This window comes from Paenibacillus sp. FSL R7-0273 (assembly GCF_000758625.1).
GTDB lineage: Bacteria > Bacillota > Bacilli > Paenibacillales > Paenibacillaceae > Paenibacillus_AQ.
In genome coordinates this window covers 6,580,001-6,635,854 of the sequence record NZ_CP009283.1, presented here as the reverse complement: position 1 = coordinate 6,635,854, position 55,854 = coordinate 6,580,001, and the positions used below count along the sequence as shown (strand labels likewise).

72 protein-coding genes, 1 rRNA gene and 1 other annotated feature (2 of these 74 only partly in view) are annotated in these 55,854 nt (G+C 48.6%); of the genes, 69 read left to right on the top strand and 4 right to left on the bottom strand.

What is annotated here, in order from left to right:
- From ispD to tuf, 24 genes are all read left to right on the top strand, one after another.
- Positions 1–41, top strand: the 3' end of a protein-coding gene (ispD, locus tag R70723_RS28600) for a 2-C-methyl-D-erythritol 4-phosphate cytidylyltransferase (protein ID WP_039877426.1). The gene continues 652 nt to the left of window position 1, outside the view; only the last 41 of its 693 coding nucleotides appear in the window; its start codon lies off the left edge, out of view; it ends in the stop codon at positions 39–41.
- 3 nt (positions 42–44) lie between these two features.
- Positions 45–533 carry a 2-C-methyl-D-erythritol 2,4-cyclodiphosphate synthase gene (ispF, locus tag R70723_RS28595; RefSeq protein ID WP_039877425.1) on the top strand — a complete coding sequence of 163 codons (489 nt, stop codon included), beginning with the start codon at positions 45–47 and terminating at the stop codon, positions 531–533.
- Positions 534–584: 51 nt separating this feature from the next.
- Positions 585–2,048, top strand: coding sequence for a glutamate--tRNA ligase (gene gltX, locus R70723_RS28590; RefSeq protein WP_039877424.1), 1,464 nt, complete (start codon positions 585–587; stop codon positions 2,046–2,048).
- Positions 2,049–2,542: 494 nt separating this feature from the next.
- Positions 2,543–3,235, top strand: coding sequence for a serine O-acetyltransferase (gene cysE, locus R70723_RS28585; protein WP_039877423.1), 693 nt, complete (start codon positions 2,543–2,545; stop codon positions 3,233–3,235).
- A gap of 54 nt (positions 3,236–3,289) precedes the next feature.
- On the top strand, positions 3,290–4,696 hold the full coding sequence (gene cysS / locus R70723_RS28580; RefSeq protein ID WP_039877422.1) for a cysteine--tRNA ligase: 1,407 nt from the start codon (positions 3,290–3,292) through the stop codon (positions 4,694–4,696).
- Positions 4,693–5,130, top strand: a complete 438-nt coding sequence (locus tag R70723_RS28575) for a Mini-ribonuclease 3 (protein ID WP_039877421.1) — start codon at positions 4,693–4,695, stop codon at positions 5,128–5,130. Before cysS ends, R70723_RS28575 begins: the two co-directional genes overlap by 4 nt.
- A 34-nt stretch (positions 5,131–5,164) precedes the next feature.
- Positions 5,165–5,926 carry a 23S rRNA (guanosine(2251)-2'-O)-methyltransferase RlmB gene (gene rlmB, locus R70723_RS28570; RefSeq protein WP_039877420.1) on the top strand — a complete coding sequence of 254 codons (762 nt, stop codon included), beginning with the start codon at positions 5,165–5,167 and terminating at the stop codon, positions 5,924–5,926.
- A 2-nt stretch (positions 5,927–5,928) separates the two neighbouring features.
- A complete protein-coding gene (locus R70723_RS28565; protein WP_039877419.1) occupies positions 5,929–6,450 on the top strand; it encodes an NYN domain-containing protein in 522 nt (173 codons plus the stop codon).
- Between the two features lie 156 nt (positions 6,451–6,606).
- Positions 6,607–7,251: an RNA polymerase sporulation sigma factor SigH gene (gene sigH / locus R70723_RS28560; RefSeq protein WP_019908203.1), complete on the top strand. Its 645-nt coding sequence runs from the start codon at positions 6,607–6,609 to the stop codon at positions 7,249–7,251.
- Positions 7,252–7,617: 366 nt separating this feature from the next.
- Entirely contained in the window at positions 7,618–7,767 is a 150-nt protein-coding gene (gene rpmG / locus R70723_RS33155) for a 50S ribosomal protein L33 (protein WP_074086515.1), read from the top strand.
- A gap of 20 nt (positions 7,768–7,787) precedes the next feature.
- On the top strand, positions 7,788–7,979 hold the full coding sequence (gene secE / locus R70723_RS28555) for a preprotein translocase subunit SecE (RefSeq protein ID WP_039877418.1): 192 nt from the start codon (positions 7,788–7,790) through the stop codon (positions 7,977–7,979).
- Positions 7,980–8,000: 21 nt separating this feature from the next.
- The gene (gene nusG / locus R70723_RS28550) at positions 8,001–8,534 is read left to right on the top strand and encodes a transcription termination/antitermination protein NusG (protein WP_020427084.1); all 534 of its coding nucleotides are present in this window, start codon (positions 8,001–8,003) and stop codon (positions 8,532–8,534) included.
- A gap of 74 nt (positions 8,535–8,608) precedes the next feature.
- Positions 8,609–9,034 carry a 50S ribosomal protein L11 gene (rplK, locus tag R70723_RS28545; protein WP_019908208.1) on the top strand — a complete coding sequence of 142 codons (426 nt, stop codon included), beginning with the start codon at positions 8,609–8,611 and terminating at the stop codon, positions 9,032–9,034.
- An 81-nt stretch (positions 9,035–9,115) separates the two neighbouring features.
- Positions 9,116–9,808: a 50S ribosomal protein L1 gene (gene rplA, locus R70723_RS28540; protein WP_039877417.1), complete on the top strand. Its 693-nt coding sequence runs from the start codon at positions 9,116–9,118 to the stop codon at positions 9,806–9,808.
- Between the two features lie 68 nt (positions 9,809–9,876).
- Positions 9,877–10,030: a sequence feature (ribosomal protein L10 leader region), on the top strand.
- Positions 10,031–10,094: 64 nt separating this feature from the next.
- On the top strand, positions 10,095–10,598 hold the full coding sequence (gene rplJ / locus R70723_RS28535; protein WP_039877416.1) for a 50S ribosomal protein L10: 504 nt from the start codon (positions 10,095–10,097) through the stop codon (positions 10,596–10,598).
- Between the two features lie 65 nt (positions 10,599–10,663).
- A complete protein-coding gene (gene rplL, locus R70723_RS28530; RefSeq protein WP_039877415.1) occupies positions 10,664–11,023 on the top strand; it encodes a 50S ribosomal protein L7/L12 in 360 nt (119 codons plus the stop codon).
- 123 nt (positions 11,024–11,146) lie between these two features.
- Positions 11,147–11,752 (top strand): class I SAM-dependent methyltransferase, encoded by a 606-nt coding sequence (locus R70723_RS28525; RefSeq protein WP_039877414.1) that lies wholly within the window; start codon positions 11,147–11,149, stop codon positions 11,750–11,752.
- Between the two features lie 413 nt (positions 11,753–12,165).
- Positions 12,166–15,711 carry a DNA-directed RNA polymerase subunit beta gene (gene rpoB, locus R70723_RS28520; RefSeq protein ID WP_039877413.1) on the top strand — a complete coding sequence of 1,182 codons (3,546 nt, stop codon included), beginning with the start codon at positions 12,166–12,168 and terminating at the stop codon, positions 15,709–15,711.
- Positions 15,712–15,821: 110 nt separating this feature from the next.
- Positions 15,822–19,433 carry a DNA-directed RNA polymerase subunit beta' gene (gene rpoC / locus R70723_RS28515; protein WP_039877411.1) on the top strand — a complete coding sequence of 1,204 codons (3,612 nt, stop codon included), beginning with the start codon at positions 15,822–15,824 and terminating at the stop codon, positions 19,431–19,433.
- 179 nt (positions 19,434–19,612) lie between these two features.
- Positions 19,613–19,864 carry a ribosomal L7Ae/L30e/S12e/Gadd45 family protein gene (locus R70723_RS28510; RefSeq protein WP_039877410.1) on the top strand — a complete coding sequence of 84 codons (252 nt, stop codon included), beginning with the start codon at positions 19,613–19,615 and terminating at the stop codon, positions 19,862–19,864.
- 134 nt (positions 19,865–19,998) lie between these two features.
- Complete coding sequence (gene rpsL, locus R70723_RS28505) at positions 19,999–20,418, top strand: 30S ribosomal protein S12 (protein WP_039877409.1); 420 nt, start codon at positions 19,999–20,001, stop codon at positions 20,416–20,418.
- 45 nt (positions 20,419–20,463) lie between these two features.
- Positions 20,464–20,934, top strand: a complete 471-nt coding sequence (gene rpsG / locus R70723_RS28500) for a 30S ribosomal protein S7 (protein ID WP_020427074.1) — start codon at positions 20,464–20,466, stop codon at positions 20,932–20,934.
- A gap of 48 nt (positions 20,935–20,982) precedes the next feature.
- Entirely contained in the window at positions 20,983–23,061 is a 2,079-nt protein-coding gene (gene fusA / locus R70723_RS28495) for an elongation factor G (RefSeq protein WP_039877408.1), read from the top strand.
- Between the two features lie 109 nt (positions 23,062–23,170).
- Positions 23,171–24,361: an elongation factor Tu gene (tuf, locus tag R70723_RS28490; protein ID WP_039877407.1), complete on the top strand. Its 1,191-nt coding sequence runs from the start codon at positions 23,171–23,173 to the stop codon at positions 24,359–24,361.
- A gap of 142 nt (positions 24,362–24,503) precedes the next feature.
- Here the strand turns inward: tuf and R70723_RS28485 are convergent, their stop codons facing one another.
- Both R70723_RS28485 and R70723_RS28480 read right to left on the bottom strand, forming a co-directional pair.
- Complete coding sequence (locus R70723_RS28485; RefSeq protein ID WP_039877406.1) at positions 24,504–24,845, bottom strand: cupin domain-containing protein; 342 nt, start codon at positions 24,843–24,845, stop codon at positions 24,504–24,506.
- Positions 24,846–24,882: 37 nt separating this feature from the next.
- Positions 24,883–25,332 (bottom strand): V4R domain-containing protein, encoded by a 450-nt coding sequence (locus R70723_RS28480; protein WP_039877405.1) that lies wholly within the window; start codon positions 25,330–25,332, stop codon positions 24,883–24,885.
- A gap of 165 nt (positions 25,333–25,497) precedes the next feature.
- Here R70723_RS28480 and R70723_RS28475 point away from each other — a divergent pair, with 165 nt between their 5' ends.
- The 40 genes from R70723_RS28475 (at position 25,498) to R70723_RS28285 (ending at position 49,639) form a co-directional block, all read left to right on the top strand.
- Positions 25,498–26,211 carry a Crp/Fnr family transcriptional regulator gene (locus tag R70723_RS28475; protein ID WP_039877404.1) on the top strand — a complete coding sequence of 238 codons (714 nt, stop codon included), beginning with the start codon at positions 25,498–25,500 and terminating at the stop codon, positions 26,209–26,211.
- 219 nt (positions 26,212–26,430) lie between these two features.
- Entirely contained in the window at positions 26,431–27,780 is a 1,350-nt protein-coding gene (locus R70723_RS28470; RefSeq protein WP_039877403.1) for a globin-coupled sensor protein, read from the top strand.
- Between the two features lie 342 nt (positions 27,781–28,122).
- Complete coding sequence (gene rpsJ, locus R70723_RS28465) at positions 28,123–28,431, top strand: 30S ribosomal protein S10 (RefSeq protein WP_017692074.1); 309 nt, start codon at positions 28,123–28,125, stop codon at positions 28,429–28,431.
- A 41-nt stretch (positions 28,432–28,472) separates the two neighbouring features.
- Positions 28,473–29,096, top strand: coding sequence for a 50S ribosomal protein L3 (gene rplC, locus R70723_RS28460; protein ID WP_039877401.1), 624 nt, complete (start codon positions 28,473–28,475; stop codon positions 29,094–29,096).
- A gap of 25 nt (positions 29,097–29,121) precedes the next feature.
- Positions 29,122–29,745, top strand: a complete 624-nt coding sequence (gene rplD, locus R70723_RS28455; protein ID WP_039877400.1) for a 50S ribosomal protein L4 — start codon at positions 29,122–29,124, stop codon at positions 29,743–29,745.
- Complete coding sequence (rplW, locus tag R70723_RS28450) at positions 29,745–30,038, top strand: 50S ribosomal protein L23 (RefSeq protein ID WP_019908225.1); 294 nt, start codon at positions 29,745–29,747, stop codon at positions 30,036–30,038. Before rplD ends, rplW begins: the two co-directional genes overlap by 1 nt.
- Positions 30,039–30,065: 27 nt before the next feature.
- Positions 30,066–30,896, top strand: a complete 831-nt coding sequence (gene rplB / locus R70723_RS28445) for a 50S ribosomal protein L2 (protein ID WP_039877399.1) — start codon at positions 30,066–30,068, stop codon at positions 30,894–30,896.
- Between the two features lie 75 nt (positions 30,897–30,971).
- On the top strand, positions 30,972–31,250 hold the full coding sequence (gene rpsS / locus R70723_RS28440) for a 30S ribosomal protein S19 (protein WP_039877398.1): 279 nt from the start codon (positions 30,972–30,974) through the stop codon (positions 31,248–31,250).
- A 33-nt stretch (positions 31,251–31,283) separates the two neighbouring features.
- Positions 31,284–31,616, top strand: a complete 333-nt coding sequence (gene rplV, locus R70723_RS28435; RefSeq protein WP_039877396.1) for a 50S ribosomal protein L22 — start codon at positions 31,284–31,286, stop codon at positions 31,614–31,616.
- Between the two features lie 13 nt (positions 31,617–31,629).
- A complete protein-coding gene (rpsC, locus tag R70723_RS28430) occupies positions 31,630–32,295 on the top strand; it encodes a 30S ribosomal protein S3 (protein WP_039877395.1) in 666 nt (221 codons plus the stop codon).
- 2 nt (positions 32,296–32,297) lie between these two features.
- The gene (rplP, locus tag R70723_RS28425; protein ID WP_039877394.1) at positions 32,298–32,732 is read left to right on the top strand and encodes a 50S ribosomal protein L16; all 435 of its coding nucleotides are present in this window, start codon (positions 32,298–32,300) and stop codon (positions 32,730–32,732) included.
- On the top strand, positions 32,722–32,919 hold the full coding sequence (gene rpmC, locus R70723_RS28420; protein ID WP_019908232.1) for a 50S ribosomal protein L29: 198 nt from the start codon (positions 32,722–32,724) through the stop codon (positions 32,917–32,919). The genes rplP and rpmC overlap by 11 nt, the downstream gene beginning before the upstream one ends.
- A gap of 44 nt (positions 32,920–32,963) precedes the next feature.
- Positions 32,964–33,230, top strand: coding sequence for a 30S ribosomal protein S17 (gene rpsQ / locus R70723_RS28415; protein ID WP_039877393.1), 267 nt, complete (start codon positions 32,964–32,966; stop codon positions 33,228–33,230).
- A gap of 38 nt (positions 33,231–33,268) precedes the next feature.
- Positions 33,269–33,637: a 50S ribosomal protein L14 gene (gene rplN, locus R70723_RS28410; protein WP_039877392.1), complete on the top strand. Its 369-nt coding sequence runs from the start codon at positions 33,269–33,271 to the stop codon at positions 33,635–33,637.
- A 58-nt stretch (positions 33,638–33,695) separates the two neighbouring features.
- The gene (gene rplX, locus R70723_RS28405) at positions 33,696–34,049 is read left to right on the top strand and encodes a 50S ribosomal protein L24 (protein WP_019908235.1); all 354 of its coding nucleotides are present in this window, start codon (positions 33,696–33,698) and stop codon (positions 34,047–34,049) included.
- Between the two features lie 29 nt (positions 34,050–34,078).
- The gene (rplE, locus tag R70723_RS28400) at positions 34,079–34,621 is read left to right on the top strand and encodes a 50S ribosomal protein L5 (protein ID WP_039877391.1); all 543 of its coding nucleotides are present in this window, start codon (positions 34,079–34,081) and stop codon (positions 34,619–34,621) included.
- Between the two features lie 46 nt (positions 34,622–34,667).
- Positions 34,668–34,853 carry a type Z 30S ribosomal protein S14 gene (locus R70723_RS33150; protein ID WP_036589425.1) on the top strand — a complete coding sequence of 62 codons (186 nt, stop codon included), beginning with the start codon at positions 34,668–34,670 and terminating at the stop codon, positions 34,851–34,853.
- A 32-nt stretch (positions 34,854–34,885) separates the two neighbouring features.
- Entirely contained in the window at positions 34,886–35,284 is a 399-nt protein-coding gene (gene rpsH / locus R70723_RS28395; protein WP_039877390.1) for a 30S ribosomal protein S8, read from the top strand.
- Between the two features lie 30 nt (positions 35,285–35,314).
- A complete protein-coding gene (rplF, locus tag R70723_RS28390; RefSeq protein WP_039877389.1) occupies positions 35,315–35,857 on the top strand; it encodes a 50S ribosomal protein L6 in 543 nt (180 codons plus the stop codon).
- An 85-nt stretch (positions 35,858–35,942) separates the two neighbouring features.
- Entirely contained in the window at positions 35,943–36,311 is a 369-nt protein-coding gene (gene rplR, locus R70723_RS28385) for a 50S ribosomal protein L18 (protein WP_076418541.1), read from the top strand.
- A 26-nt stretch (positions 36,312–36,337) separates the two neighbouring features.
- Positions 36,338–36,835, top strand: coding sequence for a 30S ribosomal protein S5 (rpsE, locus tag R70723_RS28380; protein WP_036652980.1), 498 nt, complete (start codon positions 36,338–36,340; stop codon positions 36,833–36,835).
- 14 nt (positions 36,836–36,849) lie between these two features.
- A complete protein-coding gene (rpmD, locus tag R70723_RS28375; RefSeq protein ID WP_039877387.1) occupies positions 36,850–37,035 on the top strand; it encodes a 50S ribosomal protein L30 in 186 nt (61 codons plus the stop codon).
- A gap of 40 nt (positions 37,036–37,075) precedes the next feature.
- A complete protein-coding gene (gene rplO, locus R70723_RS28370) occupies positions 37,076–37,516 on the top strand; it encodes a 50S ribosomal protein L15 (RefSeq protein ID WP_020427058.1) in 441 nt (146 codons plus the stop codon).
- A complete protein-coding gene (gene secY, locus R70723_RS28365; RefSeq protein ID WP_039877386.1) occupies positions 37,516–38,814 on the top strand; it encodes a preprotein translocase subunit SecY in 1,299 nt (432 codons plus the stop codon). The genes rplO and secY overlap by 1 nt, the downstream gene beginning before the upstream one ends.
- 98 nt (positions 38,815–38,912) lie before the next feature.
- On the top strand, positions 38,913–39,557 hold the full coding sequence (locus R70723_RS28360) for an adenylate kinase (RefSeq protein ID WP_039877385.1): 645 nt from the start codon (positions 38,913–38,915) through the stop codon (positions 39,555–39,557).
- A gap of 4 nt (positions 39,558–39,561) precedes the next feature.
- The gene (gene map / locus R70723_RS28355) at positions 39,562–40,314 is read left to right on the top strand and encodes a type I methionyl aminopeptidase (protein ID WP_039877384.1); all 753 of its coding nucleotides are present in this window, start codon (positions 39,562–39,564) and stop codon (positions 40,312–40,314) included.
- A gap of 11 nt (positions 40,315–40,325) precedes the next feature.
- The gene (locus R70723_RS28350) at positions 40,326–40,634 is read left to right on the top strand and encodes a KOW domain-containing RNA-binding protein (RefSeq protein WP_039877383.1); all 309 of its coding nucleotides are present in this window, start codon (positions 40,326–40,328) and stop codon (positions 40,632–40,634) included.
- Between the two features lie 2 nt (positions 40,635–40,636).
- On the top strand, positions 40,637–40,852 hold the full coding sequence (infA, locus tag R70723_RS28345) for a translation initiation factor IF-1 (RefSeq protein WP_018753971.1): 216 nt from the start codon (positions 40,637–40,639) through the stop codon (positions 40,850–40,852).
- 53 nt (positions 40,853–40,905) lie between these two features.
- Positions 40,906–41,019: a 50S ribosomal protein L36 gene (gene rpmJ, locus R70723_RS28340; RefSeq protein ID WP_003322638.1), complete on the top strand. Its 114-nt coding sequence runs from the start codon at positions 40,906–40,908 to the stop codon at positions 41,017–41,019.
- A gap of 19 nt (positions 41,020–41,038) precedes the next feature.
- The gene (gene rpsM, locus R70723_RS28335; RefSeq protein ID WP_039877382.1) at positions 41,039–41,407 is read left to right on the top strand and encodes a 30S ribosomal protein S13; all 369 of its coding nucleotides are present in this window, start codon (positions 41,039–41,041) and stop codon (positions 41,405–41,407) included.
- 19 nt (positions 41,408–41,426) lie between these two features.
- Entirely contained in the window at positions 41,427–41,822 is a 396-nt protein-coding gene (rpsK, locus tag R70723_RS28330) for a 30S ribosomal protein S11 (RefSeq protein ID WP_039877381.1), read from the top strand.
- 131 nt (positions 41,823–41,953) lie between these two features.
- Positions 41,954–42,898 carry a DNA-directed RNA polymerase subunit alpha gene (locus R70723_RS28325; protein WP_039877380.1) on the top strand — a complete coding sequence of 315 codons (945 nt, stop codon included), beginning with the start codon at positions 41,954–41,956 and terminating at the stop codon, positions 42,896–42,898.
- Between the two features lie 42 nt (positions 42,899–42,940).
- Positions 42,941–43,306, top strand: coding sequence for a 50S ribosomal protein L17 (gene rplQ / locus R70723_RS28320; RefSeq protein ID WP_019908254.1), 366 nt, complete (start codon positions 42,941–42,943; stop codon positions 43,304–43,306).
- Between the two features lie 319 nt (positions 43,307–43,625).
- Complete coding sequence (gene truA / locus R70723_RS28315) at positions 43,626–44,405, top strand: tRNA pseudouridine(38-40) synthase TruA (RefSeq protein ID WP_039877379.1); 780 nt, start codon at positions 43,626–43,628, stop codon at positions 44,403–44,405.
- A gap of 236 nt (positions 44,406–44,641) precedes the next feature.
- A complete protein-coding gene (gene rplM / locus R70723_RS28310) occupies positions 44,642–45,079 on the top strand; it encodes a 50S ribosomal protein L13 (RefSeq protein ID WP_039877378.1) in 438 nt (145 codons plus the stop codon).
- Between the two features lie 20 nt (positions 45,080–45,099).
- Positions 45,100–45,492, top strand: coding sequence for a 30S ribosomal protein S9 (gene rpsI, locus R70723_RS28305; RefSeq protein WP_039877377.1), 393 nt, complete (start codon positions 45,100–45,102; stop codon positions 45,490–45,492).
- 216 nt (positions 45,493–45,708) lie between these two features.
- Positions 45,709–46,401, top strand: coding sequence for a phosphoadenylyl-sulfate reductase (locus R70723_RS28300; protein WP_039877376.1), 693 nt, complete (start codon positions 45,709–45,711; stop codon positions 46,399–46,401).
- A gap of 45 nt (positions 46,402–46,446) precedes the next feature.
- On the top strand, positions 46,447–47,616 hold the full coding sequence (gene sat, locus R70723_RS28295; protein WP_039877375.1) for a sulfate adenylyltransferase: 1,170 nt from the start codon (positions 46,447–46,449) through the stop codon (positions 47,614–47,616).
- Positions 47,617–47,692: 76 nt separating this feature from the next.
- Positions 47,693–48,439 carry an N-acetylmuramoyl-L-alanine amidase CwlD gene (gene cwlD, locus R70723_RS28290; protein ID WP_039877374.1) on the top strand — a complete coding sequence of 249 codons (747 nt, stop codon included), beginning with the start codon at positions 47,693–47,695 and terminating at the stop codon, positions 48,437–48,439.
- Between the two features lie 90 nt (positions 48,440–48,529).
- Positions 48,530–49,639, top strand: a complete 1,110-nt coding sequence (locus R70723_RS28285) for an Mrp/NBP35 family ATP-binding protein (protein ID WP_039877373.1) — start codon at positions 48,530–48,532, stop codon at positions 49,637–49,639.
- A 61-nt stretch (positions 49,640–49,700) separates the two neighbouring features.
- On the opposite strand, the gene gerD is transcribed toward R70723_RS28285, so the two are convergent.
- Positions 49,701–50,399: a spore germination lipoprotein GerD gene (gene gerD / locus R70723_RS28280; RefSeq protein WP_039877372.1), complete on the bottom strand. Its 699-nt coding sequence runs from the start codon at positions 50,397–50,399 to the stop codon at positions 49,701–49,703.
- Between the two features lie 121 nt (positions 50,400–50,520).
- On the opposite strand from gerD, the gene R70723_RS28275 reads away from it, so the two are divergent.
- Positions 50,521–51,126 carry a KinB-signaling pathway activation protein gene (locus R70723_RS28275; RefSeq protein ID WP_305954268.1) on the top strand — a complete coding sequence of 202 codons (606 nt, stop codon included), beginning with the start codon at positions 50,521–50,523 and terminating at the stop codon, positions 51,124–51,126.
- Positions 51,127–51,294: 168 nt separating this feature from the next.
- Positions 51,295–52,116 carry a PPK2 family polyphosphate kinase gene (locus tag R70723_RS28270; RefSeq protein ID WP_039877371.1) on the top strand — a complete coding sequence of 274 codons (822 nt, stop codon included), beginning with the start codon at positions 51,295–51,297 and terminating at the stop codon, positions 52,114–52,116.
- Positions 52,117–52,160: 44 nt separating this feature from the next.
- On the opposite strand, the gene pdaB is transcribed toward R70723_RS28270, so the two are convergent.
- Positions 52,161–52,967: a polysaccharide deacetylase family sporulation protein PdaB gene (gene pdaB, locus R70723_RS28265; protein ID WP_039877370.1), complete on the bottom strand. Its 807-nt coding sequence runs from the start codon at positions 52,965–52,967 to the stop codon at positions 52,161–52,163.
- 131 nt (positions 52,968–53,098) lie between these two features.
- Here pdaB and R70723_RS28260 point away from each other — a divergent pair, with 131 nt between their 5' ends.
- The 3 genes from R70723_RS28260 to R70723_RS28250 all read left to right on the top strand — a co-directional run.
- Positions 53,099–53,698, top strand: a complete 600-nt coding sequence (locus tag R70723_RS28260; protein WP_039877369.1) for a stage II sporulation protein M — start codon at positions 53,099–53,101, stop codon at positions 53,696–53,698.
- A 246-nt stretch (positions 53,699–53,944) separates the two neighbouring features.
- The gene (locus tag R70723_RS28255) at positions 53,945–54,175 is read left to right on the top strand and encodes a hypothetical protein (protein ID WP_025336637.1); all 231 of its coding nucleotides are present in this window, start codon (positions 53,945–53,947) and stop codon (positions 54,173–54,175) included.
- Positions 54,176–54,534: 359 nt separating this feature from the next.
- Positions 54,535–55,854 (top strand): 16S ribosomal RNA (locus tag R70723_RS28250) (it continues 228 nt past the right edge of the window).

Below are 55,854 nucleotides of genomic sequence, written 5' to 3'. Positions count from 1 at the left end.
ATTTCGCCGAGTTTACACAAAGAATCAGGGGAGAGGGTTAAAAGATGATAGCGGTAGGACAGGGTTTTGATGTACACCAGCTGGTAGAGGGAAGACCGTGCATAATTGGCGGCGTAACCATTCCTTATGAAAAGGGGCTGCTGGGCCACTCCGATGCGGATGTATTGCTGCATGCAGTCAGCGATGCCATTCTGGGGGCACTGGGGCTAGGCGATATCGGACGGCATTTCCCCGATACTGATCCGGCCTTTAAGGATGCGGACAGCCTGAAGCTGCTGGAGCATGTGTGGGCGCTTGCCCGCGAACGCGGCTACAAGCTTGGGAATATTGATTCTACTATTATTGCGCAGAAGCCGAAGATGGCTCCTTATATCCCGCAAATGACTGAGATTATCGCCAAAGCGCTGGGAGCTGAGGTTTCCAGGGTTAATGTAAAAGCAACGACGACGGAGCAGCTCGGCTTTGCCGGACGCGGCGAGGGAATTGCGGCACAATCTATTGTATGCCTGCTCCAAGATGTGATATCATCTTGAGATGGCTGTTCATGGCCTAATTTTAACCATTATGAAGCGGAGGGATTTACAGTGGCGGATCAAGTCCGGGTGCGTTATGCACCGAGCCCTACGGGACATTTACATATCGGAAATGCCAGAACGGCATTGTTCAACTACCTGTTTGCCCGTAATCTGGGCGGAAAATTCATTATCCGGATCGAAGATACGGACGTAAAGCGCAATGTTGCCGGCGGCGAAGAAAGCCAGCTGAAATATTTGAAATGGCTGGGGATTAACTGGGATGAAAGCGTGGATGTGGGCGGGAAATACGGCCCTTACCGCCAGACGGAACGTCTTGATCTGTACCGCATATACTGGCAGGATCTGATTGACCGGGGGCTTGCTTACCGCTGCTACTGTACGGAAGAGGAGCTGGAAGCAGAACGCGAAGAACAGACTGCACGCGGCGAAACCCCGCGCTATTCCGGAAAGCACCGCAATCTGACGGAAGAGCAGCGCCTTGCCTTTGAGGCGGAGGGACGTGTAGCCAGTATCCGCTTCCTGGTGCCGGAAGACCGTACCTATACCTTTAACGATATTGTTAAGGGCAGCATCTCCTTTAATACCAAGGAAATGGGTGACTTTGTCATCGTGAAGAAGGACGGAATTCCGACCTATAACTTTGCGGTTGCAATTGACGACCATCTGATGGAAATCTCTCATGTTCTGCGCGGGGAAGACCATATCTCCAACACACCGCGCCAGCTGATGATTTACGAGGCACTGGGCTGGGAAGCTCCGCTGTTCGGCCATATGACGCTGATTGTCGGCGATGACCACAAGAAGCTGAGCAAGCGTAACGAATCGATTATTCAGTTTATCGAGCAGTATGACCAGCTGGGCTACCTGCCAGAGGCGCTGTTCAATTATATCTCCCTGCTCGGCTGGTCGCCGGAAGGGGAAGAGGAAATCTTCAGCCAGGAACAGCTGATCTCTATCTTCACAGCTGACCGTCTGTCGAAGAGCCCGGCTGTATTCGACAAGAACAAGCTGGCGCATCTCAACAACCACTATATCAAGCATGCTGATCCGCAGCGGATTGCACGTCTTGCCATTCCGCATCTTCAGAAGGCAGGCAGGCTGCCTGCAGAGCTGAATGAAGAGCAGCAGGCATGGGCCGAAAGCCTTGTAGCGCTGTACCAGGAGCAGATGACGGCTGCATCGGATATTGTAGCGTTGTCCGAGCTGTTCTTCCGCAGTCATCTGGAGCTTGAGAACGAAGCAGCCCAGGTGCTTGCCGAACCGCAGGTGCCGGAGGTGCTGTCCGCATTCCTGGCGAAGGTAGAGAGCACGGATGAGTTCACAGCTGCAAATATGGCTGTGCTGATCAAGGAAGTGCAGAAAGAAACCGGACATAAGGGCAAAGGGCTGTTTATGCCGATCCGTGTCGCCCTGACCGGCCAGACGCATGGCCGCGATCTTAATGTAACCATCGCCCTGCTGGGACGCAACCGGGTGATTGAGCGCCTGAAATCGCAAATTAAAGGGGCCTAGGCTGCAGACAGCAGCGTATAACCCTTGTCAGTACAGGTTCTTTTCGCTAAGATAGAGACATATTGTAATAGCTGTGATCAGGAAAAGTATGCGTGTAAGGACAATTACCAGAGAGAATAACCGCGAAGGGCAGATTTCCTTTGTGGCTGGGAGTTATTCACTTGTCAACCGCAGAATATGCGCCTGTGAGCTGTGCGGCTGAGCGGTTCCATCAGAGGAGCGTTAGGCTGTGCCGGGTACGTTGCCGTTATTAACGCAAGAGGGATAGCATCAGACGCAGGCCGGAATGGGCGCAGACGGTGATGCACAATCCGAGCAGAGTGGAACCGCGGTTAGACGCCTCTGCAGCTATGAGCTGCAGAGGCGTTTTTTGTCGGAATATAAGGGGAATGCAGTGCACTTGCAGCTGGTGTATTAGTAAGCTGGTTGGATACTACCTTCGCCTGGCGTACCTGTAAACAGGAGGCGGCGGAGCCAAGAAGAGGGGAAACGTGATGTTTAAGCATATAAAGTCGGATATCCGGGCAGTATTCGACAACGATCCCGCGGCGCGGAGCAAATTCGAGGTTGTTTTTACCTATGCCGGACTTCACGCGATATGGGCTCACAGAATAGCCCACTCCTTTTACACACGCCGGTGCTTTACACTGGCCCGGATTGTTTCGCAGATCAGCAGATTTATGACCGGTGTGGAGATTCATCCCGGGGCCCGGATCGGCAGCAGGCTGTTTATAGACCACGGGATGGGCATTGTCATCGGTGAAACCTGTGAGATCGGTGATGATGTTATCATCTATCAAGGGGTGACTCTTGGCGGAACAGGTAAGGAAAAAGGCAAACGCCATCCGACGGTCGGCAACAATGTCGTTATCGGTTCCGGGGCAAAAGTACTGGGATCGTTCCGGATCGGTGATAATTCCAATATAGGCTCTAACGCGGTCGTACTGCGGGAGGTACCCAACAACAGTACAGTGGTCGGCAATCCGGGACGGGTAGTCAAGCGTAACGGGGAACGGGTATCCGACCGGCTGGATCATACCAAAATGCCCGATCCGCTCATTGATTCCCTGCGGTTTCTGCAGAAGGAAATTGAGGAGCTCCGCGAGCAGATGGGTAATGAGGATAAACAGAAGGCGGAGCAGCGGAGGCTGGAAAGCCAGCAGTATATCGGAGATTATGAAATTTAAAGATTGCCGGCGTTCGAACGAAACCGGGGACAACAGAAAGGATTGGGAACAGAAATGGCTTTGCAAATCTACAACACTATGACACGTGCTAAAGAGGTCTTTGTACCGCAGGAGCCGGATAAGGTCAAAATGTACGTATGCGGACCCACAGTCTACGGTTATATGCATATCGGAAATGCCAGACCGGTTATTGTTTTTGATATGGTCCGTAACTATCTGGAGGCGCTCGGTAATGAAGTGCGTTATCTGACCAACTTTACCGACGTGGATGACAAAATGATCCGTAAAGCGGAGGAAATGAATATTACTGTAGCGGAAGTTGCAGAAATGTTTATTAGTGCTTATCAGGAGGATCTGACCGGACTTGGCGTAAAGCCGGCAACCATGAATCCGCGTGTTACGGAAAGCATGGACATGATTATCGAGTTCATTAAGGAGCTTGAAGAGAAGGGCTATGCCTATGAGAACGGCGGAGATGTGTATTACCGCACCGGCAAGTTTGCTGATTACGGCAAGCTGTCCCGCCAGAATCTCGAGGAGCTGCATTTCGGCATCCGGATTGAAGTGGATTCCCGTAAAGAGAATCAGGAGGATTTTGTACTCTGGAAGGCAGCTAAGCCGGGTGAAGTGCATTGGCACAGTCCGTGGGGCAACGGGCGTCCGGGCTGGCATATCGAGTGCTCGGCTATGGTGCGCGAATACCTGGGTGAGACTATTGATATCCACGGAGGCGGGCAGGATCTGCAGTTCCCGCACCATGAATGCGAATGCGCACAGACGGAAGCCTTGACCGGCAAGCCATTGTCGAATTATTGGATGCACAACGGCTTCCTCAATATCGGTGAGGAGAAAATGTCGAAATCGCTGGGCAACGGTCTGCTTGTGAAGGACATCCGGGCACGCTTCAAAGCGGCTGCAATCCGTTACTTTATGCTCTCAAGCCATTACCGTAATCCGCTCAACTTCACAGAAGAGGCGTTATTATCTGCTGAAAAGAGTGCGGAACGGATCGCTCTTGCCGAGAGCAATGTGAAGCACCGTCTCGAGCTGGCTCCCGAAGGGGCAGATGGGGAAGCGAGTGCAGCTGTTGCTGAGCGGCTGGCCGCTATTATCAGCAGCTTCCATGCAAGAATGCAGGATGACTTCAACACGCCGGATGCTATCACTGCAGTATTCGACTGGGTAAGCCTGGCGAATCAGACGCTGGCCAAGACCGACGCCGCTTCTGCTGATTTTGCGGCGCTGCTGAAGACTTTTGGCGAAATGAATGCTGTACTCCGCCTGACACCTGAGGTTGAGGCCGAGGCTGCGACCGAAGAAATTGAGCGCCTGATTGCCGAACGTGCAGAAGCCCGCAAGAACAAGAACTGGGGCCGGTCCGATGAAATCCGTGATGAGCTTAACAGTCTCGGCATCCTGCTGGAGGATACTCCGCAGGGCATGCGGTGGCGGCGCAAATGAGCGGCGGGTTTAATATAGACGGGGCATGGTTCCCTTATGCACCTTCGCAGCCGGCCCGGCTGCTCTCGCCGATTGTGCTTGCTTATGCCGGTGATGCCATTTATGAAGTCGCCGTACGGCAATATTTGATTTCTCTGCCGAACCTGCGGCCGAATCACCTGCACCGCACAGCCACCGGGCTCGTCTCCGCCAAAGCACAGAGTACGATCCTTGCTTATCTGGAGCCGCAGCTGACCGATGAGGAGAAGGATGTTGCCCGCCAGGGGCGCAACGCCAAATCAGGTACAATTCCCAAGAATGCCGATGTGCTGGAATATCGCCATGCGACAGCTTTTGAATGCCTGATTGGACATTTATATTACACGGGACAGCAGACAAGAATTCAGGAGCTGGTCCATAGCAGTATTGAGTACATGATGAACCGGTCCAAGTGAGGCCGTGTACAGCTATAAAACAGGAGGCAACAACATGGAAGAAGTAAGGACGGAAGAGGAAATACTGGCCGGCAAGCATTCGGTGCTTGAAGCGCTGCGCGCTGGCCGTACACTGAATAAAATCTGGGTCGCTGAGACGGCGCAGAAGCATTTGACCGCGCCGATCATCGCGGAAGCGCGTAAAGCGGGGATCGTTATCCAGCATGTGGACAAGCGGAAGCTGGATCAGCTTGCACCCGGGGTGCAGCATCAGGGGGTTGTGGCGCAGGCAGCACCTTTTGCCTATAGCGAAGTGGAAGATATACTGGCTGCAGCCGCAGCCAAGGGTGAGCCTCCGTTTCTGATTTTGCTGGATGAAATTGAGGACCCGCATAATCTGGGCTCTATTCTCCGTACAGCAGACTGCACCGGGGTACATGGTGTAATTGTTCCGAAGCGCCGGTCTGCGCAAATTACTGCAACAGTCTCCAAAACCTCAGCGGGTGCGGTGGAATATGTTCCGGTTGCACGGGTCACTAATCTCGGCCAGACCATAGACCGGCTTAAGGAGCTTGGTGTCTGGGTGGTTGGCACTGATGTCGCCACCGATCAGAATCTGTATGAATCGGATATTTTCACAGGACCCGTAGCTGTCGTAATCGGTAATGAGAATAAAGGCATAGGCCGGCTGATCCGCGAAAAATGCGATGTGCTGCTCAAGCTTCCGATGGCCGGCAAGATCAACTCCCTGAATGCATCGGTTGCCGCCGGGGTTATTATGTATGAGGTGCTGCGCCGCCGGCATCAGCAGGGATAGCTATGGCTGACTGGCGCGATGTGCTGCTGGTGGATGGTTACAATATGATAGGCGGCTGGCCTGAGCTTGCGGCTCTTTCGCTGAACGGCATGCAGGAGGCGCGTGACCGTCTTCTGGATATGCTGGCTGATTATCAGGCATTCACCGGACGGCGCGTCATCGCCGTGTTCGATGCTTACCGTGTTCCGGGACTCGGACGGTCCTTTGTACAGGGGAAGGTTCAGGTGGTCTTCACCAAGGAGAAGGAGACAGCGGATGAATGCATCGAGCGGCTGGTAGGCGAATTCACCCACCGGCGCCGGCAGATCTATGTAGCGACAAGCGATTTTGTGGAGCAGCATGTGATTTTTGCCCAAGGCGCACTGCGCATTTCCGCCCGGGAACTGAAGGTGGAGATAGAAGAGAACCAGAAGCTGGTCAAAAAAGCGATAGAACCGGAAAGAATCAGTTCCAGACGCCATTCGCTGGAAGATAAACTCCCGCCGGATATGCGCAAGCGGCTTGATGACTGGCGCCGGCAGTGAATGTAACGCAGCCCAAAGCCTGAAATCCCAAAAATTGTTATAGAAGATTTTTTCTGGACAATATCTGGTTGACGTTGTAAGGTAACATAATATATACTGTTCCTATATTTTAGCGAAGTAACGATGTGTCTTGCGTTGCAGCCGGGGGGATTCTTGGTGAGTGTCGACCTCAAGGAAATAATGCTTTCCGAGTATGATTTCATAAGTGATGAAGAAATTGTCGAGATCTTCCGTGGTGGCGACAGTGGCGCATTGGAACACTTAATTAACAAGTACCGTAATTTCGTACGCGCTAAAGCCCGTTCTTATTTCTTGATCGGTGCTGACCGGGAAGATATTGTGCAGGAAGGCATGATTGGCCTGTATAAGGCAATCCGTGACTTCAAAGGTGACAAGCTCTCTTCATTCAAGGCGTTTGCCGAGCTTTGCATTACCCGCCAGATTATAACCGCGATTAAGACAGCTACCCGCCAGAAGCATATTCCGCTTAACTCCTACGTTTCCTTGGACAAGCCCATCTACGATGAGGATTCCGACCGGACATTGATGGATGTGATCTGCGGCACCCAGGTGCTGGATCCGGAAGAGCTGATTATCAACCAGGAGGAATTTATCGGACTGGAAGATAAGATGGCTGAAATTCTCAGCGATCTTGAGCGCAAGGTGCTGATGCTTTATCTGGACGGACGCTCCTATCAGGAGATTGCAGAGGACCTGAAGCGTCATGTGAAGTCTATTGACAACGCATTGCAGCGGGTCAAGCGGAAGCTGGAAAGATATCTGGAAGTGCGTGACAATTAATGATATAATGTTAATGAAAGGCTCGGACATCGAGTCTTTTTTTAGTGTTTTGATAGCTTCTGTATCTTCATTTGACGGGAATTTGGACGCTGACGGTTATAACAGGTTTACGCACAGTCGGAATGCTCCATAATGTATAGGGAATAACAGCGTTCAGCTTGAAAAAAGGCAGAACCAGGACAACACGCGGCGCACGATTACAAACCCGGAATTACCCAGCGCGATAGGGCAATTCTTTCGTTGACACAGACGTTGACATTATGCTAAAGTGTTTTAGGTAGGCCTAAATTCGCGGGTTTTTTTTAGGATCAATATTTGCGTCTTCTAATTTAACAGTTAGAAGTACGTCTTCGGGAGGTGCACATCATGCGGGTAATTATCACTTTGGCTTGTACAAGTTGCAAACAAAGAAACTATGCGACAACTAAAAACAAGCGAAATCACCCCGACCGCTTGGAGATGAAGAAATTTTGCAAGTTCTGTAACGAGCAAACTCCTCATCGCGAAACCAGATAGTCTTTGGAGGTGTAGTCGGCGTGAAACGTAGTTTCAAGTCTCTGTTTTCCTTTTTCACTGAGAGCTGGAGTGAACTTAAAAAAGTTCGCTGGCCTAGCCGTAAAGAGCTGAAGAACTATACAATGATCGTTCTCGGTACTATTGTAGTTGTCGCTGTTTACTTCTGGGTTCTGGACATCATTATTTCCGCTGCAATTGAAGCGATTATTTAGAGAGGTCCAAGGTGGCTTGGTATGGAAAAAAGATGGTATGTTGTTCATACCTATTCCGGGTATGAGAATAAGGTTAAGGCCAATTTGGAAAAACGCGTTGAGTCCATGGGCATGGAAGACAAAATATTCCGCGTTCTTGTTCCTATGGAAGAGGAATTGGTAAACAAAGACGGTAAGAAAAAAACCGTTATGCGTAAAGTTTACCCCGGTTATGTTTTGGTTGAAATGGTTCAGACTGATGATTCATGGTATGTTGTCCGCAATACGCCGGGCGTTACCGGATTTGTCGGTTCGACAGGTTCCGGCTCCAAGCCTACCGCTTTGCTTCCGGAAGAAGTTGAACAAATTCTGAAGCATATGGGCATGGTTGAACCTAAAGCGAAGATTGATTTCGAAATTAAGGAATCCGTACGTATTATGGTTGGGCCTTTTGCGAATTTCGTGGGCTCTGTGGAAGAAATTTTGGCCGACAAGAGCAAGATCAAAGTGCATGTCAACATGTTTGGACGGGAAACCCCGCTGGAGTTGGATTTCACTCAAGTGGAGAAAATATAACAGTGTCAAGGGTTTCTTGTGGGAGAACGCGATAAGCGTTCGAATACCACTATTTTTGCAAGGAGGTGTCACTCATGGCTAAAAAAGTTATTAAAATGGTGAAACTGCAGATTCCTGCAGGGAAAGCGAATCCAGCGCCTCCAGTAGGTCCGGCGTTAGGTCAAGCAGGTGTCAACATCATGGCATTCTGTAAGGAATTCAACGCTCGTACTGCTGACCAGGCTGGTCTGATCATCCCGGTTGAAATTACAGTGTTTGAAGACCGTTCCTTTACTTTCATCACTAAAACTCCTCCGGCTGCCGTTCTGCTTCGCATTGCTGCTAAAGTAGAAAAAGGATCCGGTGAACCAAACAAGAAAAAAGTAGCGAAGCTCGGCCGCGCAGCGGTTCGTGAAATCGCCGAAACAAAAATGCCTGACCTTAACGCTGCATCTGTTGAAGCTGCAATGCGTATGGTTGAAGGTACTGCCCGCTCGATGGGTATCACAATCGAAGACTAATATGTATTCGATGAACCGGTCATTCATGACCGCAATATGTGGGAGGAATTTCCGCTAACACCACAAAGGAGGAACATTTTCATGGCTAAACATGGTAAGAAATACCTGGAATCTGCTAAGCTGATCAACAGCGAAGCAACTTACGAGCCTTCAGAAGCTGTAGAGCTTGTGAAAAAGGCGGCAACTGCCAAATTCGACGAAACCGTTGAAGCAGCAGTTCGTCTGGGTGTAGACCCGCGTAAACAAGACCAAGCAGTTCGTGGTGTAGTTGTCCTGCCACACGGCACAGGCAAAACACAGCGCGTGCTTGTATTTGCAAAAGGTGAAAAAGCGAAGGAAGCGGAAGCTGCCGGTGCGGATTATGTTGGCGATCAGGACATGATCAACAAAATCCAACAGGGCTGGTTTGAATTCGATGTCTGCGTAGCTACACCTGATATGATGAGCGAAGTCGGTAAACTGGGTCGTCTGCTCGGTGGTAAGGGCCTTATGCCTAACCCTAAAGCAGGTACAGTTACTTTCGACGTTACCAAGGCTGTGCAAGAAATCAAAGCCGGTAAAATCGAATACCGTCTCGATAAAGCAGGTCAAATTCACGCGCCTATCGGCAAAGTGTCCTTTGCTCCTGAACAATTGAACGAAAATCTTAAAGCTCTTATGGACGCTCTGAACCGTGCGAAACCAGCTGCTGCTAAAGGTGTATACCTTAAAGGCATCGCAATTTCGTCCACTATGGGACCTAGCGCTCGTGTAAATGCAGCTGCTTTCAGATAATTAGGGGTTGACTCTTCGAGTCATCTTTGATAATCTATAACAGTTGTGAACTTTAAGGTGATCATTCTTGAACTTGAATATGCTTACCGTAGACAGTAGGTGCCGTAAGGCTTAATTCCCTACCGAGGTGTTGTGATAGAAATAAGAAGTGCCGGGCGCTGCCTGAGTTATCTTCCTTTTATCAAGCCTTCGTGATTCTGCGGAGGCTTTTCTGATGCCTGCGTAGGAACGGCGGGGATTTTTCGGAAAAGACGCCGTCACATAAATTTTCAGGAGGTGTATACAATTGGCAAATGCAAAAGTAATCCAAGCTAAACAGGATGCGGTTGATGTTGTTACCGGCAAACTGCAGAACAGTATCTCTACTGTTGTTGCGGACTACCGCGGATTGAACGTTGCCCAGGTAACTGAACTGCGTAAGCAGCTTCGTGAAGCTGGCGTTGACTTTCAAGTTCTGAAAAACTCATTGGTGCGTCGTGCGACTGCAGCTGCTGAGCTGACTGAACTGGATGCAGTTCTAACTGGCCCTACAGCAGTAGCATTCAGTGAAACTGATGCGGTAGTAGCAGCCAAGATTTTGAACGACTTCGCTAAGAAGAATGATGCTCTGAAACTGAAGGGCGGCGTTGTTGAAGGCAAAGTTATCGATGCGGACCAACTGAAAGCACTGGCAGAACTTCCTTCCCGCGAAGGTTTGCTCTCCATGCTGCTTAGCGTGCTTCAAGCTCCAATGCGCAACTTCGCGCTTGCAGTTAAAGCTGTTGCTGAGAAGGAAGAACAAAGCGCGTAAGCCTTTGATTCTAGTCTCGTAATCAAGAACACAAACAAATTTAAATATAAAATGGAGGTTCAATCATGAGCAAAGAAACAATCTTAGAAGAAATTAAAGGCATGAGCGTACTGGAACTGAACGAACTGGTTAAAGCAATCGAAGAAGAATTCGGTGTAACTGCAGCAGCTCCAGTAGCTGTTGGCGGTGCAGCTGCAGCAGTAGAAGAAGAGCAATCCGAATTCGACGTAATCCTGACAAGCGCTGGCGCTTCCAAGATCAACGTTATCAAGATCGTTCGCGAAATCACAGGCCTGGGCTTGAAAGAAGCTAAAGACCTGGTAGACAACGCTCCTAAGCCAATCAAAGAAAAAGTAAGCAAAGAAGAAGCCGATGCTACCAAAGCAAAATTGGAAGAAGCAGGCGCTGGCGTAGAAGTGAAGTAATTCGCTTCCATAAGGTAATGCCCCGGGAGGGAGCGATTCATCCCGGTTTATGCAACCCCCTTGAACTTGTTCAAGGGGGTTGCTGTATAAAGACATCTTTACGGAATTGAAAGGGAGGATCCTATGTCGCAGCATTATTACTCACAGCAGCCGGATGCACGTCATGACAGACGGACAATCAATACGGTGCTGAGGGGAAAAAACCTCCGATTTACCAGCGATGCCGGTGTTTTCTCCAAAGGAGATATCGACCATGGAAGCCGTGTTCTGATTGAAGCAATGGAAATTGCAGAGGGGGCAGCAGTTCTCGATGTGGGCTGCGGATATGGCCCTATTGGAATCAGCGCAGCACTTCTTGCTCCTAAAGGTCATGTCACAATGATTGATATTAATAGCCGTGCGGTAGAGCTTGCCCGTGAGAATGCTGTTAATAATGGGGTGAAGAACGTTACGGTAAAAGAAAGTGATGTGCTGTCTGCTGTTCAGGGGCAGAAATTCGATGTGATTCTGACGAATCCTCCGATCCGGGCAGGCAAAGCGGTAGTGCATCACATTTTTGAACAGGCATTTGAGCATTTAAATGAGGGCGGGACACTGTGGATTGTGATTCAGAAGAAGCAGGGTGCACCTTCAGCGGCAGCTAAGCTGGAAAGCTTGTTTACGGATGTTGAAGAAGTGGGGAAAGACAAAGGCTACCGCATTATTAAAGCACAGAAAACTGTCAATTAAATGTTGACATGCGCTTTTGATAGTGGTATTATTATAAAATGTCAGTATTAACCTAGGCTCCATGTCTTTAGTTTGCTGAAATGTCAAGTAATATATTGTCCCCGGCAAGCGCAAGCCGTTAGGCAAGTTTGTGCGAATTCAGTTCTCTATGTTACTGTCACGGCGATGTCCGCCGGGATAATAGGTAATAGCGCATAAACTGTTGCTTGGTGACGTATAATATGTACGTTTTGGGCAAATCTACTGGATAAGGAGTATTTTGGCCATGGATAGATGCGCTCTTTTTTCGAAAGATTTCGATAAGGGCTTTTCTTTATTTATGGTCGAATCCTTGTGTTATGGTTCCATTATACGGGTCCAAACAAGGGTTCGCAATCAATTTTTAAGTGAGTAGACATGAGGGGTGAGTAAAGTTGGCAGGACATCTTGTTCAGTATGGTCGACGCACTCGGCGGAGCTATGCGAGAATTAACGAGGTACTCGAGGTCCCGAACCTGATCGAGATCCAACAAAAATCTTATGATTGGTTTTTGGAGGAAGGATTGCGGGAAATGTTCCAGGACATCTCGCCGATCCAGGATTTTACGGGTAATTTGGTACTGGAGTTCATTGATTACAGCCTGGGTGAACCGAAGTATACGGTTGACGACGCTAAAGAGCGGGACGTAACATATGCGGCTCCTCTGCGGGTGAAGGTACGGCTCATTAATAAGGAGACCGGTGAGGTCAAAGAGCAGGAAGTGTTCATGGGAGATTTCCCGCTGATGACGGAGACCGGCACTTTTATTATCAATGGTGCGGAACGGGTTATTGTCAGCCAGTTGGTTCGCTCTCCTAGCGTCTATTTCAGCACAAAAGTGGATAAAAACGGCAAAAAAACCTACACCGCCACAGTGATTCCTAACCGCGGAGCCTGGCTGGAGCTTGAAACGGATGCTAAAGACATCATGTATGTCCGCATCGACCGTACTCGCAAAATTCCGGTTACCGTGCTTCTGCGTGCTCTTGGTTTCGGTAGCGATGCCGAGATTCTGGAATTGCTTGGTAATGATGAATATATTCGCAATACGCTGGATAAAGACAACACGGACTCTACGGAAAAAGCGCTTATCGAAATTTATGAGCGGCTCCGTCCGGGCGAACCTCCGACACTTGACAATGCCAAGAGCCTTTTGGTCGCACGCTTCTTTGATCCAAAGCGCTATGATCTGGCCAATGTCGGCCGCTACAAAATCAACAAAAAGCTGCACATCAAGAACCGTCTGTTCAATCAGCGTCTGGCCCAGCCGCTCGTTGATGAAGCTACAGGCGAGATTCTGGCAGAATCCGGTCAAATGGTTGACCGCCGTCTGCTTGATGAGCTGATTCCTTATTTCGAAAAAAATGTTGCTGCCAAGAACTACCGTGTAACAGGCGGAGTTATGGACAGCTTGGATATTCCTCTACAGACGATCGACGTATTCTCGCCGATTGAAGAAGGCCGGGTTATCAAGCTTATTGCCAACGGCAACATCGACAAGTCGGTCAAGCATATTACCCAGGCTGATATTATCTCCTCGATCAGCTACTTTATTAATTTGCTGCACGGTATCGGTAACACGGATGATATCGACCACTTGGGTAACCGTCGTCTGCGCTCCGTGGGTGAACTGCTGCAGAACCAGTTCCGTATCGGTCTGTCCCGTATGGAACGCGTAGTGCGCGAGAGAATGTCCATTCAGGATGCCAATGCGATTACACCGCAGGCTCTGATCAACATACGTCCCGTTATTGCGTCCATTAAAGAGTTCTTCGGAAGTTCGCAGCTGTCCCAGTTTATGGACCAGACGAACCCGCTTGCTGAGCTTACGCACAAACGCCGTCTATCGGCACTCGGACCCGGCGGTCTGACCCGTGAACGCGCTGGCTTTGAAGTCCGCGACGTACACCACAGTCACTATGGCCGTATGTGTCCAATCGAAACACCGGAAGGTCCGAATATCGGTCTGATCAACTCCTTGTCTACCTTTGCCCGCATCAATGAGTATGGCTTCATTGAAGCTCCGTACCGTTGGGTGGATCCTAAGACAGGCAAGGTTACCGAGCAGATTGATTATCTGACTGCCGATGAAGAAGATAACTATGTCGTAGCCCAGGCTAATGTACTGATCGATGAGGACGGTACGTTCAAGGAAGATATGGTTATCGTCCGTTATAACAAAGACTCCGACAACATTACTACAATGCCTAGTAATCGCGTTGACTACATGGACGTTTCACCAAAACAGGTTGTATCGGTCGCTACGGCGCTCATTCCGTTCCTAGAGAACGATGACTCCAACCGCGCACTGATGGGATCGAACATGCAGCGCCAGGCCGTTCCGCTTCTGATTCCGAAAGCACCACTTGTAGGTACAGGGATGGAACATAAATCCGCTAAAGACTCAGGCGTATGTATTGTTTCCAAGTATGACGGTATCATTGAACGTTCCTCAGCTAATGAAATTTGGCTGCGCCGTGTAGAAGCTGTTGACGGCAAGGAAGTTAAAGGCGATATCGTTAAATATAAATTACACAAATTTATGCGTTCGAACCAAGGTACCTGCATTAATCAGCGTCCGCTTGCTAAAAGAGGGGACATTGTTAAGAAGGGTGACATCCTGGCAGACGGTCCTTCCACTGAAATGGGTGAATTGGCCCTGGGCCGCAACGTAGTTGTTGCGTTCATGACATGGGAAGGTTATAACTACGAGGATGCGATCCTGCTGAGTGAGAAGCTCGTTAAGGAAGATGTATATACTTCGATTCACATCGAGGAATACGAATCCGAAGCCCGCGACACGAAGCTGGGACCTGAAGAAATTACCCGTGATATTCCTAACGTGGGTGAAGAGGCTCTGCGCAATCTCGACGAGCGCGGTATTATCCGCATCGGTGCCGAGATCAATGCCGGTGACATTCTCGTTGGTAAAGTTACTCCTAAGGGCGTAACAGAGCTGACAGCTGAAGAGCGGCTGCTGCATGCGATCTTCGGTGAGAAGGCCCGTGAAGTGCGTGACACCTCGCTGCGCGTTCCTCACGGCAGTGACGGTATTATCGTTGATGTTAAGGTCTTCACCCGTGAGAACGGCGATGAGCTGCCTCCTGGCGTGAATCAGCTGGTCCGCGTCTATATCGCCCAGAAGCGTAAGATTTCTGAGGGTGACAAGATGGCGGGACGTCACGGTAACAAGGGTGTCGTTGCCCGTATCCTGCCTGAAGAGGATATGCCGTTCCTTCCGGACGGTACTCCGGTACAGGTAGTACTGAACCCGCTGGGCGTACCTTCCCGTATGAACATCGGACAGGTGCTTGAGGTTCATATCGGTATGGCGGCACTGCAGCTCGGTATTCACGTAGCTACGCCGGTATTCGACGGTGCCCGCGAGAATGACGTGTTTGACACTATGGAAGAAGCAGGCATGCAGCGCAACGGTAAGACTGTGCTATATGACGGCCGTACAGGCGAGCGCTTTGAGCGTGAAGTTACTGTCGGCGTCATGCACATGATCAAGCTGGCGCACATGGTTGATGATAAAATCCATGCCCGTTCCACAGGACCTTACTCCCTCGTTACGCAGCAGCCGCTCGGCGGTAAAGCGCAATTCGGCGGACAGCGGTTCGGGGAAATGGAAGTATGGGCGCTTGAAGCATACGGTGCCGCATATACACTGCAGGAAATCTTAACCGTGAAGTCCGATGACGTGGTCGGCCGTGTGAAAACATACGAATCGATCGTCAAAGGTGAAAATGTTCCAGAACCGGGTGTTCCGGAATCGTTCAAGGTACTCATCAAGGAGCTGCAGTCGCTTGGTATGGATGTCAAAATCCTCAGCGGCGATGAGCAGGAGATCGAGATGAAGGAACTGGATGATGAAGATGAGACGTCAGGCGACAAGCTGAGCCTCAATTTGGAGGGTGCAGAAGTCGGCGCCGATTAATCCGTAGTCAAGATATACATTTATTAAAAGGACCGTGCCCTCTTTTGATTTAACTGTCAAGGGAGGGCCAACGGTACTAAATCAGGATATAGGTTAAGGAGGGTTGCTCCTTGTTGGACGTTAACAATTTTGAATTTATGAAAATCGGGCTTGCTTCTCCGGAAAAAATTCGTTCTTGGTCCCGCGGAGAAGTAAAAAAACCGGAAACCATCAACTACCGTACGCTAAAACCGGAAAAAGAAGGCTTGTTCTGCGAGCGTATTTTTGGACCGCAAAAAGACTGGGAATGTCACTGTGGTAAATACAAACGCGTCCGTTATAAGGGCGTTGTCTGCGACCGCTGCGGCGTGGAAGTTACCCGCGCTAAAGTGCGCCGCGAACGTATGGGCCATATCGAGCTGGCAGCTCCGGTATCTCATATCTGGTACTTCAAAGGTATTCCAAGCCGTATGGGTCTGGCTCTGGACATGTCCCCAAGATCTCTGGAAGAGATTATCTACTTCGCGTCCTATGTTGTAACGGATCCGGGTGAAACACCGCTGGAGAAGAAGCAGCTTCTGTCCGAAAAAGAATACCGCAGCTACCGTGAAAAATACGGCTACGGGTTCCAGGCAGGCATGGGTGCTGAAGCAGTCAAAAAACTTCTTCAGGATATCGATATCGATAAAGAATTGGAATTCCTCAAGGAAGAGCTGCGCACGGCACAAGGCCAGCGCCGCAACCGGGCGATCAAACGCCTAGAAGTTATTGAGGCCTTCCGTAACTCCGGCAACAAACCTGATTGGATGATCATGGATGTGCTTCCGGTTATTCCTCCGGAGCTTCGCCCGATGGTTCAACTGGATGGCGGCCGTTTTGCTACGTCTGACCTTAATGACCTGTACCGCCGCGTAATCAACCGCAACAACCGTCTTAAGAGACTGCTTGATCTCGGCGCTCCTGATATCATCGTGCAGAATGAGAAACGGATGCTTCAGGAAGCTGTCGATGCTCTGATCGACAACGGCCGCCGCGGCCGTCCTGTAACAGGTCCTGGTAACCGTCCGCTCAAATCGCTCAGCCATATGCTGAAAGGTAAACAGGGCCGTTTCCGCCAGAACTTGCTCGGTAAGCGTGTTGACTACTCCGGACGTTCTGTTATCGTTGTAGGACCTTATCTGAAGATGTACCAATGCGGTCTTCCGAAGAAAATGGCTCTGGAGCTCTTCAAGCCGTTCGTAATGAAAGAACTGGTTAACAAAGGTCTCGCCCATAACATCAAGAGTGCGAAGCGCAAGGTTGAACGCGTAAGCCCTGAAGTATGGGATGTCCTTGAAGAAGTAATCAGAGAGCATCCGGTTCTTCTGAACCGTGCCCCTACGCTGCACAGACTCGGTATCCAGGCATTTGAACCGATTCTGGTAGAAGGCCATGCTATCCGTCTTCACCCGCTCGTATGTACGGCTTACAATGCCGACTTTGACGGTGACCAGATGGCGGTGCACGTTCCTCTGTCAGCTGAAGCCCAGGCTGAAGCACGTCTCCTGATGCTTGCATCCGGTAATATCCTTAACCCTAAGGATGGTAAGCCGGTTGTTACTCCTTCCCAGGATATGGTCTTGGGTACATTCTACCTGACTATGGACAACAAGGAAGAAAAAGGCACAGGTATGATCCTGCGTAATGTGAATGAGGCTGTATCAGCTTATCAGCGCGGAACAGCAGGTCTGCATGCACGTGTGGCTATTCCTGTTAAAGCACTGGGTAAAACCAACTTTACAGAAGAGCAGCAAAACGCAATGCTGATTACAACAATCGGTAAAATTATCTTCAATGAAATTTATCCGAGCAGTTTCCCATATATCAACGAAGCTACCAAAGCGAACCTGCTGCAGGGAACACCTGAGAAATACTTCATCTACGAAAAAGGCGCCGATATCCGTGAACGCATCATGAGTGCTGAGGATGCAAGTGCTGTAGGTAAAGAATATCTCGGTCTGATTATTGCACGCTGCTTCGAGACCTACCACACAACCAAAACATCTATGATTCTTGACAAGATCAAACAGCTGGGATTCACGTATTCCACACGTTCCGGTGTAACAGTTGCCGTATCAGACGTTGTAGTACCTGATGAAAAGACTAAGATCCTTGAAGAGTCAGATGCTAAGGTTAATGTGGTTGCCAACCAGTACCGTCGTGGTCTGATCACCAATGACGAGCGTTATGACCGTGTTATTGAAATCTGGTCGAAGACTAAGGATGAACTTACGAACATCCTGCTGAAGTCGATGGACCGTTTCAACTCGATCATGCTCATGGTTGATTCCAAGGCGCGCGGTAACAAATCGCAGATCACCCAGCTGGGCGGTATGCGCGGACTGATGGCGACACCATCCGGCCGTATCTTCGAATTGCCGATTAAAGCGAACTTCCGTGAAGGTCTGACCGTCCTCGAGTACTTTATCTCGACGCACGGAGCGCGTAAAGGTCTGGCCGATACAGCGCTGCGTACAGCGGATTCCGGTTACCTGACCCGCCGTCTCGTAGACGTGGCCCAGGACGTTATCGTGCGTGAAGAGGATTGCGGTACGGATAAAGGCTTCACCGTAAGCCGTATCCAGGATGGTAAGGAAGTTATCGAGGATCTGTACGACCGTATTGAAGGCCGTTATTCCTTCGAAACAGTCCGTCATCCGGAAACCAAGGAAATCATCGTTCACCGTAACGATCTGATTGACTCTGATAAGGCTGAAGAGATTGTTAATGCAGGCGTAACCAAGCTGCAAATCCGTTCTGTACTGAGCTGCCGTGCCCGTCACGGGGTCTGCAAAAAATGCTACGGACGTAACCTGGCAACAGGTAAATTCGTGGAAATCGGTGAAGCTGTAGGTATTATTGCCGCACAATCCATCGGTGAGCCGGGAACCCAGCTTACCATGCGTACGTTCCATACCGGGGGTGTTGCCGGTGATGACATCACGCAAGGTTTGCCGCGTATCCAGGAGCTCTTTGAGGCCCGTAACCCTAAAGGTCAGGCTACAATCAGTGAGATTGACGGGGTAATTAAGGAAATCCGCGAAACGAAGGACCGCCGTGAAATCGAGGTTCAAGGTGAAGCTGAATCCAAAACTTATTCCATCACTTACGGTTCACGTCTGCGTGTCAGCGAAGGCCAGGAGATTGAAGCCGGGGATGAGCTGACTGACGGTTCTATTGACCCTAAAGAAATGCTGCGCATTAAGGGTATCCGCGGGGTGCAGAACTACATTCTGCAGGAAGTCCAACGCGTATATCGTAACCAGGGCGTAGAAATTAACGATAAGCACATTGAAGTTATGATTAAGCAGATGCTGCGCAAAATCCGTATTATCGACGCCGGAGAGACTACTCTTCTTCCGGGTGCCTTTGCGGATATTCAGGAATTTGAAGCAGCCAACAAGGAAGCTATTCTTTCAGGTAAGGAGCCGGCAGTTGCCAAACCGGTATTGCTCGGTATTACCAAGGCTTCCCTGGAGACGGATTCCTTCCTGTCTGCAGCATCCTTCCAAGAAACTACCCGCGTCCTGACCGATGCAGCAATTAAGGGTAAAGTGGATAAGCTTCTTGGACTGAAAGAAAATGTTATCATCGGTAAGCTGATTCCTGCCGGAACAGGTATGAACCGTTACCGTAATGTGAAGCTGAATGATCCGAATGAAGAGAGCGAGCAAGAAGCTCAAGAAGCGGTTCCAGCCGAATAATGAAATTATCATGGCAAGCAGATTCCGCGCCGCGGGCTTAATCATCCGCGGCGCGGCTGCCTGTTGTGAAATTCAATAAAATTATTACTGATTTGCTTGACTTCATCTTCTGATAATGCTAATATGTCTAAGGTGCGTGAGTGGCCTTGTTATTCTTCTTCATTGGAGGTAATGATATTATGACTGATGACAGAGGATTACAAGATGCTCAGGTCAAGATCGGTACCAAACAAACCGTCAAAGCGGTGGAATTGGGCCAGGCCGCAGAAGTCTATGTGGCAGAGGACGGAGATCAACGGATTACTTCCAGAATTATTATGCTTTGCAACAAACAAGGTGTTAAGATCACTTATGTAGATACAATGCTGAATTTGGGCAAGGCCTGTGGTATCGAAGTTGGTGCTGCTATGGCAGCCGTCTTAAAACAATAGCACGAAAGATGTTTTTGTACCGGGGTGTACTTCGGCAGCAAAGACTTTTCATTTGTCTTTTTATGAACCGCCTGGGTCTGTGGACTTAAAGTTCGTAAATGGATTACTATTTCAGGAAGGGGGTGGCACAACAAATGCCAACTATCAATCAACTGGTTCGTAAGGGCCGTCAAGCCAAAATCGAGAAATCGAAGTCTCCCGCTCTTCAAAAAGGGTTCAACGCCCTCAAGCGTGAGAGTACAAATTTGAGCGCTCCGCAGAAACGCGGTGTCTGCACTCGTGTAGGTACAATGACACCACGTAAACCAAACTCCGCACTTCGTAAGTATGCCCGTGTTCGTTTGACGAACCGTCTTGAGGTGACTGCTTACATTCCGGGTATCGGACACAACCTTCAAGAGCACAGCGTAGTATTGCTGCGCGGAGGTAAAGTTAAGGACCTTGCGGGAGTTCGTTATCACATCGTTCGCGGCGCTCTGGATACAGCAGGCGTAGCTAATCGTATGCAGGCTCGCTCCAAGTATGGTGCGAAACGTCCTAAGGTTAAGAAATAAGATTGCAATTCCTGAATAATAAACATTTAAGAAAGGGGGATATCCATGCCACGCAAAGGTCCAGTTACTAAGAGAGATGTATTGCCAGATCCATTGTATAATAGCAAGTTGGTTACTCGTTTGATCAACCGCATTATGCTGGGTGGTAAAAGAGGTGTCGCTCAAAGCATTCTGTACAATTCGTTTAAATTGATCCAAGAACGTACTGGTAAAGAACCGATGGAAGTTTTCGAAGCTGCCATCAAGAATATCATGCCAGTTCTGGAAGTTAAGGCTCGCCGTGTCGGCGGTGCTAACTACCAGGTACCTATCGAGGTTAAACCTGAGAGACGTACTGCTCTGGGATTACGTTGGCTCGTAAACTACTCACGCAACCGCGGTGAGAAGACTATGGAAGAGCGTTTGGCGGCTGAGATTATCGATGCTTCCAACAACACAGGCGCTTCTGTTAAGAAACGCGAAGATACACACAAAATGGCTGAAGCGAACAAAGCGTTTGCTCACTACCGCTGGTAGGATCATAGCTGTTAAAATAACTTATATTTTGAAGGGAGACCCAATTCCATGGCAAGAGAGTTCTCCTTAAAAAATACACGTAATATCGGGATCATGGCGCATATTGATGCTGGTAAAACTACTACCACTGAGCGGATTCTTTTCTATACAGGCCGTACGCACAAAATCGGTGAAGTTCACGAGGGTGCAGCTACAATGGACTGGATGGAACAAGAACAAGAGCGCGGAATTACGATTACTTCCGCTGCTACAACTGCTTCTTGGAAGGGTCACCGCATCAATATCATTGATACTCCAGGACACGTTGACTTCACAGTTGAAGTTGAACGTTCCCTACGTGTATTGGATGGAGCAGTTGGTGTTTTCAGTGCGAAAGAAGGCGTTGAGCCTCAGTCTGAAACTGTATGGAGACAGGCTGACCGGTACGGCGTACCTCGTATCGCATATGTAAACAAAATGGATATCATCGGTGCGGACTTCCTTAACGTTGTTGAGAGCATGCGTGATCGCCTGCAAGCCAATGCAGTTGCAATTCAACTGCCAATTGGCGCTGAGAACGACTTCGTTGGTATCATTGACCTGGTTGAGCAAAAAGCTCACATCTTCAAAGATGATCTGGGCCAAAACATCGAAGTAACGGAAATTCCGGCTGACTATCTGGAACAAGTTGAGACTCTGCGTCTTGAGCTGATCGAAAAGGTTGCAGAACTTGACGAAGATCTGACTATGAAGTACCTGGAAGGTGAAGAAATTACAGTTGAAGAGATCAAAGCTGCTCTGCGCAAAGGCGTAGTAGAAGTTAAAATCTTCCCTGTAATCGTTGGATCCTCCTACCGCAATAAGGGCGTTCAGCTGATGATGGACGCTGTCGTTGATTACTTGCCATCCCCAGTAGATGTACCGGCTATTCAAGGTCATCTGGATGACGGAACTGAAGCGGTTCGTCACTCTTCGGACGAAGAACCATTCTCAGCACTGGCATTTAAAATCATGACTGACCCTTATGTTGGTAAACTCACGTTCTTCCGTGTATACTCCGGTGTCCTGGAATCCGGTTCTTACGTAGTTAACGCTACTAAGGGCAAACGTGAGCGTATCGGCCGTATTCTGCAGATGCATGCTAACAGCCGTCAAGAAATCTCCATCGTTTACGCTGGTGATATCGCAGCAGCTGTTGGTCTGAAGGACACAAGTACTGGCGATACCCTTTGCGATGAGAAGCACCCGGTAATCCTGGAATCCATGAACTTCCCTGATCCGGTTATCGAAATCGCAGTTGAACCAAAAACCAAAGCCGACCAAGATAAATTGGGCGTTGCTCTCGGTAAGCTGACTGAAGAGGATCCAACTCTTCGTGCGCATACTGATGAAGAAACTGGCCAAACCATCCTGGCAGGTATGGGTGAGCTTCACCTTGACATTATCATCGACCGTATGCGCCGCGAATTCAAAGTAGAAACCAACGTGGGTAAACCACAGGTTGCTTACCGCGAAACATTCAAAGCACCAGCACGTGTTGAAGGTAAATTCGTTCGCCAGTCCGGCGGTCGCGGTCAGTATGGTCACGTATGGGTTGAATTCGAACCTCTCGAGCCGGGTACTGGCAGCCAATTCGAAAGTAAAGTTGTCGGTGGTTCTGTACCAAGAGAATACATCGCTCCTGCACTTGCCGGTATTGAAGAGCAAATGAAAAACGGCGTTATCGCAGGCTTCCCGCTTGTGGACGTTAAGGCAACCATCGTTGATGGTTCATACCATGATGTTGACTCCAACGAAATGGCATTTAAAATTGCCGGATCGATGGCGCTCAAAGCAGCTAAAGACAAGTGTAAGCCTGCTCTGCTTGAGCCAATCATGAAAGTGGAAGTAACTGTTCCTGAGGAATACATGGGCGATGTTATGGGTATGCTGAACTCCCGTCGCGGCAGAATCGAAGGTATGGATTCCCGTGGTGGTGCTCAAATTATCCGTGCTAAGGTGCCTTTGTCCGAAATGTTCGGATACTCCACAACTCTCCGTTCCGGTACTCAAGGACGTGGCGTATTCTCAATGGAGCTTTCTCACTATGAGGAAGTACCTAAATCCATTGCTGAAGAAATCATTTCCAAGAACAAGGGTGGAGAATAGTCACCATTTTTAACTTGCCGTCCGGATATTACACTTAAGTCATCATAGAATTGCATATAGGCGGACGGCTCAAATATAAGGACCCCACATTAAAGGAGGAACTGTTCAAATGGCAAAGGCAAAGTTTGAACGTAACAAACCACACGTTAACATCGGTACTATCGGTCACGTCGACCATGGTAAAACGACTCTTACTGCAGCAATCACTATTGTATTGTCCAAAAAATACGGCGGTGCTGCTGTAGCTTTCGACCAAATCGATAAAGCTCCAGAAGAGCGCGAACGTGGTATCACTATCTCCACAGCTCACGTTGAATATGAAACTCCTAACCGTCACTACGCACACGTAGACTGCCCTGGACACGCCGACTATGTTAAAAACATGATCACTGGCGCAGCGCAGATGGACGGAGCAATCCTGGTTGTATCCGCAGCTGACGGCCCAATGCCACAGACTCGCGAGCACATCCTGCTCTCCCGTCAGGTAGGCGTTCCTTACATTGTTGTATTCCTGAACAAATGCGACATGGTTGAAGACGAAGAGCTCTTGGAACTGGTTGAAATGGAAGTTCGCGACCTTCTGAGCGAATACGACTTCCCAGGCGATGACACTCCAATCGTTCGTGGTTCTGCTCGTGAAGCTCTGCAGAACCCTGAAGGTGAGTGGGCTAACAAGATTGTTGAAATGTTCGAAACTATCGACACTTACATCCCACTTCCAGAACGTGCAACTGACAAGCCTTTCTTGATGCCTGTCGAGGACGTATTCTCCATCACTGGCCGCGGTACCGTGGCAACTGGCCGCGTAGAACGCGGAACAGTTAAAGTCGGAGAAGAAATCGAAATCGTTGGTATTCACGAAGAAACTAAGAAATCAGTAGTAACGGGCGTAGAAATGTTCCGTAAATTGCTGGATTCCGCTCAAGCTGGCGACAACATCGGCGCACTGCTGCGTGGTGTTGACCGTAACAACATCGAGCGCGGTCAAGTATTGGCTAAGCCAAACTCCGTTAAGCCACACACTGAGTTCAGTGCTCAGATCTACGTTCTGACTAAAGAAGAAGGCGGACGTCACAAACCATTCTTCACTGGTTACCGTCCACAGTTCTACTTCCGTACAACTGACGTAACTGGTATCATCAACCTGCCAGAAGGTACTGAAATGGTTATGCCTGGTGATAACATCACTGTAACCGTACAACTGATCTCCCCAATCGCGATTGAAGAAGGTACTAAATTCTCCATTCGTGAAGGCGGACGTACAGTTGGTGCAGGTAGCGTAGCTACAATCACTAAGTAATTCGGCACTATCCATTAGGATAGTTCGATTATAAGAGCAGGAGTTCTTCTTCGGAAGAGCTCCTGCTTTTTTACATAACAAAAACCCTATCCACAGGAGAGTTCTCCTGCAGATAGAGTTTACATCCGGGTTATAGCGATATTTAAATTTCTTTAGCGTATGCTGCGCTCGGAAGCTTTGATATTACAACATGGAGACTGGCCGGAGTGGTTCCGCTGTTACGATAAGCAAAAACCTCATCATCCGCAATGTGGATAACTTCACCCTCAGCAAATTCCTCGTCAGCATCATTTACAGTAATGGTGCCCTTTCCTTGGAGAGCATAAATGTACACATCTGCTCCGGGATGAGTGTGCGCCGGAAGCTTTTGACCTGGCATAAAATTAAGCACGAACACTATACTGTCTCCCTTTTGAAACAGCACCTTTTTCGTAAAACGCTCCTCCAGATGTTGAATAGCTTCGCTAATATTTTTCTTTTCCATAGTAATCTCCTGCTTTCTCTTGATTTTCCCCTTAGGGTTACAGCTTTACTTCATACTCACAATACTCATCACCGGTGGCATTACACTTAATTTCTCTTACGCTTACCCTGCGGCCAAACAGTTTAGTCAACGCTCCCTCCAGGATGGCACCTTCTAAATCACAAATCATTTTCTCTTCTTCCAGTGTCGGCAGGCCTTTACAGAAGCAATCCTCAACAGCAATATTCATCCTGTGCTCATCCGAATAGACAATCCGCGGAATACCGATTTTCAGCTCCTCAAAAAGTGCCAGCAGCTCATCCACACTAGTAACCGGAAGGCTCTCACCGATTTTTCTTCCTACAGTTAGCGTTGTACCTTTACCGCCCATAGGTAGACCCTGGTTCATGCCAATCAGTCTTATCGTACGGAACAGCTCCAGCGGCACCATATTGCCAAGCCTGGCTCTGTCCATCTTCCGCATATCTCCAAAAGTATACTGCTGCATAGCTGTCCATCTCCTCTATCATCTCTCTACCTCTATTATGAAGCGAAGGAACGGCATAATCCTTGATACAGATCAAGTTTTCAAGATTATTGTGCGCGGGGTCACCGGGAAGTTGGCATAATCCTGATATGTTGGCATAAGGCAGTCAGGAAGGAACGATGCATAATGAAATGTAATACATGCCATAAGGACTCCTGTGTCCGTCAGGTACCGGTTTTTGTTGCTTTGCCTGATCAGGAGCTGCATAAGGTAGAGTCGATCATTGAGTCTGAGTTCTATGGAAAAGGAAACGTGGTGTTCAGAGAAGGAGAGCAGTCAGACTCCTTATTTGTTGTCAATAATGGGCTGATAAAGCTAACCCAGACCAGCATAGAGGGGAAGCAGCATATACTCCGTTTTCTTTTTCCTGGAGATTACTTTGGCCAGTTTGCCCTGCTTCATAATAAACAGCATTACGCTACAGCCGAAGTGGTGGAAAGCGGATATATTTGCCGGATGCGGCGTGAAGATTTTATGCCTTTGATAGCAAGTAATGCCGGCCTGGCCTTCAGCTTCCTGAAGTCCGTTAGTGAGCAGCTGCAGCAGGCCGATGAGCTGGCAGGAGCACTGCATATTTTTGAGGCGGAAAAACGGCTGGCCCGGCTGCTGCTGCATCTATATGCCAAACAATCACTGTCGACAGGCGGGGGAGAGGGGCAACCAATGCTTCATCTGCCGGCTGCCAAAAAAGAGTTCGCAGCGATGATCGGTACGACGCCTGAAACACTCAGCCGTAAGCTGAACCAGCTCGAGCGGATGAAGCTAATTCAAGTAAACAACCGGAGCGTAACCATTTTGGATCTATTAGCACTATCGCAGATTGCTGAAATCACCAGCTAGAACATATGTTCTTGTTGGAGATTTGATGACCATATACTATGATCAATCAATGCTACACTTTATTCGACAAAATAAGACACAATTCTATCCAATACTGCGGTTTATACAACATTATTCTACAAAATAATACTTAAAATTCTTTACAATTATCTCTCTCGTAGGTTAGAATATTGCTATATTTGCAATGCTAATTTTTAGAAATTCAGGGAGAGTGGAAGTATGGGGAAGTGTCCTTTTTCATTTATGCATGGCATTCAATTACGCAAGACTAACGAGGAATCTCCCGACGCGCACTCCAAGGACAGCGAGCTTAATGCACCCATTGCCACGACAGCTTTTCATACCCTGAACGGGCATGATGAGCTGAACGAACAGATGCGAATGATTGACCTTACTGAGGAAGATTTAAACCTTTTACGCTTGATGAAGCCTACGGTGGAACGTGAAATCGACTACATTACCGACCAGTTCTACAATACTGTACTCGGTGTAGATAAGCTTGAGAGGATCATACTTGAGCATAGCAGCATTGAGCGACTGAAAAGAACATTAAAGCTGCATATTATTGAGATATTCGACGGAAATGTGGACGAACAGTATATTGCCAAGCGGCTGACGATAGCCAAGATCCATAAGCGGGTGGGACTAGAGCCTAAATGGTATCTGTCGGCATTCCAGAATCTTCAGAATGTTTTTATTACAGTAGTCTATGGTGAGAGTCTTAAGGATAATGAGCGGCTGAAAGTGGTTCAGACCCTAACAAAGCTTCTCAATCTGGAGCAGCAGCTGGTGCTTGAAGCCTATGAGAAAGAGAACATCAGAGAGAAGGAAGAGCAATACCTTATTGTAAAAAATGAACTGAAGCAGAAGATTGCTGAATTCAGCGGAGAACTGATTGATCTCAGCATGGATACTAACGCCGCTGTAGAGCAGCTGGTAGCCAGCAGCAATGAAGTGAATAATACCTTCCGCCGCACGGCTTCTACAGCTGTAGAGTCTCGTGAGATGGCTAAGGATGGACAAGGACAGCTCGGCAGCCTAAGCGGCCAGATCAACCTTATTTATGAGAGCACTAATGAGATGGAACGCTCTGTAAATGAGCTAAGCAGCTCCTCCAGGCAGATCCAGCGGATTGTGGCAGCGGTGCAGGAAATCGCCGACCAGACCAAAATTCTTTCACTTAACGCTACAATAGAAGCAGCGCGCGCCGGCGAACATGGCAGAGGCTTTAGTGTAGTGGCGAGCGAAGTCAGCCGGCTGGCTGAGGATACCAAGAGCACCGTTGTTCGGATAGGCGACTTAACACAGCAATCAGCGGAGCTGACCCGCCAGGTAGTTCAGGAGATCCGTAAGGTGCAGGAACTGACAAGGAGCGGTAAAGAGCAGTCTGTCGAGACCAGCAGATTGTTCAGTGTAATTGTTGATTCCATGCAGGCCAGCACACAGGAAATCGTAGTAGTGGAAGAAGAGATCAAGGTATTAATACAGACAATAGAAGGAATTGGCTCAACAACGGCGCAAAGTGCCGCATCGGCGGAGTATTTTAAGTCGGCTACCGATAATCTTTAATCCAACATAATGTAATGCATATTTATATAGAAGAAAACAGTATGCAAACAGAACCGGCTGCGGCGTCCTGAATCGGATGGCACAGCCGGTTTTGCGAGAAGTAAAGGACTATAAAGCGTACAATACATAGCTGAATTACATTTTGAAAATAAAATCGTGTTGTTTTCTATTTTCGCTTGCAAAGTAGGCGGCTATTATATATAATAATAAATGTTGTTCTGAGACGTTGCGATGATGTGAGAGGTTACTGACACACCCGGCCCCTTTGCCATGAGGTCGACGTCAGAAAATTTTCACGGAGTATGTCCGATAATAAATTGGGCGATAGAAGGAGGGACTAAAATGGCAAAGCAAAAAATTCGTATCCGCTTGAAAGCATACGACCACAGAATTCTTGATCAATCCGCAGAGAAAATCGTTGAAACAGCAAAACGTTCGGGTGCTGGTGTATCCGGGCCGATCCCGCTGCCAACTGAGAAGCAAATCATTACCATTCTCCGTGCGGTACACAAGTACAAGGATTCCCGTGAACAGTTTGAACAGCGGACTCACAAGCGTCTGATCGATATTGTGAATCCAACACCACAAACTGTGGATGCCTTGATGCGCTTGGATCTACCGTCCGGTGTAGATATCGAAATCAAATTGTAATTCCAACAATAAGTAATTAGGAAAAGAAAAGAGGTGTCAACATGAAAGGTATCTTAGGAAAAAAACTCGGTATGACTCAAGTGTTTACTCCAGAAGGTAACGTGATCGCAGTATCGGTTATCGAAGCTGGACCTTGTGTGGTACTGCAAAAGAAAGACCTGAATATCGACGGATATGAAGCAGTGCAGTTGGGCTTTTCCGATAAGAAGGAAAGCCGCTCCAACAAGCCTGAACAGGGTCACGCCAAAAAGGCAAATGCTACACCTAAGCGCTACGTTCGCGAAATTCGCGGTGTTGACCTCGGGGCACTCGAGGTTGGACAAGAGCTGAAGGCTGATATCTTCACTGAAGGCGAATTTGTTGACGTAACTGGTACTAGCAAAGGTAAAGGATTCCAGGGTAACATCAAACGTTGGGGTCAAAGCCGCGGACCAATGTCTCACGGCTCGCGCTACCACAGAAGACCTGGTTCCATGGGTTCCATTCAAGCTAACCGTGTTCCTAAGGGCAAACGCCTTCCAGGTCACATGGGTCACACAACCGTAACGGTTCAGAAGCTTGAAATCATTAAAGTGGATGTTGAACGCAACGTGCTGCTGGTTAAGGGTGCAATTCCAGGACCTAAGAACAGCTTCGTGAAAGTTAAAGAAACTGTTAAGAAATAATCATTGAAGAAAGGAGGAACATGAAATGCCAAAAGTAACACTTTTTAATATCAGTGGTAACGAAGTTGGCGAAGTTGAACTGAGTGATTCAGTGTTCGGTATTGAGCCGAACGTGCATGTCCTGCACGAAGCTGCACTTATGCAAAGAGCTTCCCTTCGTCGTGGTACACACAAAGTTAAAGGACGTTCTGAAGTTCGTGGCGGCGGACGTAAGCCTTGGAAACAAAAAGGTACAGGTCGCGCTCGTCAAGGCTCCATTCGTTCTCCACAATGGAAAGGCGGCGGCGTAGTCTTCGGACCAACTCCACGCAGCTATTCCTGGAAACTGCCTAAGAAAGTTCGCCGTTTGGCCATCAAATCCGCATTGTCCTCGAAAGTTATCGGGAATGACATTATCGTACTTGATAGCCTGACACTGAATGCTCCGAAGACGAAAGAATTCGCGGCGATTCTGAACAACCTGAAGGTAGACAGCAAAGCGTTGATCGTAGCTCCAAGCTATGATGATAACGTAGCGCTTTCCGCTCGTAACATCCCTGGGGTGAAATTCGTAGCGGCTGACGGCATTAATGTTCTTGACGTACTGACGTACGACAAACTGATCATCACTAAAGAAGCAGTTCTGAAGGTAGAGGAGGTGTTCGCGTAATGAAAGATCCTCGTGATATTATCAAACGTCCGGTGATTACGGAACGCACATCCGAATACATGAGCGAATTGAAATACGCTTTTGAAGTGGATATCCGTGCTAACAAGACCGAAATCAAAAAAGCTGTCGAGGCTATTTTTAAAGTGAAAGTCGTTAGTGTGAACACAATGCGCGTACCTGGTAAATTGAAGCGTTATGGCAAATACTCCGGATACACTCCAGAGTGGAAAAAAGCCATCGTGAAACTTAGCCCGGACAGCAAACCGCTTGAATTCTTTGAAGCGGTAGAATAATACTCTTGAAGTAAGGAGGAAACTACAGTGCCAATCAAAAAGTACAAACCGACCTCTCCGGCAAGACGCGCTATGTCCGTGTCTACGTTTGAAGAAATCACAACAAACCAGCCAGAGAAATCGTTGCTTGCACCGCTGAGCAAAAAAGCCGGCCGCAACAACCAAGGTAAAATTACGGTTCGTCACCATGGCGGCGGACACAAACGTAAATACCGTATTATCGATTTCAAACGGACTAAAGACGGCATACCAGGTAGCGTTGCTACAATCGAGTATGACCCGAACCGTACTTCCAACATTGCTTTGATCCACTATGCTGACGGAGAGAAACGTTACATTATCGCTCCTAAAGGCCTAAAAGTTGGGGATAAAGTAGAATCCGGCCCTGCGGCGGATATCAAAGTTGGTAACGCACTCCCACTGGCTAACATTCCAGTTGGTACAGTTATCCACAACATTGAGTTGAAACCAGGCAAAGGCGGACAGTTGGTTCGTGCTGCTGGTACAGAAGCTCAATTGCTCGGTAAAGAAGAAAAATACGTATCCGTTCGTTTGAACTCCGGTGAAGTTCGCAGAATTCTGAGCGTTTGCCGTGCAACAATCGGATCCGTAGGTAACGAAGATCACGAGCTGATCAAAATCGGTAAAGCCGGACGCAGTCGCTGGCTCGGCCAACGTCCTGAAGTTCGCGGGGTAGTAATGAACCCTAACGATCACCCACACGGTGGTGGTGAAGGCCGCGCTCCAATCGGACGGAAATCGCCTATGTCTCCATGGGGCAAACCAACCCTTGGCTACAAAACGCGTAAGAAAAACAAGGCATCTGATAAATATATCGTTCGCCGCCGCACGAAATAAGACGCTTCTGGCATTAAGACAAGCGCGAAGCGTCGATTCGCGGTTTGAAGAACCGGATGAAGGGAGGATTCATACATGGGTCGCAGTTTAAAAAAGGGGCCGTTTATCGATGGCTACCTGCTGAAAAAAGTTGAGGAACTGAACGCATCAGAGAAGAAAGTTGTAGTAAAAACCTGGTCCCGTCGCTCAACAATTTTCCCTCAGTTTATCGGACATACGTTTGGTGTATATGACGGCCGTAAGCACGTGCCAGTATACGTAACGGAAGATATGGTAGGTCACAAGTTGGGCGAGTTCGCGCCAACACGTACTTACAAAGGCCATGCGGGTGACGATAAGAAAACAAGAAGATAATTACAGGTCTTCGTTCGAGAGGAGGGAAAATAAATGGAAGCAAAAGCACATGCTAGATCGGTGCGGATTTCTGCTCGTAAAGCGAAACTGGTTGTTGACTTGATTCGCGGCAAGCAAGTGGGGGAAGCAATCGCAATTCTTCGCCACACTCCAAAATCCGCTTCTCCGGTAGTTGAAAAGCTGCTTAACTCGGCGATTGCCAATGCTGAGCACAACTACTCCATGGACGTAAACAGTCTGTTCGTTAGCGAAATTTTCGTTAACCAGGGTCCTACTATGAAACGTTTCCGTCCGCGCGCCATGGGCCGTGCAAGCCGGATCAATAAACGTACCAGCCACATTACTTTGGTGGTATCTGAGAAATAAGGAGGGATAACACGTGGGTCAAAAGGTAAATCCAGTCGGACTCCGAATCGGTGTCATTCGCGATTGGGAATCTAAATGGTATGCAGGCAAAGATTTCGGTACTCTTTTAATGGAAGACGTCAAAATCCGTGAATACCTTAAAGGAAAATTGAAAGATTCCTCTGTTTCCCGCATCGAGATCGAAAGAGCGGCAAGCCGAGTGAATGTTACAATTCACACTGCTAAACCAGGTATGGTAATTGGTAAAGGCGGAGCAGAAGTAGAAGTACTTCGCAACGCAGTTACAGCTATCGCCGGTGGCAAAAAGGTTCACATTAACATCAACGAAATTAAGCACCCTGAATTGGATGCTATTCTTGTAGCTGAAAGCATTGCACAACAGCTGGAGCGTCGTGTATCGTTCCGTCGTGCTCTGAAACAAGCGATTCAAAGAACTATGCGCTCCGGTGCAAAAGGAATCAAAACTCAAGTTGGCGGACGTCTTGGCGGCGCTGAGATTGCCCGTTCAGAAGGTTATAGCGAAGGAACAGTTCCACTTCATACGCTTCGTGCCGATATCGACTACGGAACGGCTGAAGCACATACTACTTACGGCCGTATCGGTGTAAAAGTATGGATCTACCGTGGAGAAGTTCTTCCCCCAGCTAAGAAACAAGCTGCTCAGGAAGGAGGCAACTAATCATGTTGGTACCAAAACGCGTTAAACACCGCAAGCAACAACGCGGTCACATGAAGGGTATGGCTAAAGGCGGTACAGAACTTAACTTCGGCGAATTCGGCCTGCAAGCTCTGGAACCATCTTGGATCACTAACCGTCAGATCGAAGCTGCCCGTATTGCAATGACACGTTACATCAAACGTGGTGGTCAGGTCTGGATTAAGATTTTCCCGGATAAGCCAATTACTCAGAAGCCTCTTGAGGTTCGTATGGGTAGTGGTAAAGGTAACGTTGAGAAATGGGTAGCAGTAGTTAAACCGGGTAAGATTATGTTCGAACTCGGAGGCGTGTCGGAAGAAATCGCTCGTGAAGCGATGCGTCTTGCCGCTCACAAGCTGCCTGTAAAGACTAAGTTTGTGAAACGTGAAGAAGTGGGTGGTGAAGCAAATGAAAGCTAATGAACTTCGCAACTTAACCACTGCCGAGATTGAACAAAAGATCGCTGGTTTCAAAGAAGAACTTTTCAATCTCCGTTTCCAATTGGCTACTGGCCAGCTGGATAACCCTACTCGGATTCGTGATGTGCGCAAGGAAATAGCTCGTGCTAAAACCGTTATCCATCAAAGAGTACTTGGGATTAGTTAAGTGAGGGCGGATCACCAGATCCGTAATCAGGAAGGAGGCTAACTATGAGCGAAGAACGTAACGCACGTAAAGTGCTGATCGGTAAAGTAGTCAGCGACAAAATGGATAAAACCATTGTAATTGCTGTTGAAACCTATAAAAAGCACAACCTGTACCACAAACGCATCAAGTCCACGAAGAAATTCAAGGCACATGATGAAGGTAACGTTGCGAAAATTGGTGATGTTGTGAAAGTCATGGAAACTCGTCCATTGTCCAAGGACAAACGTTGGAGACTTGTTGAAGTGGTAGAAGCAGCGGTTATCATCTAAGATAATCTGAGAGTTTTTCCGGAAGGAGGAAATTAATAATGATTCAACCATTTACACGTTTGCATGTGGCTGACAACTCTGGTGCGAAGGAACTGATGTGTATCCGCGTACTGGGTGGTACTGGACGCCGTACAGCAGCAATCGGAGATCTGATTGTTTGTTCCGTTAAACAAGCAACACCAGGCGGCGTTGTCAAAAAAGGTGATGTTGTTAAAGCGGTAGTTGTTCGTACTAAACGTACTGTACGCCGTAAAGACGGATCTTACATTTCTTTTGACGAAAACGCAGCTGTTGTTGTTAAAGACGACAGAAGCCCGCGCGGAACACGTATCTTCGGACCAGTTGCTCGCGAACTTCGCGATAAGGACTACATGAAGATCGTTTCCTTGGCACCGGAAGTAATCTAATAAGTTACCCTACAGTAACGTGAAGTACTGAAAAGGTTAGTCATAGGAGGTGTAATCAATGCCTAGAGTGAAAAAAGTTCTGGAATCCCATAACAATAAACTGCACGTGAAAAAAGATGATGTGGTGCTTGTGATCAGCGGGAAAGACAAAGGTAAAAAAGGCCGTGTCATCGCTGCTTATCCTCGCGAAAACCGCGTTCTGGTAGAAGGTGTAAACATGGTGAAAAAACACCAGAAGCCTAACCAGCTGAATCCGCAAGGCGGAATCATCGAGCAGGAAGCTTCGATCCATGTGTCCAACGTAATGCACATCGATCCGAAGAGCGGTAAAGTAACACGTATCGGTTACAAAGTGCTCGATAACGGTAAGAAGGTTCGGGTAGCTAAGAGATCCGGAGAGATTATCGACTAATTAGTCCTAAAGAAAGGAGGTAAATCTTCATGGCAGCAAGAATGAAAGAACGTTTCTTGAATGAAATTACACCTGCTCTGATGCAGAAGTTCAACTATACAACTGTTATGCAAGTACCTAAGATCGAGAAGGTTGTCATCAACATGGGTGTGGGTGACGCTGTTCAAAACTCCAAAGTGCTGGATGCTGCAGTTAACGACATGCAATTGATCTCTGGTCAAAAGCCAGTAATCACTAAAGCAAAGAAATCCATCGCCGGTTTCAAACTGCGCGAAAACATGCCGATCGGGGTTAAAGTTACACTGCGCGGCGAGCGCATGTACTACTTCCTGGACAAATTGTTCAACGTAACGCTTCCACGCGTACGTGACTTCCGCGGTGTATCCACCAAAGCCTTCGACGGCCGTGGTAACTACACGCTTGGTCTTAAAGAACAACTGATCTTCCCGGAAATCGAGTATGACAAAGTGGATAAGGTGCGCGGTATGGACATCGTTATCGTAACTACTGCAAAGACGGATGAGGAATCCCGTGAGCTGCTGAATCAGCTGGGAATGCCTTTCGCTAAGTAATATAGATCCATTTTCTCCGAAAATGTTTAGGAGGTGTCAGGCTAAAGTGGCAAAAACTTCGATGAAAGTTAAACAACAACGCGAACCTAAGTTCAAAGTACGTGCATATACACGTTGTGAGCGTTGCGGTCGTCCACATTCAGTGCTGCAAAAGTTCAAAATTTGCAGAATTTGTTTCCGTGAGTTAGCTTATAAAGGCCAGATCCCTGGCGTGAAAAAAGCAAGTTGGTAAGAAGTTTATAACCGGGAAGGAGGTTTACACACATGACTATGTCTGATCCTATTGCAGATATGCTTACTCGTATTCGTAACGCCAACATTGTGCGTCACGAGACAGTAGAAATGCCTGCTTCTACTATGAAAAAACAAATCGCGGACATCCTGAAGCGTGAAGGCTTCATCCGTGATGCGGAATTCGTTGAAGACAGCAAACAAGGGATTATCCGTATCTTCTTGAAATACGGCCCGAACCAAGAGCGCGTTATCTCTGGTCTGAAGAGAATCAGTAAGCCAGGTCTTCGTGTTTACACGAAGAGCAACGAAGTACCACGTGTACTTGGTGGCCTGGGAATCGCGATTATCTCCACTTCCAAGGGAGTTATGACCGACAAAGAAGCTCGTCAATCCAAATCCGGCGGAGAAGTTGTCTGCTACGTATGGTAATAAACGTCACAAGATAAGGAGGTGCAACACATGTCTCGTATTGGTCGCAAACCAATCGCAGTACCTAGCGGTGTAGATGTCACTTTGGACAACGCCGTTATTACAGTAAAAGGTCCTAAAGGCACTTTGACTCGTGAACTTCATAAAGACATGAAGGTTACAGTTGAAAATAACGAAATCACCGTTGTTCGCCCGTCGGACAACAAATTGCATCGTTCACTTCACGGCACAACCCGCTCCGTTGTCAGCAACATGGTGAGTGGTGTGACTGAAGGTTTCTCGAAATCTCTGGAGCTGGTTGGGGTCGGATATCGTGCAAGCAAATCCGGAGATAAAATCGTACTGAACGTTGGTTACTCCCACCCGGTTGAAATTACACCGGAAGCTGGTATCGAGTTCGAGGTTCCTGCGAACACGAAGATCATCGTTAGAGGTATCGATAAAGAACGCGTAGGTGCTTATGCAGCTAAGATCCGTTCCGTACGTGAACCAGAACCGTATAAAGGTAAAGGTATCAAGTACGAAGGCGAACGTATTATCCGTAAGGAAGGTAAAGCCGGTAAGAAGAAATAATCGGCTTACTCTTCTTCATAAGATACCCCGTGCATCGTAAAGTGAAGCTGCTATGCGGCAAACTGAAGGGAGTGAAATGGAAGTCATGATTACAAAAGAGGACAAAAACAAGGCTCGTCTCAAAAGACACCTGCGTGTTCGTAAGAAGATCCAGGGTACTGTTGAGCGTCCACGTTTGAACGTGTTCCGTTCTTCGAAACACATCTATGCTCAACTGATCGATGACGTGACAGGCGTTACTATCGTATCTGCCTCCACTCAGGATAAAGAACTGAGCGCAACAATCGGCAATGGCGGCAGCGTTGAAGCTGCAGGCAAAGTGGGTAAACTGATCGCTGAGCGCGCTAAAGCAAAAGGTTATGCAGTGGTTGTATTTGACCGCGGCGGATACCTGTATCACGGACGGATTCAGGCTTTGGCTGATGCAGCTCGCGAAGCTGGTCTTGAATTCTAGAATATTTCTAAAAGGAGGTTAACGACTTGCGTGTAGATCCGAACAGTTTAGAGCTGACAGAAAGAGTTGTACACATTAACCGTGTAGCAAAAGTTGTAAAAGGCGGACGCCGTTTCAGCTTTAGTGCACTTGTTGTTGTGGGCGACGGCAACGGTTATGTCGGTGCGGGTATCGGTAAAGCCGGTGAAGTTCCGGATGCCATCCGTAAAGGCATTGAAGACGCCAAGAAAAACCTGATTCACATTCCAATCGTAGGAACTTCGATTCCTCACCTCGTTACTGGACATTTCGGCGCAGGACGCGTGCTGCTGAAACCAGCTTCCGAAGGTACTGGCGTTATCGCCGGCGGTCCTGTTCGTGCGGTACTGGAATTGGCAGGCGTTGGCGACATTTTGACAAAATCTCTGGGTTCTTCGAATTCCATGAACATGGTCAATGCAACTTTAGAGGGTCTTTCCCGTCTGAAGCGCATTGAAGAAGTCGCGAAACTTCGCGGCAAATCTGTCGAAGAATTACGCGGTTAAGGAGGGGAACGTCAATGGCTAAATTGCAAATTACCCTCGTTCGCAGTGTAATCGGTCGTCCACAGACACAACGTGTTACTGTTAAGACGCTCGGCCTGGGCAAAACCAACTCGACCGTGGTTCACAATGACACTCCTGCAATTCGCGGAATGATCAACAAAGTGGGCCACTTGCTGTCCGTTACAGAAATTGAAGGCTAAACGCCTCGCATAAATTAACAAACATAAGGAGGTGCAAACGATGAAGTTACATGAACTTGCTCCAGCTCCTGGATCCCGCAAAGAACGCAACCGCGTTGGTCGCGGACCAAGTAGCGGTAACGGTAAAACGTCCGGACGCGGTCACAAAGGTCAGAACTCCCGTTCCGGCGGTGGTGTTCGTCCTGGCTTCGAGGGTGGTCAAAACCCGCTCTATCGTCGTCTGCCTAAACGTGGTTTCATCAATCCTACCCGTAAAGAGTATGCGATTGTAAACCTGGAAGATCTGAACAGCTTTGCTGAAGGAACAGAAGTGACTCCACAGTTGCTGATTGAAACTGGTGTTGTCAAGAATTCCAAGAGCGGCATCAAGATCCTCGGTAATGGCGAACTGGCCGTTAAATTGACTGTACAAGCAAATAAGTTCTCTCAATCTGCGGTAGAGAAAATCGAGGCTGCCGGCGGTAAAACCGAGGTGATCTAATGTTCAAGACGTTTAAGAATATATGGCATGTTGAAGATTTGCGCAAAAAGATCCTGTTTACCCTGTTCGTTCTGATCATCTACCGCATCGGTTCGTTTGTACCGGTTCCCGGTGTGAACAAAGAAGTACTGGAGACAGCAAATCAAGGCGGCGAAGCTTTGATGGGTCTTTTGAACACCTTCTCGGGCGGAGCGCTCAAAAACTTCTCGATTTTTGCGATTAGTATTTACCCGTACATTACAGCATCCATCATCGTGCAATTGCTCTCGATGGATGTTGTTCCCAAGTTTGCCGAATGGGCTAAGCAAGGGGAGCACGGGAAAAAACAACTGGCACAAATCACCCGGTACGGTACGGTTGTACTCGGTCTGATTCAAGCGTTTGCGACCTCCATCGGGTTTAACCGGATTTACGGCACTGAGATGATTCCAAATGCGACCTTTGCTGATTACCTGCTGATTGCGATCATACTGACTGCAGGTACATCGTTCCTGATGTGGCTTGGTGAGCAGATCACTGAAAAGGGAATAGGAAACGGGATTTCGATCCTGATTTTTGCGGGGATCGTCGCCGCCATTCCGGGATATATCACGACTACGGCGCAATCAAGCTTTATTCAGCCGGATCAGATGTTCCTGAATATTCTTAAAGTCGTTATCGTACTGATTGTGCTTGTGGCAATTGTTGTCGGAGTTATCTTCGTACAGCAAGGGATTCGTAAGATTCCTGTGCAATACGCCAAACGAGTAGTCGGTAACAAAATGTACGGTGGACAGAATACACATATTCCGCTTAAAATCAATGCGGCAGGTGTTATTCCGGTAATCTTCGCTGTATCATTGCTTCAATTCCCAATTGTAATATCAAGCTTCTGGTCAACCCATGAATGGGCCAAATGGATTACCAACAATCTTGCTCATGACAAGCCGCTCGGCATGGTCCTTTATGTGATCATGATCATCGGATTTACGTTCTTCTACACGTTTGTTCAGATGAACCCGCAGCAAATGGCTGACAACATGAAAAAGAATGGTGGATACATTCCGGGTATTCGTCCAGGTAAAGCAACTGAGAAATATCTGACCAGAGTGATGTCGCGTCTGACTATGTCCGGTGCGTTGTTCCTGGCTGTGATCTCTGTAATGCCGGTACTCTTTGGTTCACTATCCGGGTTGCCGCGTGAAGTACAGATTGGCGGTACCGCACTGCTGATCGTAGTCGGTGTAGCACTGGATACGATGAAGCAGATCGAGAGCCAATTGATCAAACGCCATTACAAAGGCTTCATCAACAAATAGGCGATAGGTTCCGGCGAAGCTAAGGTCTACTTGCTTCCCGGCACCTATTGTGCTGTTTCTTGCTTGGTGGCGAACTTTTGGGGGGAGAAGAGAGAAACGTGAACATTTTATTCATGGGCCCTCCTGGGGCAGGCAAGGGAACACAAGCAGCTGTAATTGTAAAAGAGCTCGGCATTCCGCATATTTCGACAGGTGACGCTTTTCGTTTAGCGATAAAGGAACAGACGCCAGTCGGACTGAAAGCCAAGTCCTATATCGATCAAGGCTTGCTTGTACCTGATGATGTGACTATTGGAATCGTTGAGGAACGGCTCCAGCAGTCCGATTGCGAAAAAGGTTTCTTATTGGATGGTTTTCCAAGAACCCTTTCGCAAGCGGAAGCGCTGGAGGAGCTTTTAAGCCGGGCCGGCACTTCACTGGATCATGTGATCAACTTGAATGTGGACCGTGGACTGCTGATGGCGCGTCTCACCGGACGCCGGATCTGTAAGGTTTGCGGTGCATCCTACCATTTGATTTTCAATCCGCCGAAGCAAGAAGGCATTTGCGATATTGATGGCGGTGAACTGTATCAACGTCCGGATGACAACGAAGAGAGTGTAGGCAAGCGTCTGGATGAGTATGATAATAAAACAGCGCCTTTGCTTGCATTCTATGAGAATAAAGGTCTGTTGCGCCAGGTAAACGGAGAGAACGAAATAGGCGTCGTTACTTCCGAAATTGTATCTTTGCTGCGGGGTTAATGTAATGATCATTTGTAAATCCGAACAGGAACTTGCCTTTATGAGGGAAGCTGGCCGTATTGTTGCCGAGAGTCACCGGCTGATTGCTCAGGCCATTGAGCCTGGAATCACTACCGGAGAGCTCGACAGAATCGCCGATCAATACATTCGCAGTCAAGGTGCAGTGCCGTCTTTCAAGGGTTACAACGGTTTTCCTGCCAGCATTTGCGCTTCAGTTAACGAACAATTGGTGCATGGATTTCCGGGCAAACGCAAACTAATCGAAGGCGACATTGTTACGCTGGATATTGGTGCTGAGTACCGCGGTTATCACGGTGATTCCGCTTGGACCTACGGAGTAGGCAGCATTTCTGATGAGGCTCAGCGTCTGCTGGACGTCACTGAAGGCTCCTTGTACGCAGGACTGGCGTTAGTTAAGCCGGATGTGCGCTTGTTTACAATTTCCCATGCGATCCAGCAGTATATCGAGGACGCCGGATTCTCCGTCGTACGCGAGTATGTTGGCCATGGCATCGGGGCAAAACTGCATGAAGAACCGCAAATTCCGAACTATGGCATAGCGGACCGCGGACCACGTCTGAAGCCGGGTATGGTACTCGCGATTGAGCCGATGGTGAACGCAGGGGACAGATATGTCAGAACTCTGGAAGATAACTGGACGGTCGTTACGGTAGATGGTTCACTCTGTGCTCATTTTGAGCATACAGTAGCAGTTACACCGGACGGCATGGAAATTTTCACAAAACTGAATGCGTAGGTGATCTTCACGTGAATACCGGGAGCAGCCCGCAGGTTGGTCAGATCGTGAGAATTCTCAAAGGCAAGGATGCCGGAGAGGCTGCCGTTGTTATCGCAGTTGTTGATAGCAGGTTTGTATTCATTGCTGACGGGGACAAACGAAAGTTTGACGGGCCGAAGAAGAAGAATATTCAGCATTTGGAGCTCATACCCTTCATAAGCAGTGAGGTTGTGAACAGTTTGGAAGAAACCGGCCGGGTAACCAATGGAAAGCTGCGGTTCGCAGTGATGAAATATGGAGATCCAGCTGGAATAAGTGCTCATGAGAAAGGAGACTAACTGTGGCTAAAGAAGATGTCATTGAGGTGGAAGGAACGGTCATTGAGCCGTTGCCGAATGCAACATTTAAGGTTGAGCTTGAGAACGGTCATCAAATTCTTGCCCATGTGTCCGGGAAATTGCGGATGCACTTTATCCGTATCCTAACCGGAGACAAAGTGGTCGTGCAGTTATCGCCTTATGATTTATCAAAAGGCCGTATAACTTACCGTAAATAGATGGGAACTACAACGAAAGTTTTGCTTCGCAAAACTTTGAGGAGGTAATTAACATGAAGGTAAGACCTTCTGTGAAGCCCATTTGCGAAAAATGCAAAGTCATCCGCCGCAAAGGGACTGTTATGGTAATTTGCGAAAATCCGAAACACAAACAAAAACAAGGTTAAGAAGGGGGTGTAGCGTAAAATGGCTCGTATAGCTGGTGTGGATTTGCCACGTGACAAACGCGTTGAGATCGCCTTGACTTATATTTTCGGAATCGGTAAAACGACTTCCCAGAAAATTCTTAATGAAACAGGCATTGACGTTAACACACGTGTCCGTGATTTGACGGAAGATGAAGTCAGCAAACTGCGTGAAACGATCGACAAATCGGTCAAGGTTGAAGGTGACCTTCGTCGTGAAATTTCCTTGAATATTAAGCGTCTTACTGAGATCGGCTGCTACCGCGGTGTTCGTCACCGTCGTGGATTGCCTGTTCGCGGTCAACGTACTAAAACCAATGCTCGTACCCGTAAAGGCCCGCGCCGTACGGTAGCAAACAAAAAGAAATAAGAAGAGGTGATAAGAGACAATGGCTAAACCGAAAAAAGTCGTACGTACAAAACGTCGCGACCGGAAAAATATCGAGTCTGGCGTGGCACATATCCGTTCCACGTTCAATAACACTATCGTTACGATCACGGATCCTCACGGAAATGCAATTTCCTGGGCAAGCTCCGGTGGTCAAGGATTCAGAGGTTCCCGTAAATCGACTCCATTTGCAGCGCAAATGGCAGCCGAATCTGCTGCTAAAGCAGCTATGGAACACGGCATGAAGTCCGTTGAAGTTATGGTTAAAGGACCGGGTGCGGGCCGCGAAGCTGCCATCCGTTCCCTTCAGGCCGCTGGTCTTGAAGTAAACCTCATTAAAGACGTAACTCCGGTTCCTCACAATGGATGCCGTCCGCCAAAACGTCGTCGCGTATAGTGAAATCAGAATTGTGATTGTGGTATAATTCTGACGCATCTGCTAATAATAGGTGTTTAGGCATACTACATGATGCACCTGATGGGGTGACAGTTTCATATAGGAGCGACGTTTGAAGGAGGGGTACACTCGTGATAGAAATCGAAAAGCCGAAAATTGAGACCGTAGAAGCCAATGATGAAGGAACCTATGGGAAATTCGTAGTTGAACCGCTGGAACGTGGATATGGCACGACTCTGGGGAACTCGCTTCGCCGGATTCTGCTGTCCTCCCTGCCGGGAGCCGCAGTGACTTCGGTCCAAATTGACGGCGTTCTGCATGAGTTCTCGACCATTCCTGGCGTAATGGAAGATGTGACGGAAATCATCCTGAACCTTAAAGCTCTTTCTCTGAAGATTCATTCAGACGAAGAAAAAGTGTTCGAGATTGATGCTGAAGGTGAAGGCATTGTTACCGCCGGTGATATCCGCGCGGACAGCGATGTTGAAATCCTAAATCCGGATCTTCATATTGCAACGCTGGGACCTGGCGCGAGACTTCACATGCGAATTTTTGCAGGCCGTGGTCGCGGCTATGTCCAAGCAGACCGGAACAAACGCGACGATCAGCCAATTGGTGTAATTCCAGTTGACTCCATCTACACTCCAATTTCCCGCGTAAACTATGTCATTGATAACACTCGTGTCGGACAAGTGACTAACTATGACAAGCTGACGCTGGAAGTTTGGTCAGATGGAAGTATCAGACCGGAAGAGGCTGTAAGCCTCGGAGCCAAAATTTTGAACGAACACCTCGTCTTATTCGTAGGTCTTACGGATGAAGCGAAGGACGCCGAAATTATGGTTGAAAAAGAAGAAGACAAAAAAGAAAAAGTGCTTGAGATGACAATCGAAGAGCTGGATCTTTCTGTCCGTTCCTACAACTGCCTCAAACGTGCCGGTATTAATACCGTACAAGAGCTGACTACGAAAACTGAAGAAGATATGATGAAGGTCCGTAACCTGGGCCGCAAATCTTTGGAAGAAGTTCAAGAGAAGCTTGAAGAGCTTGGTTTGGGTCTTCGTACAGAAGAATAGTAATTCAATTGCTTGAGTACTTGAGTGAAGGAGGGAAAACAAATGGCATACCAAAAATTGGGCCGTGATTCCAGTGCGCGTAAAGCATTGTTCCGTGACATGGTAACGGATCTGTTCCTATACGAGCGCATCCAGACAACGGAAGCCAAAGCGAAGGAAGTTCGTTCCATCGCTGAGAAACTGATCACTAAAGCTAAGAAGGGCGATCTTCATGCTCGCCGTCAAGTAGCTGCATTTGTTCGTCGTGAGACTGTAGACGGTGAGCAAGATGCAATCCAAAAGTTGTTCTCTGATATTGCTCCTCGTTACACAGAGCGTCCAGGCGGATACACTCGTATCCTGAAGCTGGGACCTCGCCGTGGCGATGCTGCGCCTATGGTTTATCTTGAACTGGTAGACCGCGCGTAGTAATACAAGTCATGATTTCCGATTTGTACTCTTTAAGTTCATGATCTCCGGAGATTGAGCAGTAAGTATTATTGTTATTGTACTGCAGGGGCGATAAGGCCCTGCTGTATCAATAACCGCGGGAATCACCTTGTAAAGAGTAGAAGGAGCTCCCGCCGGGGCTCTTTTTTTTAAGTATAAGGATGTTTTACGCTGTAAATCATCCTTATATTTCTCGCAGAAACGGCTACCGTCCTGTTTAGGATGGCTGAGCCGTTTCTACTTGTGAAAATGAATTACGGTTAAGTGAGCTGAGCAGCAGCTTGAAAGGAAGAATGGAATGCGCAATCTATTGATGAAGGTCAATTATGACGGAACCCATTATGATGGCTTTCAGACCCAGCCTCAGGGCAATACGATTCAGGACAGGCTGGAACAGGCAATTCTTCATCTGACCGGCGAGGCGCTGAAGATCACAGCCTCGGGAAGGACAGATGCGGGAGTCCATGCTTACGGCCAGCCGTTCAACTTCCTGACTTCCTCGCAAATACCGCTGGGACGCTGGTGTCTGGCGCTTAACGCCAGACTACCGCAGGATATCGTTGTTACTGAGGCGAAGGAGGTTCCGCTATCGTTCCACTCACGCAGAGGAGCTAAGCGTAAAACCTACAGGTACACGATTAACGGGAACCGGTTTCCCGACCCGTTTCAGCGGCGCTGGCAGCACCATCACCCCTTGAAGCTTGATGTAACAGCTATGCAGGAGGGACTGGCGCATCTTGTGGGCACCTATGACTACACTTCGTTTGCTTCGCGGAAGTCTACTAAGACCTCTCATGTGCGGACGATCTTTGAAGCACATATGGAGATTGACCGGAGTATGTGCCGGCCGGGCTCAGATGACCAGGGTGTTATTCATACTTTTATTACCGGAAGCGGCTTTTTGCAGCATATGGTCCGTATTATTATGGGAACGCTGATTCAGGTTGGCGAACGTAAGTACCATGCGGACAAGGTTGCAGATATTCTGGCGGTATGCGATCGAGCTGCAGCAGGTCCTACAGCAGTTGCCAAGGGACTGGCGCTCTGGAGCGTGGAATATGATGAGGACAATGAATAGACGATTCGGACCATGTGTTTTTTACAGAAATATATGAGATACGGACTAAAAATCACTTGCACTTATCAGGGTTATGCTGTAATATAAAAGTTGTGTTTTCTTGATGGCTATCCCACAGCCCCGATCAGGAAAATGCCAACCAACAAGCTTTACTTAACTAACTTAATCGTAATTCCAATGAGAAATTAGATATACGAAACAGATGATTTTCGTACGAGAACAAGGAGGAAACATTCATGCGTACCACCTATATGGCGAAGCCGAACGAAGTTGAACGCAATTGGCACATCATTGATGCCGAAGGCAAAACACTTGGTCGTCTGGCTAGCGAAGCCGCTGCTCTGATCCGTGGCAAACACAAACCGCAATTCACTCCACACGTTGATACTGGTGATTTCGTTATTGTAATCAACGCTGAGAAGATTCACCTGACAGGCAAGAAGCTGCAGAACAAGAAATACTACCGTCACTCGATGCACCCAGGCGGTTTGAAAGTAACAACTGCTGATCAGCTGCTGAAGACTAAGCCTGAGCGCGTAATTGAATCTGCTGTACACGGTATGATTCCTAAGACTCGTCAAGGTGACCACATGAAGCTGAGACTTAAAGTATATGCAGGCGTTGAGCATCCACATGCAGCACAAAAACCTGAAGTTTACGAACTTCGCGGATAAGAATAGAGGAGGACAGTTTCATGGCACAAGTACAATACTATGGGACAGGTCGTCGTAAACATTCGGTAGCACGTGTTCGCCTTGTACCGGGTGAAGGACGCATTGTCATTAACAAACGTGAGATGGATGATTACTTCGGTGTTGAAACATTGAAGATGATCGTAAGACAACCTTTGAACCTGACTGAAACACTGGGCAGCTACGATGTAATCGTACTTGCACACGGTGGCGGCATTTCCGGTCAAGCTGGCGCAATCCGTCACGGGATCTCCCGTGCATTGCTCAAAGTTGACCCTGAATACCGCGGTACGCTGAAGAAAGCCGGCTTCCTGACTCGTGACCCACGTATGAAGGAACGTAAGAAATACGGCCTCAAAGCTGCTCGTCGCGCTCCACAGTTCTCGAAACGTTAATATTCCTTTTCTCAAGGAATCAAGCCTCTGGCCCTTATGGGCCAGGGGCTTTTTATATTCTCCTGAATGATAAGTTTTATTCCATTACAGCACTTTAACCCAAAATGGATAAAAGTGTTGACTTCGGCTGTGGATCGCTTATACTATTCCATATAAGAATAGTTGGAATTGACGGACCGGGCACTTTTTTAGATATCAGGATGGAGGAATACTATAATGAATCTGCTTGAGAAAGAGGATCTGATCAAGATTAAGGCTGAAGAACTGGAGAATGCTTCACCCGAGGAGATTATCCGCTGGGCGGTAGAGACTTTTCCGAATATCACTTTTGCCTGCAGCTTCGGGGCTGAGGATGTAGTGCTTGTCGATATGCTGCAAAAGGTAAGTCCGTCGACGGATGTGTTCTATCTGGATACAGATTTCCACTTCAAAGAAACGTATGAGACAAGAGATGTTATGGCTGATAAATACGGGATGGAGTTCGTAAGGGTCTCGCCGCAGATCTCCGTCGATGAGCAGATTCAGCAATATGGCGATAATCTCTGGAGTGTTGATCCTAACCAATGCTGCGCAATCCGTAAGGTGGAGCCTCTGACCCGGATTTTGTCACAGTATGAGGCATGGATTACCGGTATCCGCCGTGACCAGGCGCCTACGCGTGCCAATTCTAAAAAGGTAGAGTACGACTATAAGTTCGGACTTGTGAAATTTAATCCGATCGCTGACTGGACATCTGAGGATGTATGGAATTATATCCGGGCTAACAATGTCGTGTATAACCCGCTGCATGACCGTAACTTCCCGAGCATCGGCTGCGAGCAGTGCACACGGGCTGTTATGCCGGGTGAAGACCCGCGCGCCGGCAGATGGTCAGGTAACGAGAAGACAGAATGCGGACTTCATAAATAATTAGGCACTCATATAAATGTTAACATACAGGAGGAGAGTTCCCAGATGACGTCAATACTTCCACACGGAGGAACACTGATTCAGCGTATTGTGGAGGGAGCGCAGAGAGAAGAGCTGCTGCAGCAAGCCTCAGAGAACAAATCGATTGCAATTAATTCATGGACGATATCCGATCTTGATCTGATTGGTGTAGGTGCGTTTTCCCCGCTTACCGGCTTCCTGAATGAAGCAGATTACCACTCGGTAGTGAACAATATGCGTCTATCCGACGGCACAGTGTGGAGTATTCCCATTACCCTTGCTGTGCAGCAGGAAGCGGCATCCGGCCTCGCGGTAGGGGATACCGTCTCTCTCATCGGTGAAGAGGATGGCGTCATTTACGGTCTGCTTGATATTGAGAGTATCTACAGTGTGGATCAGCAGGTCGAGGCACAGAATGTATTCAAAACAACCGATCCTGCCCATCCTGGTGTAAGCAAACTGCTGGCCCGTCCGTCAACCTATGTAGGGGGACCAATCAGAGTGCTGAACCGTCCGCAGCCGGAGAAGTTCGGAGAGTTTTATTTTAACCCTGCCGATACCCGCAGGATTTTTGCTGAGAAGGGCTGGAGAACGGTTGTAGGCTTCCAGACGCGCAATCCTGTCCATCGTGCCCATGAGTACATCCAGAAGTGTGCTATGGAGGTTGTAGACGCCCTGTTCCTCAATCCGCTGGTAGGTGAGACCAAATCAGATGACGTGCCTGCCAATGTACGGATGAAGAGCTACCTGGCGCTATTGGAGAACTACTATCCTGCGGACCGTACCTTCCTGGGGGTATTCCCGGCGGCAATGCGTTATGCGGGCCCGAGAGAGGCGATTTTCCATGCGATGGTCCGCAAAAATTACGGCTGCACACACTTTATTGTCGGCCGTGACCACGCCGGAGTAGGCGATTACTATGGCACCTATGAAGCGCAGGAGATTTTCTCGAACTTTACGGCTGAGGATCTGGGTATTACACCGCTCTTCTTCGAGCACAGCTTTTTCTGCGTAAAATGCGGAAATATGGCTTCCAGCAAAACCTGCCCGCATCCGGCTGAACAGCATCTGACATTATCCGGTACCAAAGTGCGCGGACTGCTCCGTGAAGGAAAGTGCCCTCCTCCGGAGTTCACCCGGCCTGAAGTTGCAGAGATTCTGATTGAGGGAATGTCTGAGCAGGTTAACGTCTAAATTAAGAGCCAGTACTATTTGGCCCTCTTGTCCCATATAGATGAGTAGAATCTATCGGGACGAGGGGGTCTTTGTTATGTCTGGCCGGAAGGAAGGAAAGGTCTCAGTCTGGATTGCCTGGAGCAGCATTAAAAAAAGTGTGCTAGGAGTGCTGCTGCTGGCAGTGATGATCGGCATCATAGCTTATGATATGCCTACTGCGAAGACGCTGAACTACTGGAGCCTGCCGCTCTCCGGTAAAATCATCGCTATTGATGCCGGGCACGGCGGGCCCGACGGAGGGGCAGTCAGCAAAAACGGGCTGATCGAGAAGGACATCAACCTGTCCGTATCCCTTTATCTGCGTGACTATCTGCAGCAGGCTGGAGCCATTGTGGTCATGACCCGGGAGGGGGATTATGATCTGGCTGGTGAAGCAACAAAGGGCTACTCCAAGCGGAAAACTGAGGATCTGAAGCAGCGGGTCAGAAATATCGAGGAGGATGGGGCAGACCTTTTCATAAGCATACATATGAACAGTGTGCCATCAAACCGCTGGAGCGGCGCGCAGACATTCTTCTATCCGACCAACGATGGAAACAAGGCGCTGGCCGGCTTCATTCAGGATGAGCTGCGGAATACGCTGGAGAATACGAGCCGTGTCGCCAAAACCGTAAATACAGTCTATCTGCTGAAAATGCTGAAAATGCCGGCGGCGCTCGTAGAGGTAGGCTTTCTCTCACACCCTGAGGAGTCAGTTCTGCTTGGGGATGATGTGTACCAGCGGAAAGTGGCTACGAGCATTTACCGGGGAATTCTGGCCTATGCAGCGGAGCAGCCGTGAGCTGGGACTACTCATCCGTTGAAGGGTAATGCTATAATAAGACCAAAATCCGGAGCCTTACCCTTCCGGAAAGAAACAGAGGTGCTTTCCATGCAGACCAGGGAACAAATTCAGGAATTATTGCAGCCGCTTACCGACCCCGAATCCGGAAAAAGCCTTATTGATTTGCAGCTGATACGGGACATTATGGTCAAAGAAGACAGAATCTCGTTATCGATCGTCTGTCTTGAGGAAGAGGATGCTAGCCGGATGGAGCTGGAGCAGCAGGTACGTGACTTGCTGACCGAAGGAGGAGTCCAGAACATTCATATCAGGCTGCGCAATGCTACCGATTATGAGCGCTCTATTCTTCGCGGAGACAGCACGGCGGACAAGCAGGAGCAAGAACAGGGAACAGCGCTAAAAGGGCACGCAGCGGGCCTTGAGGACCACGAGCTGCTGGATGAGAACTCGGGTGTAAAGTTCATAGCAGTAGCCAGCGGCAAGGGAGGAGTCGGCAAATCGACTGTGACCGTCAATCTTGCGGTGGCATTGGCACGCAAGGGCAAAAAGGTAGGACTGATTGATGCCGATATCTACGGCTTCAGTATTCCGGATATGATGGGAATTGAGGAAGGGCCGGTTGTGGAGGACGGAACGATCATTCCGGTGGAGCGCTTTGGAGTAAAGGTAATGTCGATGGGCTTTTTCATCCGTGAAAATAGTCCGGTGATCTGGCGGGGCCCGATGCTCGGCAAGATGCTCCGCCAGTTCTTCAGTGATGTAGGCTGGGGAGAGCTTGATTATATGCTGCTGGATCTTCCTCCAGGTACAGGTGATGTGGCGCTGGATGTGCACCAGATGCTTCCGCACAGCAAGGAGATCATTGTGACCACCCCTCATGCTACAGCAGCCTTTGTAGCGGCCAGAGCGGGCTCTATGGCACTGCAGACCAATCATGAGGTGCTCGGTGTCATCGAGAACATGGCCTATTATGAATGCTCCGCCTGCGGACAGAAGGAGTATATCTTCGGGCGCGGCGGCGGTGCTAGGCTGGCCGAGACACTCCATACGGAGCTGCTGGCCCAGGTGCCGCTGGGCGCACCGGATAACCATATTTCGGAGCCGGACTTTTCGCCGTCAGTATACAAGACGGAGACCAAGACCGCGCAGCTGTTTGCAGAGGTTGCGGACAGGCTGATTGCCAAGTACGAACAGTAAGCAAGGCGAGTGAATCCCAAAAAAGAGGCTTATCCACAATAAAGGGATAAGCCTCTTTTGCTTAAGAGCCGGAATCGTCTCCGCCCTCCTGCTTCGAGCTGTCACCGCCGCTTTCCTGATCGCCGCCGGACCCGCCCTCTTTCTCCTCGCCCTTCTTCTGGACCTTAGGCTGCAGCTCGTCCTGGACAACTGTCTTGAGCAGCCCCAGCACCTCCATACGGAATAGCGGATTCTGCATTGCTTCCTGCATAATGGTCATTGACTGCTTTCGGTAATCGGAAGTCTTGGTAAGATCCAGGAACATTTTCATCATTTCAGGCGATTTCATGATCTCTTCGACGGATTTCTGATAAGTCGGGTCCTTGATCAGCTGCAGGTGCAGCTCCTTGCTCTGGGTATTGATGGCTTTGGCGAACTCGCCCGCAAAGGTCGGGTCGGTCATAATCTTCTCGATTTCCTTCTGATACTCCGGGGCTGTGATGGTATCCTTAACCGCGATCCTGATCTGTTCCGTAGTCTGCAGCGGCATCATTTTCATGCTTAGTCCGCTGACACTGCTGCCTTCAGAGCCGGAGCCAGAGGTCAGGGCTTCCTCGACAGCCTTTTTGCCCTCATCGCTTTTTAATATATCGACAACCATCGTCTTCATTTCCTTATATCCCATTTGGCTGGAAGAACTGCTCTGTTCTCCTCCGCAGGCGGTTAAGGTGAGTACCAGGCTTAACACCAGGCCTCCAGACAACAAACTCCTCCACTTCATTGGCGCTGCCCTCCTTTATAGGAATCCTGAGGGTAGTATGCCGCACGGAGTCACAGGTTATAACGCAGAGCTTATGGTTTTTTGACGGCAGGCTTGGTAAAATAAATCTGACACAGGGGAGGTGGATTGGCTGAGTATAAGGAAATGGTATCACCTGTTCTGGACGACACTTCTGACAGGCGCTGCCGCAGCCGGATTGACGGGACTTTTACTGCAGGCTGTAAATGGCGGCATAAGCTTTAAAAGCACGGCAGATCTGCTTCTGTACCTTCTTATACTGCTTGGCTCAGGAATGCTTGTGAGCGTTTACGCACAGCTGGGATTTTTCGCTTATCTGATTCTCAACTACATGGGCAGCGGCGTGTTTTCCCGTAAAGTATGGCAGTACATACAGCTGGTACTGGCTGTTCTGGCGCTGCTGGAGCTGGTCTTCCTGCGGGCGTTTCTCGGAGGAACAGAAGCAGGCGGAGCTGATCTGGCTCTGGGCGGCGGAATATTCGCTGCAGCCGTTATCGTGACCTATTTCAAGGTGCGCAGCACGAAGGCGGCCGCGGCAATCCCGACCTTTTTCTTCATGACAGCCATCACCATTGTGGAGACGATAGGCGTGCTTCAGATCGGTGTAGACAATGCGACTGTATTTATTGTTCTTCCGCTGATTGCCTGTAATGCGTTCCAGATTTTAAGACTTCACCGCATCCTTAAACCGCAGCCGTTATTTCAATAATCCGCACCAAAACCCCAGTGCTCAAAGAAAGAGCCCGGGGTTTTCTTGTTCATTCCAGCGCGATTAAAATGAAATCAGAAAGGTTAATCTTAAAGAACAGCTTACATAAACAAGCTAATGACCGTACCGCCGGCCGCAACTGAAATCAGTAAGCAGGGAGGGGCATATATGAACATTAAGCGCTATATGATAAAAGACACAAGTGAAAGCATTCTGAGCAGGCTCGATCCGTCGGAACGCGGTGAAATTGACTCCAAACAGGAAGCAGTAGCCAAAACGGAAAAGCTGAAGGAACGTCTAGCCGAGCTGCAGGATATCCTTTTCGCCCAAAAAAAGCATTCGCTGCTCGTCATTCTGCAGGGGATGGATTCAAGCGGGAAGGACGGAACAGTGAAGCATATCTTTTCCGGCATTAACCCTCAGGGCTTTATCGTTACCAGCTTTAAAAAGCCGTCTCTTGAGGAGGAGGCCCACGATTTCCTGTGGAGAGTGCATATGAAGACCCCGCCTAAGGGCTATATCGCAGCCTTCAACCGCTCCCATTATGAAGATGTCCTTGTACCCCGGGTGCATGGCAGCCTCAAAAAGAAAGATATGAAACGACGCTTCCGCTACATCCGCCAGTTTGAGGAAATGCTGGTGGAAGAGGGTACGACGGTGATTAAGCTGTTCCTGCATATCTCGAAGGAAAAGCAGCTTGAAAAGATCCAGGAGCGGCTTCATGATCCGACGAAGCACTGGAAGTTCGATGCCAGTGACCTGCAGGAGCGGGAATACTGGGATGATTATCAAAAGGCATATGAAGATGTTTTCCGGGAGACCGGCACTGAGCAGGCACCCTGGTACTGGATTCCGGCCAATCACCGGTGGTACCGCAATTATCTGGCTTTGTCGATTGTAGTCAAAACACTGGAGAGTCTCGATCTGAGCTATCCTAAGCTGGATACTCCGACGCCCGATATATCAGAGCTTATCTCCCCGCGTCACTGACAGCAGAAGCCGGACATTGCGGTACGGACAGGTGTAAGGACGGACTACATTCCTGCGGCGTCTTCCAGCCCCTTATTCAGTGAAGCGGAATCACGGACTTCGGTGCCTTCGGCGCTGCTTTGGCTAATCAGCTCGGATACAGTGACGAACTCATACCCCTGGGCGCGTAGATTGTCGATTATCCGGGGGAGGGCTTCATGGGTCTGCTTGCAGGAATCACTGGCATGAAGGAGAACGATATCTCCGGGATGAGCTTTGGTGGTGACCCGGTTGACGATATTGTCTACACCGATGTTTTTCCAGTCCAGAGAGTCAGTGTCCCATTGGATGACCTTGTAGCCCAGATCAGTGGCTACCTGGAGCACCCTTTTATCAAAATCACCATTCGGCATGCGGATCAGGTTAGGCTCTTTGCCTGTTAATTCAGTCAATACGGTGTGGGCCGTGGAAATCTGCGTCCGGATCTCCTCATTGTTGAGGGTGCTGTAATTAACATGCTTATGCCCGTGGCTTCCGATTTCAAAGCCTGCATCTTTAATGCTCGTGACAATTTCCGGATGTGTTTTGCTCCACGGCGAGGATAAGAAGAAGGTAGCCTTATCTACCTTTTTGTCCTCCAGCACCTTCAGAATCGGTTCAGGTCGCTTTTCACCCCAGCTAATGTCGAACGTTAAAGCGATCAGCTTCTTTTGCGTTGGCACACTGTAAATGGCAGACGGGGCTTGGGCATCGGAAAATACGGTAATATTGCCCCTTTCCACGTATACAACACCAGCGGCCAAAAGCGCAGCGGCAAAGATATAGATGAATCGTTTTATCTTTTTGCCGCTGAATACATAAAAAGAATTCATACTAGCAGCGCTCCTCTCCCATTGCGAAATGGCTTGTTTGTTCTAAATGTATGCTCGTACCTAACGCTTATGACCTCATTCACACCAGAAATCTCTTTAACAGCTTGTACTAAACCATATAGGAGGCCTTTATGTTTGCGTTTTCAAGATTCATCAAAGATCTAAGGACGATCCGGAGGGCGCTGCTTTTGGCGCTCATACTCTTTTTGGCGGGGGGATTGCTCGGCTGGATCAGTACAGACAGTCTGCAGCGGCTGCTTGCCCAGCAGCTTGAAGGGTTAAGCAGTATAAGCGGAGAGCTTATGAGTTCGGACAATCCGGAGTGGAGCTTCTTCACCTTCATCTTTTTGAACAATAGCATCAAAAGCGTACTGGTTATCTTTCTCGGTGCATTGTTTGGCATCATCCCGGCATTCTTTTTATTGATCAACGGTGCTGTTATCGGCTATCTCATTCACTTATCGGCCCTGCAGGGAGTGGACCTGTTTGATCTTATAGTTAAAGGGCTGCTTCCGCACGGGATCATCGAAATTCCGGCTATTATTATCGCTTGCGCGTTCGGGCTTCATTTTGGCGGCCGGGTTGTTAAGAGCATGTTCGGGAGGAGGACGGGGGACACCGGCTGGCCTGAATTTATGCGGCAGACGTTGACCGCTTCGGTCTGGATTGTGCTCCTGCTGCTGTTTGCCGCAATTATTGAGAGTACAATTACATTAGCGCTTTTATCATAAAATCTCAGATAATTGAGCATACCATTAAGGCTGTTGGGATATGGAGATTCTTTACATCAGGCAACTCGCAGTGTGTGCTCGGACTATGAAGATAATTTTTAGCAATTATGGTTATAGTTCCTATGCTCCGGTTAATCTAGTGTAAGTGGGTATACGCACAGTTTCTCCATTCTTGGATAACTTCTAACACATAAACAGCAGCGCTCAAGAATTCGATTTTATAATATGATGAAGGAGGCCAAGCATATGTTGGGGATGTTGTTCAATGAAAAGGAGTGCAAGGAGCTGGACTATGTTCTGCGTAAAGAGCTCGACGAAATGCTTCTTGATTTAAGTGATCAGCGCTTGGACCAAAATATCAGGCATGCTATTGCTAACCGATATAAAACCGTATTTCGCATGTACGCGCGGTTTGCTCCGCAGAAGGAGCTGTCCAAATACGCATGGGGCGGGCGTTCGTCCCAGTTCAAGCATTAAATTACCGGGCTGCTGGCTGTAGATTTGAGTGCTTGTCCATAAATTTTATAAAAAGAGTTGACTAAATAGGAGCGTGCGTGATACATTATATCTCGCGCTCCTTTTGATTTTGAAAAAGAGAACGCAAGGCAAGGAAAAACGAAAAAAACATTTTTCAAAAAAAAGACTTGCCAAAACGAATAACACTGTGATATATTATAAAGGTCGCCGCTGACAAGCGAAACGACAAAGAAAAGAAACAAATTGATCTTTGAAAACTGAACAACGAGTGAGTGGAAATCACCTTGGTGATTTCAAAAGTAGAGAATGCAAATTCTCGTCAGATGTTTCAAAATGAGCAATCGCTCTTTCTAAATACCAATTTGGAGAGTTTGATCCTGGCTCAGGACGAACGCTGGCGGCGTGCCTAATACATGCAAGTCGAGCGGAGCTTATCCTTCGGGATAAGCTTAGCGGCGGACGGGTGAGTAACACGTAGGCAACCTGCCCCTTAGCCTGGGATAACTACCGGAAACGGTAGCTAATACCGGATAATTTCTTTTTTCTCATGAAGGGAGAATGAAAGGCGGAGCAATCTGTCATTAAGGGATGGGCCTGCGGCGCATTAGCTAGTTGGTGGGGTAACGGCTCACCAAGGCGACGATGCGTAGCCGACCTGAGAGGGTGAACGGCCACACTGGGACTGAGACACGGCCCAGACTCCTACGGGAGGCAGCAGTAGGGAATCTTCCGCAATGGGCGAAAGCCTGACGGAGCAACGCCGCGTGAGTGATGAAGGTTTTCGGATCGTAAAGCTCTGTTGCCAGGGAAGAACGTCCGGTAGAGTAACTGCTACCGGAGTGACGGTACCTGAGAAGAAAGCCCCGGCTAACTACGTGCCAGCAGCCGCGGTAATACGTAGGGGGCAAGCGTTGTCCGGAATTATTGGGCGTAAAGCGCGCGCAGGCGGCTATTTAAGTCTGGTGTTTAAACCTTGGGCTCAACCTGAGGTCGCACTGGAAACTGGGTGGCTTGAGTACAGAAGAGGAAAGTGGAATTCCACGTGTAGCGGTGAAATGCGTAGAGATGTGGAGGAACACCAGTGGCGAAGGCGACTTTCTGGGCTGTAACTGACGCTGAGGCGCGAAAGCGTGGGGAGCAAACAGGATTAGATACCCTGGTAGTCCACGCCGTAAACGATGAGTGCTAGGTGTTAGGGGTTTCGATACCCTTGGTGCCGAAGTTAACACAGTAAGCACTCCGCCTGGGGAGTACGGTCGCAAGACTGAAACTCAAAGGAATTGACGGGGACCCGCACAAGCAGTGGAGTATGTGGTTTAATTCGAAGCAACGCGAAGAACCTTACCAGGTCTTGACATCCCGATGAAAGCATTAGAGATAGTGCCCCTCTTCGGAGCATCGGAGACAGGTGGTGCATGGTTGTCGTCAGCTCGTGTCGTGAGATGTTGGGTTAAGTCCCGCAACGAGCGCAACCCTTGACTTTAGTTGCCAGCAGGTTAAGCTGGGCACTCTAGAGTGACTGCCGGTGACAAACCGGAGGAAGGTGGGGATGACGTCAAATCATCATGCCCCTTATGACCTGGGCTACACACGTACTACAATGGCCAGTACAACGGGAAGCGAAGCCGCGAGGTGGAGCCAATCCCAGCAAAGCTGGTCTCAGTTCGGATTGCAGGCTG

Coding starts and splice junctions, on each gene's coding strand:
- sat (WP_039877375.1), top strand. CDS start 46,447: ATGACGTCAATACTTCCACACGGAGGAACACTGATTCAGCGTATTGTG.
- cysS (WP_039877422.1), top strand. CDS start 3,290: ATGGCTTTGCAAATCTACAACACTATGACACGTGCTAAAGAGGTCTTT.
- ispF (WP_039877425.1), top strand. CDS start 45: ATGATAGCGGTAGGACAGGGTTTTGATGTACACCAGCTGGTAGAGGGA.
- rplQ (WP_019908254.1), top strand. CDS start 42,941: ATGGCATACCAAAAATTGGGCCGTGATTCCAGTGCGCGTAAAGCATTG.
- rplW (WP_019908225.1), top strand. CDS start 29,745: ATGAAAGATCCTCGTGATATTATCAAACGTCCGGTGATTACGGAACGC.
- rplM (WP_039877378.1), top strand. CDS start 44,642: ATGCGTACCACCTATATGGCGAAGCCGAACGAAGTTGAACGCAATTGG.
- rplX (WP_019908235.1), top strand. CDS start 33,696: ATGCCTAGAGTGAAAAAAGTTCTGGAATCCCATAACAATAAACTGCAC.
- rplV (WP_039877396.1), top strand. CDS start 31,284: ATGGAAGCAAAAGCACATGCTAGATCGGTGCGGATTTCTGCTCGTAAA.
- rpsJ (WP_017692074.1), top strand. CDS start 28,123: ATGGCAAAGCAAAAAATTCGTATCCGCTTGAAAGCATACGACCACAGA.
- rpsG (WP_020427074.1), top strand. CDS start 20,464: ATGCCACGCAAAGGTCCAGTTACTAAGAGAGATGTATTGCCAGATCCA.
- R70723_RS28470 (WP_039877403.1), top strand. CDS start 26,431: ATGGGGAAGTGTCCTTTTTCATTTATGCATGGCATTCAATTACGCAAG.
- rpsM (WP_039877382.1), top strand. CDS start 41,039: ATGGCTCGTATAGCTGGTGTGGATTTGCCACGTGACAAACGCGTTGAG.
- rpmD (WP_039877387.1), top strand. CDS start 36,850: ATGGCTAAATTGCAAATTACCCTCGTTCGCAGTGTAATCGGTCGTCCA.
- secY (WP_039877386.1), top strand. CDS start 37,516: ATGTTCAAGACGTTTAAGAATATATGGCATGTTGAAGATTTGCGCAAA.
- R70723_RS28575 (WP_039877421.1), top strand. CDS start 4,693: ATGAGCGGCGGGTTTAATATAGACGGGGCATGGTTCCCTTATGCACCT.
- rpsQ (WP_039877393.1), top strand. CDS start 32,964: ATGAGCGAAGAACGTAACGCACGTAAAGTGCTGATCGGTAAAGTAGTC.
- R70723_RS28255 (WP_025336637.1), top strand. CDS start 53,945: ATGTTGGGGATGTTGTTCAATGAAAAGGAGTGCAAGGAGCTGGACTAT.
- R70723_RS28510 (WP_039877410.1), top strand. CDS start 19,613: ATGACTGATGACAGAGGATTACAAGATGCTCAGGTCAAGATCGGTACC.
- rplL (WP_039877415.1), top strand. CDS start 10,664: ATGAGCAAAGAAACAATCTTAGAAGAAATTAAAGGCATGAGCGTACTG.
- rlmB (WP_039877420.1), top strand. CDS start 5,165: ATGGAAGAAGTAAGGACGGAAGAGGAAATACTGGCCGGCAAGCATTCG.
- R70723_RS28300 (WP_039877376.1), top strand. CDS start 45,709: ATGAATCTGCTTGAGAAAGAGGATCTGATCAAGATTAAGGCTGAAGAA.
- map (WP_039877384.1), top strand. CDS start 39,562: ATGATCATTTGTAAATCCGAACAGGAACTTGCCTTTATGAGGGAAGCT.
- rpsI (WP_039877377.1), top strand. CDS start 45,100: ATGGCACAAGTACAATACTATGGGACAGGTCGTCGTAAACATTCGGTA.
- R70723_RS28525 (WP_039877414.1), top strand. CDS start 11,147: ATGTCGCAGCATTATTACTCACAGCAGCCGGATGCACGTCATGACAGA.
- rplC (WP_039877401.1), top strand. CDS start 28,473: ATGAAAGGTATCTTAGGAAAAAAACTCGGTATGACTCAAGTGTTTACT.
- rpsK (WP_039877381.1), top strand. CDS start 41,427: ATGGCTAAACCGAAAAAAGTCGTACGTACAAAACGTCGCGACCGGAAA.
- rplK (WP_019908208.1), top strand. CDS start 8,609: ATGGCTAAAAAAGTTATTAAAATGGTGAAACTGCAGATTCCTGCAGGG.
- R70723_RS28485 (WP_039877406.1), bottom strand. CDS start 24,845: ATGGAAAAGAAAAATATTAGCGAAGCTATTCAACATCTGGAGGAGCGT.
- R70723_RS28285 (WP_039877373.1), top strand. CDS start 48,530: ATGCAGACCAGGGAACAAATTCAGGAATTATTGCAGCCGCTTACCGAC.
- rplF (WP_039877389.1), top strand. CDS start 35,315: ATGTCTCGTATTGGTCGCAAACCAATCGCAGTACCTAGCGGTGTAGAT.
- rpsH (WP_039877390.1), top strand. CDS start 34,886: ATGACTATGTCTGATCCTATTGCAGATATGCTTACTCGTATTCGTAAC.
- truA (WP_039877379.1), top strand. CDS start 43,626: ATGCGCAATCTATTGATGAAGGTCAATTATGACGGAACCCATTATGAT.
- rplE (WP_039877391.1), top strand. CDS start 34,079: ATGGCAGCAAGAATGAAAGAACGTTTCTTGAATGAAATTACACCTGCT.
- rpmJ (WP_003322638.1), top strand. CDS start 40,906: ATGAAGGTAAGACCTTCTGTGAAGCCCATTTGCGAAAAATGCAAAGTC.
- R70723_RS28480 (WP_039877405.1), bottom strand. CDS start 25,332: ATGCAGCAGTATACTTTTGGAGATATGCGGAAGATGGACAGAGCCAGG.
- R70723_RS28565 (WP_039877419.1), top strand. CDS start 5,929: ATGGCTGACTGGCGCGATGTGCTGCTGGTGGATGGTTACAATATGATA.
- R70723_RS28260 (WP_039877369.1), top strand. CDS start 53,099: ATGTTTGCGTTTTCAAGATTCATCAAAGATCTAAGGACGATCCGGAGG.
- rplO (WP_020427058.1), top strand. CDS start 37,076: ATGAAGTTACATGAACTTGCTCCAGCTCCTGGATCCCGCAAAGAACGC.
- gerD (WP_039877372.1), bottom strand. CDS start 50,399: ATGAAGTGGAGGAGTTTGTTGTCTGGAGGCCTGGTGTTAAGCCTGGTA.
- rplD (WP_039877400.1), top strand. CDS start 29,122: ATGCCAAAAGTAACACTTTTTAATATCAGTGGTAACGAAGTTGGCGAA.
- cysE (WP_039877423.1), top strand. CDS start 2,543: ATGTTTAAGCATATAAAGTCGGATATCCGGGCAGTATTCGACAACGAT.
- tuf (WP_039877407.1), top strand. CDS start 23,171: ATGGCAAAGGCAAAGTTTGAACGTAACAAACCACACGTTAACATCGGT.
- R70723_RS28475 (WP_039877404.1), top strand. CDS start 25,498: ATGAAATGTAATACATGCCATAAGGACTCCTGTGTCCGTCAGGTACCG.
- fusA (WP_039877408.1), top strand. CDS start 20,983: ATGGCAAGAGAGTTCTCCTTAAAAAATACACGTAATATCGGGATCATG.
- rpmG (WP_074086515.1), top strand. CDS start 7,618: ATGCGGGTAATTATCACTTTGGCTTGTACAAGTTGCAAACAAAGAAAC.
- rplR (WP_076418541.1), top strand. CDS start 35,943: ATGATTACAAAAGAGGACAAAAACAAGGCTCGTCTCAAAAGACACCTG.
- pdaB (WP_039877370.1), bottom strand. CDS start 52,967: ATGAATTCTTTTTATGTATTCAGCGGCAAAAAGATAAAACGATTCATC.
- rpsL (WP_039877409.1), top strand. CDS start 19,999: ATGCCAACTATCAATCAACTGGTTCGTAAGGGCCGTCAAGCCAAAATC.
- rplP (WP_039877394.1), top strand. CDS start 32,298: ATGTTGGTACCAAAACGCGTTAAACACCGCAAGCAACAACGCGGTCAC.
- rplA (WP_039877417.1), top strand. CDS start 9,116: ATGGCTAAACATGGTAAGAAATACCTGGAATCTGCTAAGCTGATCAAC.
- R70723_RS28270 (WP_039877371.1), top strand. CDS start 51,295: ATGAACATTAAGCGCTATATGATAAAAGACACAAGTGAAAGCATTCTG.
- nusG (WP_020427084.1), top strand. CDS start 8,001: ATGGAAAAAAGATGGTATGTTGTTCATACCTATTCCGGGTATGAGAAT.
- rpsS (WP_039877398.1), top strand. CDS start 30,972: ATGGGTCGCAGTTTAAAAAAGGGGCCGTTTATCGATGGCTACCTGCTG.
- rplN (WP_039877392.1), top strand. CDS start 33,269: ATGATTCAACCATTTACACGTTTGCATGTGGCTGACAACTCTGGTGCG.
- cwlD (WP_039877374.1), top strand. CDS start 47,693: ATGTCTGGCCGGAAGGAAGGAAAGGTCTCAGTCTGGATTGCCTGGAGC.
- rpmC (WP_019908232.1), top strand. CDS start 32,722: ATGAAAGCTAATGAACTTCGCAACTTAACCACTGCCGAGATTGAACAA.